The organism is Janibacter melonis, from assembly GCF_020567375.1.
Lineage (GTDB): Bacteria > Actinomycetota > Actinomycetes > Actinomycetales > Dermatophilaceae > Marihabitans > Marihabitans melonis.
In genome coordinates, this window is sequence record NZ_JAJBZM010000002.1 from 337,443 (window position 1) to 393,025 (window position 55,583).

Annotated in this window: 57 protein-coding genes (1 of these 57 only partly in view); 40 read left to right on the plus strand and 17 right to left on the minus strand. The window is 74.1% G+C overall.

The window, feature by feature from the left end; genetic code table 11:
- On the minus strand, positions 1-1,745 hold the 5' portion of the coding sequence (gene fdh, locus LIV55_RS07690) for a formate dehydrogenase (RefSeq protein WP_229299825.1). 1,582 nt of this gene lie to the left of the window's left edge; 1,745 of the gene's 3,327 nt are visible here — the first part of the coding sequence; it begins with the start codon at positions 1,743-1,745; the stop codon falls past the left edge of the window.
- Between the two features lie 241 nt (positions 1,746-1,986).
- Here fdh and LIV55_RS07695 point away from each other — a divergent pair, with 241 nt between their 5' ends.
- The 7 genes from LIV55_RS07695 to LIV55_RS07725 all read left to right on the plus strand — a co-directional run bounded on the left by LIV55_RS07695 (position 1,987) and on the right by LIV55_RS07725 (position 8,479).
- Positions 1,987-2,607 carry a (2Fe-2S)-binding protein gene (locus LIV55_RS07695; RefSeq protein ID WP_229299826.1) on the plus strand — a complete coding sequence of 207 codons (621 nt, stop codon included), beginning with the start codon at positions 1,987-1,989 and terminating at the stop codon, positions 2,605-2,607.
- Positions 2,604-3,611, plus strand: coding sequence for an FAD binding domain-containing protein (locus LIV55_RS07700; protein WP_191564294.1), 1,008 nt, complete (start codon positions 2,604-2,606; stop codon positions 3,609-3,611). Before LIV55_RS07695 ends, LIV55_RS07700 begins: the two co-directional genes overlap by 4 nt.
- Positions 3,608-5,716, plus strand: coding sequence for a xanthine dehydrogenase family protein molybdopterin-binding subunit (locus LIV55_RS07705; RefSeq protein ID WP_229299827.1), 2,109 nt, complete (start codon positions 3,608-3,610; stop codon positions 5,714-5,716). Before LIV55_RS07700 ends, LIV55_RS07705 begins: the two co-directional genes overlap by 4 nt.
- The gene (locus LIV55_RS07710) at positions 5,713-6,321 is read left to right on the plus strand and encodes a nucleotidyltransferase family protein (RefSeq protein ID WP_229299828.1); all 609 of its coding nucleotides are present in this window, start codon (positions 5,713-5,715) and stop codon (positions 6,319-6,321) included. The genes LIV55_RS07705 and LIV55_RS07710 overlap by 4 nt, the downstream gene beginning before the upstream one ends.
- 98 nt (positions 6,322-6,419) lie before the next feature.
- On the plus strand, positions 6,420-6,800 hold the full coding sequence (locus LIV55_RS07715; RefSeq protein WP_229299829.1) for an MmcQ/YjbR family DNA-binding protein: 381 nt from the start codon (positions 6,420-6,422) through the stop codon (positions 6,798-6,800).
- 89 nt (positions 6,801-6,889) lie between these two features.
- Complete coding sequence (locus tag LIV55_RS07720; RefSeq protein WP_191564297.1) at positions 6,890-7,444, plus strand: antibiotic biosynthesis monooxygenase; 555 nt, start codon at positions 6,890-6,892, stop codon at positions 7,442-7,444.
- A gap of 27 nt (positions 7,445-7,471) precedes the next feature.
- A complete protein-coding gene (locus LIV55_RS07725) occupies positions 7,472-8,479 on the plus strand; it encodes an aldo/keto reductase family protein (RefSeq protein ID WP_229299830.1) in 1,008 nt (335 codons plus the stop codon).
- Positions 8,480-8,539: 60 nt separating this feature from the next.
- Here LIV55_RS07725 and LIV55_RS07730 read toward each other — a convergent pair whose 3' ends face one another.
- Positions 8,540-9,751, minus strand: coding sequence for a cysteine desulfurase-like protein (locus tag LIV55_RS07730; RefSeq protein WP_308012886.1), 1,212 nt, complete (start codon positions 9,749-9,751; stop codon positions 8,540-8,542).
- 40 nt (positions 9,752-9,791) lie between these two features.
- On the opposite strand from LIV55_RS07730, the gene LIV55_RS07735 reads away from it, so the two are divergent.
- From LIV55_RS07735 to LIV55_RS07765, 7 genes are all read left to right on the plus strand, one after another.
- Entirely contained in the window at positions 9,792-10,667 is an 876-nt protein-coding gene (locus LIV55_RS07735; protein WP_229299831.1) for an aminotransferase class IV, read from the plus strand.
- 99 nt (positions 10,668-10,766) lie between these two features.
- Positions 10,767-11,696, plus strand: a complete 930-nt coding sequence (locus LIV55_RS07740) for an alpha/beta hydrolase (RefSeq protein WP_123093009.1) — start codon at positions 10,767-10,769, stop codon at positions 11,694-11,696.
- Between the two features lie 6 nt (positions 11,697-11,702).
- Complete coding sequence (locus tag LIV55_RS07745; RefSeq protein WP_229299832.1) at positions 11,703-12,386, plus strand: DUF998 domain-containing protein; 684 nt, start codon at positions 11,703-11,705, stop codon at positions 12,384-12,386.
- Positions 12,383-12,706, plus strand: a complete 324-nt coding sequence (locus LIV55_RS07750; RefSeq protein WP_229299833.1) for a hypothetical protein — start codon at positions 12,383-12,385, stop codon at positions 12,704-12,706. Before LIV55_RS07745 ends, LIV55_RS07750 begins: the two co-directional genes overlap by 4 nt.
- A 5-nt stretch (positions 12,707-12,711) precedes the next feature.
- Positions 12,712-13,002, plus strand: a complete 291-nt coding sequence (locus LIV55_RS07755; RefSeq protein WP_123093015.1) for a GNAT family N-acetyltransferase — start codon at positions 12,712-12,714, stop codon at positions 13,000-13,002.
- 44 nt (positions 13,003-13,046) lie between these two features.
- The gene (locus LIV55_RS07760; protein WP_229299834.1) at positions 13,047-13,718 is read left to right on the plus strand and encodes an HAD-IA family hydrolase; all 672 of its coding nucleotides are present in this window, start codon (positions 13,047-13,049) and stop codon (positions 13,716-13,718) included.
- A gap of 4 nt (positions 13,719-13,722) precedes the next feature.
- Positions 13,723-14,220, plus strand: a complete 498-nt coding sequence (locus LIV55_RS07765) for an ASCH domain-containing protein (RefSeq protein ID WP_123093129.1) — start codon at positions 13,723-13,725, stop codon at positions 14,218-14,220.
- 4 nt (positions 14,221-14,224) lie between these two features.
- Here the strand turns inward: LIV55_RS07765 and LIV55_RS07770 are convergent, their stop codons facing one another.
- The 4 genes from LIV55_RS07770 to LIV55_RS07785 form a co-directional block, all read right to left on the minus strand.
- A complete protein-coding gene (locus LIV55_RS07770; protein ID WP_123093019.1) occupies positions 14,225-14,749 on the minus strand; it encodes a ferritin in 525 nt (174 codons plus the stop codon).
- A 54-nt stretch (positions 14,750-14,803) separates the two neighbouring features.
- A complete protein-coding gene (locus tag LIV55_RS07775; RefSeq protein WP_123093021.1) occupies positions 14,804-14,986 on the minus strand; it encodes a hypothetical protein in 183 nt (60 codons plus the stop codon).
- A 65-nt stretch (positions 14,987-15,051) separates the two neighbouring features.
- A complete protein-coding gene (locus LIV55_RS07780; protein ID WP_224766956.1) occupies positions 15,052-15,834 on the minus strand; it encodes a PIG-L deacetylase family protein in 783 nt (260 codons plus the stop codon).
- 70 nt (positions 15,835-15,904) lie between these two features.
- The gene (locus LIV55_RS07785) at positions 15,905-17,068 is read right to left on the minus strand and encodes a sterol desaturase family protein (RefSeq protein WP_229299835.1); all 1,164 of its coding nucleotides are present in this window, start codon (positions 17,066-17,068) and stop codon (positions 15,905-15,907) included.
- A gap of 271 nt (positions 17,069-17,339) precedes the next feature.
- Between LIV55_RS07785 and LIV55_RS07790 the strand changes: the two genes are divergently transcribed.
- Positions 17,340-17,930, plus strand: coding sequence for an LOG family protein (locus tag LIV55_RS07790; protein ID WP_229299836.1), 591 nt, complete (start codon positions 17,340-17,342; stop codon positions 17,928-17,930).
- 11 nt (positions 17,931-17,941) lie between these two features.
- Entirely contained in the window at positions 17,942-18,577 is a 636-nt protein-coding gene (locus LIV55_RS07795) for a DUF5701 family protein (protein ID WP_123093029.1), read from the plus strand.
- On the opposite strand, the gene LIV55_RS07800 is transcribed toward LIV55_RS07795, so the two are convergent.
- Entirely contained in the window at positions 18,567-19,043 is a 477-nt protein-coding gene (locus LIV55_RS07800; RefSeq protein ID WP_229299837.1) for an SRPBCC family protein, read from the minus strand. The two genes, LIV55_RS07795 and LIV55_RS07800, sit on opposite strands and share 11 nt — an antisense overlap.
- Positions 19,044-19,165: 122 nt before the next feature.
- On the opposite strand from LIV55_RS07800, the gene fumC reads away from it, so the two are divergent.
- Positions 19,166-20,572: a class II fumarate hydratase gene (gene fumC, locus LIV55_RS07805; protein ID WP_123093033.1), complete on the plus strand. Its 1,407-nt coding sequence runs from the start codon at positions 19,166-19,168 to the stop codon at positions 20,570-20,572.
- 203 nt (positions 20,573-20,775) lie between these two features.
- On the opposite strand, the gene LIV55_RS07810 is transcribed toward fumC, so the two are convergent.
- Both LIV55_RS07810 and LIV55_RS07815 read right to left on the minus strand, forming a co-directional pair.
- On the minus strand, positions 20,776-21,192 hold the full coding sequence (locus tag LIV55_RS07810) for a tetratricopeptide repeat protein (RefSeq protein ID WP_229299838.1): 417 nt from the start codon (positions 21,190-21,192) through the stop codon (positions 20,776-20,778).
- Positions 21,193-21,259: 67 nt separating this feature from the next.
- Positions 21,260-22,126 (minus strand): oxygenase MpaB family protein, encoded by an 867-nt coding sequence (locus LIV55_RS07815; RefSeq protein WP_229299839.1) that lies wholly within the window; start codon positions 22,124-22,126, stop codon positions 21,260-21,262.
- A gap of 79 nt (positions 22,127-22,205) precedes the next feature.
- Here LIV55_RS07815 and LIV55_RS07820 point away from each other — a divergent pair, with 79 nt between their 5' ends.
- Both LIV55_RS07820 and LIV55_RS07825 read left to right on the plus strand, forming a co-directional pair.
- Positions 22,206-22,907, plus strand: coding sequence for a maleylpyruvate isomerase N-terminal domain-containing protein (locus LIV55_RS07820; protein WP_229299840.1), 702 nt, complete (start codon positions 22,206-22,208; stop codon positions 22,905-22,907).
- Positions 22,904-23,383, plus strand: a complete 480-nt coding sequence (locus LIV55_RS07825; protein ID WP_229299841.1) for an EVE domain-containing protein — start codon at positions 22,904-22,906, stop codon at positions 23,381-23,383. The genes LIV55_RS07820 and LIV55_RS07825 overlap by 4 nt, the downstream gene beginning before the upstream one ends.
- On the opposite strand, the gene LIV55_RS07830 is transcribed toward LIV55_RS07825, so the two are convergent.
- The gene (locus tag LIV55_RS07830; RefSeq protein ID WP_343894009.1) at positions 23,356-24,177 is read right to left on the minus strand and encodes an NAD-dependent epimerase/dehydratase family protein; all 822 of its coding nucleotides are present in this window, start codon (positions 24,175-24,177) and stop codon (positions 23,356-23,358) included. The genes LIV55_RS07825 and LIV55_RS07830 overlap by 28 nt on opposite strands.
- A gap of 3 nt (positions 24,178-24,180) precedes the next feature.
- Positions 24,181-24,336, minus strand: coding sequence for a hypothetical protein (locus LIV55_RS07835; protein WP_191563533.1), 156 nt, complete (start codon positions 24,334-24,336; stop codon positions 24,181-24,183).
- A 101-nt stretch (positions 24,337-24,437) separates the two neighbouring features.
- On the opposite strand from LIV55_RS07835, the gene LIV55_RS07840 reads away from it, so the two are divergent.
- Positions 24,438-25,961 (plus strand): amidohydrolase, encoded by a 1,524-nt coding sequence (locus LIV55_RS07840; RefSeq protein WP_229299843.1) that lies wholly within the window; start codon positions 24,438-24,440, stop codon positions 25,959-25,961.
- Between the two features lie 161 nt (positions 25,962-26,122).
- On the opposite strand, the gene LIV55_RS07845 is transcribed toward LIV55_RS07840, so the two are convergent.
- Together LIV55_RS07845 and LIV55_RS07850 are read right to left on the minus strand one after the other, a co-directional pair.
- On the minus strand, positions 26,123-26,926 hold the full coding sequence (locus LIV55_RS07845; protein ID WP_229299844.1) for an endonuclease I family protein: 804 nt from the start codon (positions 26,924-26,926) through the stop codon (positions 26,123-26,125).
- 159 nt (positions 26,927-27,085) lie between these two features.
- On the minus strand, positions 27,086-27,640 hold the full coding sequence (locus LIV55_RS07850; RefSeq protein WP_229299845.1) for a nucleosidase: 555 nt from the start codon (positions 27,638-27,640) through the stop codon (positions 27,086-27,088).
- 91 nt (positions 27,641-27,731) lie between these two features.
- Here LIV55_RS07850 and LIV55_RS07855 point away from each other — a divergent pair, with 91 nt between their 5' ends.
- The 6 genes from LIV55_RS07855 to LIV55_RS17165 all read left to right on the plus strand — a co-directional run bounded on the left by LIV55_RS07855 (position 27,732) and on the right by LIV55_RS17165 (position 34,814).
- On the plus strand, positions 27,732-28,418 hold the full coding sequence (locus LIV55_RS07855; RefSeq protein WP_229299846.1) for a FadR/GntR family transcriptional regulator: 687 nt from the start codon (positions 27,732-27,734) through the stop codon (positions 28,416-28,418).
- Positions 28,415-29,173, plus strand: a complete 759-nt coding sequence (locus LIV55_RS07860; protein WP_229299847.1) for a creatininase family protein — start codon at positions 28,415-28,417, stop codon at positions 29,171-29,173. The genes LIV55_RS07855 and LIV55_RS07860 overlap by 4 nt, the downstream gene beginning before the upstream one ends.
- A 117-nt stretch (positions 29,174-29,290) precedes the next feature.
- Positions 29,291-30,268, plus strand: a complete 978-nt coding sequence (locus tag LIV55_RS07865; protein ID WP_229299848.1) for a CE1 family esterase — start codon at positions 29,291-29,293, stop codon at positions 30,266-30,268.
- Entirely contained in the window at positions 30,265-31,815 is a 1,551-nt protein-coding gene (locus LIV55_RS07870; RefSeq protein WP_229299849.1) for an AbgT family transporter, read from the plus strand. Before LIV55_RS07865 ends, LIV55_RS07870 begins: the two co-directional genes overlap by 4 nt.
- 48 nt (positions 31,816-31,863) lie before the next feature.
- A complete protein-coding gene (locus LIV55_RS07875; RefSeq protein WP_229299850.1) occupies positions 31,864-33,339 on the plus strand; it encodes a cryptochrome/photolyase family protein in 1,476 nt (491 codons plus the stop codon).
- A gap of 53 nt (positions 33,340-33,392) precedes the next feature.
- Positions 33,393-34,814 carry an HAD-IB family hydrolase gene (locus LIV55_RS17165; protein WP_068270261.1) on the plus strand — a complete coding sequence of 474 codons (1,422 nt, stop codon included), beginning with the start codon at positions 33,393-33,395 and terminating at the stop codon, positions 34,812-34,814.
- Positions 34,815-34,851: 37 nt separating this feature from the next.
- Here the strand turns inward: LIV55_RS17165 and LIV55_RS07885 are convergent, their stop codons facing one another.
- A complete protein-coding gene (locus LIV55_RS07885; protein ID WP_372456513.1) occupies positions 34,852-35,574 on the minus strand; it encodes a FadR/GntR family transcriptional regulator in 723 nt (240 codons plus the stop codon).
- A 147-nt stretch (positions 35,575-35,721) separates the two neighbouring features.
- Between LIV55_RS07885 and LIV55_RS07890 the strand changes: the two genes are divergently transcribed.
- On the plus strand, positions 35,722-37,125 hold the full coding sequence (locus tag LIV55_RS07890; protein WP_229299852.1) for a GntP family permease: 1,404 nt from the start codon (positions 35,722-35,724) through the stop codon (positions 37,123-37,125).
- Positions 37,126-37,188: 63 nt separating this feature from the next.
- Here the strand turns inward: LIV55_RS07890 and LIV55_RS07895 are convergent, their stop codons facing one another.
- Complete coding sequence (locus LIV55_RS07895; protein ID WP_229299853.1) at positions 37,189-38,325, minus strand: diacylglycerol/lipid kinase family protein; 1,137 nt, start codon at positions 38,323-38,325, stop codon at positions 37,189-37,191.
- Positions 38,326-38,359: 34 nt separating this feature from the next.
- Here LIV55_RS07895 and serS point away from each other — a divergent pair, with 34 nt between their 5' ends.
- From serS to LIV55_RS07940, 9 genes are all read left to right on the plus strand, one after another.
- Positions 38,360-39,679: a serine--tRNA ligase gene (gene serS / locus LIV55_RS07900; RefSeq protein ID WP_229299854.1), complete on the plus strand. Its 1,320-nt coding sequence runs from the start codon at positions 38,360-38,362 to the stop codon at positions 39,677-39,679.
- On the plus strand, positions 39,679-41,115 hold the full coding sequence (locus LIV55_RS07905) for a sensor histidine kinase (protein WP_229299855.1): 1,437 nt from the start codon (positions 39,679-39,681) through the stop codon (positions 41,113-41,115). Before serS ends, LIV55_RS07905 begins: the two co-directional genes overlap by 1 nt.
- A 62-nt stretch (positions 41,116-41,177) precedes the next feature.
- Positions 41,178-41,837 carry a response regulator transcription factor gene (locus LIV55_RS07910; RefSeq protein WP_229299856.1) on the plus strand — a complete coding sequence of 220 codons (660 nt, stop codon included), beginning with the start codon at positions 41,178-41,180 and terminating at the stop codon, positions 41,835-41,837.
- Positions 41,838-42,036: 199 nt separating this feature from the next.
- Positions 42,037-43,239 carry a glycosyltransferase family protein gene (locus LIV55_RS07915; protein ID WP_123093065.1) on the plus strand — a complete coding sequence of 401 codons (1,203 nt, stop codon included), beginning with the start codon at positions 42,037-42,039 and terminating at the stop codon, positions 43,237-43,239.
- Positions 43,229-44,554 carry a glycosyltransferase family 4 protein gene (locus tag LIV55_RS07920; RefSeq protein WP_229299857.1) on the plus strand — a complete coding sequence of 442 codons (1,326 nt, stop codon included), beginning with the start codon at positions 43,229-43,231 and terminating at the stop codon, positions 44,552-44,554. Before LIV55_RS07915 ends, LIV55_RS07920 begins: the two co-directional genes overlap by 11 nt.
- Positions 44,551-45,708, plus strand: coding sequence for a glycosyltransferase family 4 protein (locus tag LIV55_RS07925; RefSeq protein WP_123093069.1), 1,158 nt, complete (start codon positions 44,551-44,553; stop codon positions 45,706-45,708). Before LIV55_RS07920 ends, LIV55_RS07925 begins: the two co-directional genes overlap by 4 nt.
- Positions 45,705-47,546 carry an ABC transporter ATP-binding protein gene (locus LIV55_RS07930; protein WP_123093071.1) on the plus strand — a complete coding sequence of 614 codons (1,842 nt, stop codon included), beginning with the start codon at positions 45,705-45,707 and terminating at the stop codon, positions 47,544-47,546. The genes LIV55_RS07925 and LIV55_RS07930 overlap by 4 nt, the downstream gene beginning before the upstream one ends.
- Positions 47,543-48,655 carry an aminoglycoside phosphotransferase family protein gene (locus LIV55_RS07935; RefSeq protein WP_123093073.1) on the plus strand — a complete coding sequence of 371 codons (1,113 nt, stop codon included), beginning with the start codon at positions 47,543-47,545 and terminating at the stop codon, positions 48,653-48,655. The genes LIV55_RS07930 and LIV55_RS07935 overlap by 4 nt, the downstream gene beginning before the upstream one ends.
- Positions 48,652-49,749 carry a hypothetical protein gene (locus tag LIV55_RS07940; protein ID WP_123093075.1) on the plus strand — a complete coding sequence of 366 codons (1,098 nt, stop codon included), beginning with the start codon at positions 48,652-48,654 and terminating at the stop codon, positions 49,747-49,749. Before LIV55_RS07935 ends, LIV55_RS07940 begins: the two co-directional genes overlap by 4 nt.
- On the opposite strand, the gene LIV55_RS07945 is transcribed toward LIV55_RS07940, so the two are convergent.
- A complete protein-coding gene (locus LIV55_RS07945) occupies positions 49,735-50,121 on the minus strand; it encodes a hypothetical protein (RefSeq protein WP_163562429.1) in 387 nt (128 codons plus the stop codon). The genes LIV55_RS07940 and LIV55_RS07945 overlap by 15 nt on opposite strands.
- A 164-nt stretch (positions 50,122-50,285) precedes the next feature.
- Between LIV55_RS07945 and LIV55_RS17170 the strand changes: the two genes are divergently transcribed.
- The 4 genes from LIV55_RS17170 to LIV55_RS07965 all read left to right on the plus strand — a co-directional run bounded on the left by LIV55_RS17170 (position 50,286) and on the right by LIV55_RS07965 (position 54,492).
- Positions 50,286-51,608, plus strand: a complete 1,323-nt coding sequence (locus tag LIV55_RS17170) for a sensor histidine kinase (RefSeq protein ID WP_123093077.1) — start codon at positions 50,286-50,288, stop codon at positions 51,606-51,608.
- Positions 51,605-52,285: a response regulator gene (locus tag LIV55_RS07955; RefSeq protein WP_123093132.1), complete on the plus strand. Its 681-nt coding sequence runs from the start codon at positions 51,605-51,607 to the stop codon at positions 52,283-52,285. The genes LIV55_RS17170 and LIV55_RS07955 overlap by 4 nt, the downstream gene beginning before the upstream one ends.
- 90 nt (positions 52,286-52,375) lie before the next feature.
- Positions 52,376-53,326: an ABC transporter ATP-binding protein gene (locus tag LIV55_RS07960; RefSeq protein WP_123093079.1), complete on the plus strand. Its 951-nt coding sequence runs from the start codon at positions 52,376-52,378 to the stop codon at positions 53,324-53,326.
- Positions 53,323-54,492, plus strand: coding sequence for an ABC transporter permease (locus LIV55_RS07965; protein WP_123093081.1), 1,170 nt, complete (start codon positions 53,323-53,325; stop codon positions 54,490-54,492). Before LIV55_RS07960 ends, LIV55_RS07965 begins: the two co-directional genes overlap by 4 nt.
- A 91-nt stretch (positions 54,493-54,583) precedes the next feature.
- On the opposite strand, the gene LIV55_RS07970 is transcribed toward LIV55_RS07965, so the two are convergent.
- The gene (locus LIV55_RS07970) at positions 54,584-55,387 is read right to left on the minus strand and encodes a DUF6226 family protein (protein WP_229299858.1); all 804 of its coding nucleotides are present in this window, start codon (positions 55,385-55,387) and stop codon (positions 54,584-54,586) included.
- Positions 55,388-55,583: the final 196 nt, after the last annotated feature.

The window sequence follows — 55,583 nt, forward strand, 5'->3', positions numbered from 1 at the left end:
ACCTTGTCCTCGAGCATGTCCATCGCCGTCTGGTACGTGCCGTGAGGACCGTTGATCTTCGGCAGGTAGTCGAAGGCGAAGTCGTTCTCCGGGGTGGCGGCGTCGCCCCACCACGACTTGAGCAGGCTCGCGGTGTAGGCGTCGGCGTTGGTCCAGAAGCCCTTCTGCAGCGGTGACGCGATCGAGGACAGGTACTCCTCGTAGCTGTCGTGCTGACCGGCCGCGGGCATCGGCAGGTATCCCGGCAGGAGGTTGAAGAGCGTCGGGATGTCGGTGCTGCCCTGGATGCTCGCGTGACCGCGCAGCGCCATGATGCCGCCGCCGGGGCGGCCGACGTTGCCCATGAGCAGCTGGAGGATCGCGGCGGTGCGGATGAACTGCGCGCCGAGGGAGTGCTGGGTCCAGCCCACCGCGTACGCGAAGCACGTCGTGCGCTCGCGCCCGGAGTTCTCCACGATCGCGTCGGCGATCTCGTGGAACTGCTCCGGGCGGATGCCGCACACCTCCTGGACCATCTCGGGCGTGTAGCGCTGGTAGTGCCGCTTGAGCACCTGGAAGACCGAGCGGGGGTGCTGCAGGGTCTCGTCGCGCTCGACCTTCGCGTGCTCGAGCGGGGCGCCGTGACCACCGGTCTCGTCGCCCGCGGCGCGGGCCGACTTGCTCGACCCGTGCTCGCTCGTGCCGTCGGGGCCCTCGACCTCGCCGTCGGCGCTCTCGCCCTCGGCGGGGTCCTCGCGCTCGGCGTAGGCCCACGTCGACATGTCGTAGTGGCCGGTCTTCGGGTCGTACCCGGAGAAGACGCCGTCGAGGTCCTCGGTGTCGCGGAAGTCGTCGCTCACGAGCGTCGCGGCGTTGGTGTACGCCACGACGTAGTCACGGAAGTAGAGGTCCTTGCTGAGGACGTGGTTGATGAGCGCGCCGAGCAGCACGACGTCGCTGCCCGCACGGATCGGGACGTGCGTGTCCGCGATCGCCGAGGTGCGGGTGAAGCGCGGGTCGACGTGGATGACCCGTGCGCCGCGGGCCTTGGCCTCGGAGACCCACTGGAAGCCCACGGGGTGGCACTCGGCCATGTTCGAGCCCTGGATGATGATGCAGTCGGCGTTGGCCATGTCCTGCAGGTACTGCGTGGCGCCACCGCGACCGAAGGAGGATCCCAGACTGGGAACCGTGGAGCTGTGTCAAACACGCGCCTGGTTCTCGATCTGGATCGCTCCCGCGGCCGTGAAGAGCTTCTTGATGAGGTAGTTCTCCTCGTTGTCGAGGGTCGCTCCTCCGAGCGCTGCGATGCCCATCGTGCGACGCAGCCGCCGGCCCTGCTCGTCGTGCTCCTGCCAGCCCGCGGCCCGCGAGGCCATGAAGCGGTCGGCGACCATGTCGATGGCGTCGTCACGGTCGATCGGGCTCCAGTCGCTCGCGCCCGGCGCGCGGTAGAGCACCTGCTTCTGCCGCGAGGGCGAGTTGACGAGCTGCTCGCTCGCCGCCCCCTTCGGGCACAGCCGGCCACGGCTGATCGGCGAGTCCTTGTCGCCCTCGATCTGGACGACCTTCTCGTCCTTGACGAAGACGCGCTGACCGCAGCCGACGGCGCAGTAGGGGCACACGCTCTGCACGACGCGGTCGGCCGTCGACGTGCGCGGCTCGATCTCGCGGGTGCGCTTGCTCTGCACCGACTTCCCTCGGCCCAGGTAGTCGCCGGTCCGTAGCTGTCGTACGACCGGCCAGTCGAGCGGGGTGATGGCCATGGGAGCCTCCGTCGGGCGTCGGTGCTGGTGCTCCACGTCACTCTCGCACACGGCGCTCGCACCGTCGCTGGCGGCAGGGCCCCCCTTCGGGTGTGTCGAAGGGGGGCGACCTCGGCGCCCGGACAAGGGGGGCGTCGGGCCCCCCACCTAGGCCGATGTCGGTGGCATGGTGGGACGGCCGCGTCCGCGGCGTGCCGGACCCCCCAGGAGAGGACGCCCCGTGACGGATCGGAGCACCACGATGACCGTGACCCTGACGGTCGACGGCCGCAGCCACGAGATCGAGGTCGAGCCGCGCACGACGCTGCTCGACACCCTGCGCGAGCGGCTCGGGGTGACGAGCGCGAAGAAGGGCTGCGACCACGGCCAGTGCGGCTCGTGCACGGTGCTCCTCGACGGCCGCCGGCACCTCACCTGCCTCACCCTCGCCGTGCAGCAGGACGACGCCGAGATCACGACCGCCGCCGGGCTCGCGGGCGTCGACGCGACGGCGCACGGCGACCCCTCGCTCACCGCGCTCGACGAGGCCGAGCTGCACCCGGTGCAGCAGGCCTTCGTCGACCGCGACGCCCTGCAGTGCGGCTACTGCACGCCCGGTCAGGTCTGCAGCGCCGTCGGGGTGCTCGACGAGATCGCGCAGGGCCATGCCAGCCACGTCACCGACGACCTCGAGGAGGGGCTGGACGGCGGGGCACCTCTGACGCGCGACGAGATCCGCGAGCGGATGAGCGGCAACCTGTGCCGCTGCGGGGCCTACCCGAACATCGTCGACGCGATCTGCCAGGCCGCGGGCGACCCGCCGCCGGACCGGGTGGCCGAGGCCGAGATCGTCTCCGGCGCGGGCGACGGGGGCGCGCGATGAACCCCTTCGCCTACGAGCGGGCCACCGACCCGGCCGACGCCGTCGCACGCCACGGCGGCGACCCCGACGTCGCGTACGTCGACGGCGGCAGCAACCTGCTCGACCACCTCAAGCTCGGGATCCGCACGCCGTCGCGTCTCGTCGACGTCGGGCACCTCGGGCTCGACGAGATCACGCCGACGCAGGACGGCGGGCTGCGCATCGGCACCAACGTGCGCAACAGCGACCTCGCCGCCCACCCCGCGATCCGCCGCGACCACCCCCTCGTCGCGCGGGCCCTGCTCGCCGGTGCCTCGGGCCAGCTGCGTCACCAGGCGAGCACCGGCGGCAACCTGCTCCAGCGCACGCGGTGCGTGTACTTCCAGGACCTCACGACGCCGTGCAACAAGCGCGAGCCGGGCACCGGGTGCTCGGCCGACCACGACGAGGCGCGCACGCGGGAGAACGCCCTCCTCGGCACGAGCGAGCACTGCGTCGCGGTGCACCCCGGCGACCTCGCGGTCGCGCTGCGCGCGCTCGACGCCGTCGTCGTCGTGCGCGGCTCGGGCGGCGAGCGCCGGGTCCCGATCGGCGAGCTGCACCGGCTGCCCGGCGACCGGCCGGATCTCGACACGACCCTCGAGCACGGCGAGCTCATCACCGCCGTCGAGCTCGCACCCCCGACGTCTGGCGCCGTCGCGACGTACGTCAAGGTGCGCGACCGGGCGTCGTACGCCTTCGCGCTCGTCTCCGTCGCCGCCGAGCTCGTCACCGACGGCGAGACGATCTCGCACCTGCGGCTCGCGTGGGGCGGCGTCGCCCACGCCCCGTGGCGCCCGACCGGCGTCGAGACCGCTCTCGTCGGCGGGCCCGTCGACACCGAGGCAGTCCTCGCCGCGTGCGAGGAGGAGCTGGGCCAGGCCCGCACCTGGCCGGGCAACGCCTTCAAGGTCCCCCTCCTCGCCCGCACCACCGCCCACGCGATCGAGCAGCTCGCGACCCGTCCGGCAGGAGCCGCAGCATGAGCACCGACGACTCCGGCGAGCGCCTCGCCCCGCTCACGCCCTCGGAGATGGGCAGCGACGTCGCCCGCGACGACGCCCGTCTCAAGGTCACCGGCACCGCGCCCTACGCCGTCGAGCACCCGGTCGAGGACCCCCTCTACGCGGTGCTCGTCGGGGCCCCCTTCGCCCTGGGGTCGGTGACCGTCGACGCCTCCGAGGCGCTCGCCGCGCCCGGCGTGCACTCGGTCGTCGACCACACCAACGCCCCCCGGCTCGAGGGCGTCGACGACCTCGAGATGGACCTGCTCCAGTCCGGGCGGGTCGACTACCACGGCCAGGTCGTCGCGATCGTGCTCGGGGAGTCGCTCGCCGCGGCCCGGCACGGGGCGCACCTCGTGCGCGTCGACGGGGCGCAGCGCGAGGCGGCGACCCGCTTCGAGATCGGGCAGGCCCGGCGCAAGCCGGACGAGGTCAACGCCGGCTTCCCCACCGACTCCGAGACCGGTGACGTCGACGCGGCAGTCGCGCAGGCCGCGACGACCGTGCAGCAGACCTACGTCACCCCGCTCGAGCACAACAACCCCATGGAGCCGCACGCGGCGACCGCCACGTGGCGCGAAGGGGGTGACGGTCCCGTCCTCGAGATGACCGTCTCGACCCAGTCGGCGCCGGGTGTCGTCTCGACCCTCGCCCCCCTCCTCGGGCTCGAGCCCGAGCAGGTGCGCGTGCGGGCGCCGCACGTCGGCGGCGGCTTCGGCAGCAAGGGGCTGCCCCACCCGCCGGACCTCGCGGCCGCCATGGCGGCGCGCACCGTGCCCGGTCGACCGGTGCGACTGGCCGTCACCCGGCAGCAGATGTTCGCGCTCACCGGGTACCGCTCGATCACCGCCTCGCAGGTGCGGCTCGCGGCCCAGGAGGACGGCACCCTCACGGGGATCGAGCACGCCTCCTTCACCCCGTCGAGCCGGGTGAAGGAGTACGCCGAGCAGACCTCGGTCTCGACGCGCTCGCTGTACGCGGCGCCCAACCGGCGCACGAGCCACCGGCTCCAGGACCTCGACGTCGCGATCCCGTCGTGGATGCGGGCGCCGGGCGTCTTCCCGGGGGTCTTCGCCCACGAGGTCGCGATGGACGAGCTGGCCGTCGACCTCGGCGTGGACCCCGTCGAGCTGCGCCGTCGCAACGACACGGACGTCGACCCGGACTCTGGCGACCCCTTCAGCGAGCGGCGCCTGCTCGAGTGCTTCGACCGCGGGGCCGAGCTCTTCGGGTGGAGCGGTCCGCAGGAGCCGCGCTCGCGGGTCGAGGGCGACTGGCTCCTCGGCAGCGGCGTCGCGACCGCGACCTACCCGGGTGAGTCCATGCCCGGCAACCAGGCCTGCGTCACCGTCCTCGACGACGGGCGCTACGAGGTCTCCATCGCCGCCACCGACATCGGGACCGGCGCGTGGACGGTCCTGCGGCTCGTCGCGGCAGACGCCCTCGGCGTGCCGCGCGACCAGGTCGAGATGCGCATCGGCGACAGCTCGCTGCCCCCCGCCTCGGTCGCCGGTGGGTCGGCGGGCACCTCGTCGTGGGGCACGGCGATCACGGGTGCTGCCCGCGCGCTGCACGACAAGTTCGGTGACGACCCCGCCCCGGGATCGTCGGTGACCACGCCCGCCCCGGACGACCCGGGCGAGGAGGGGTACGTCACCCAGTCGTACGGGGCGGTCTTCGCCGAGGTCGGCGTGCACCGGTGGACCGGCGAGGTGCGTGCCCGCCGGCTGCTCGGGGTCTACTCCGCCGGGCGTGTGCTCAACCCGCGCGGTGCCCGCTCCCAGCTCGTCGGCGGGATGGTCATGGGGCTCGGCGCGGCGCTGCACGAGGAGTCGGTGCGCGACCCCCGCTTCGGGCACGTCGTCACCCAGGACCTCGCGAGCTATCACGTGCCCGCGCACGCCGACGTGCTCGACGTCGAGGCGCACTGGTTGCAAGGCCGCGACGACGTGATGAACCCGATGGGCTCGCGCGGCATCGGCGAGATCGGCATCACGGGAGTGGCCCCTGCGGTCGTCAACGCGGCCTACGCGGCGACGGGGGTGCGGGTGCGCGAGCTGCCGCTCACCCCGGACCACTTCCTGTGACGGACGGCGCGGCCAGGGCCAGCGTCGTCGGGCTCGTCCTCGCCGCCGGCTCGGGTCGGCGGATGGGCGGGCCGAAGGCGCTCGCCCGCACGCCGTCCGGCGAGCTGCTGCTCGACCGGGCCGTGCGCACCGTGCGGGCGGGCGGGTGCGCCCAGGTCGTCGTCGCCCTCGGCGCCGGTGCCGACGAGGCACGCGCCCAGGCGCAGACGCTGGCCGAGCCCGGGACCACCGTCGTCGACGTGCCCGACCACGGCACCGGGATGGCGGCCTCGCTGCGCTCCGGCCTGGGCGCCGCCGAGGGGCTCGACCCGGACGCCGTGCTCATCACCCTCGTCGACCTGCCCGACGTGACACCCGACGTCGTCACCCGCGTCGTCGGCGAGGGCCCCCACGACGACGCGCTCCGACGGGCCACCTACGACGGCCGACCGGGTCACCCGGTCCTCCTCGGGAGGGTGCACGTCACCCCCTTCGTCGAGAGCCTCTCGGGCGACGAAGGGGGACGCCGCTACCTCGTCGGGGCGGGCTGCGAGGGCGTGCCGTGCGCGGATCTCGCGACCGGGCAGGACGTCGACACCCCCGAGGAGCTCGGCCGGGTGCCGTGAGTCACGACGAGCACGGACGTCGTCATCTCGGTGTCGGTGGGGGCTCGTAAGGTCGGCGGACAGCCCGACGACGGGGGCTCGAAGGACGGGGAGGTCGCGTGGATGGGGCGCAGCTGCAGGAGATCGCGCGTGCCCGGGCCGACGAGCTGCCGGGGAGCGAGCTGGGTCACCCCTTCGGCGCGGAGTGGGACGTGTGGAAGGTGCGCGGCAAGGTCTTCATGCTCCAGACCGCCGTCACGGGCGACCCGATCCTCACGGTCAAGGCGCACCCGGCCGACGCGCAGAGCCTGCGGGAGGCCCACGAGTGCATCACCGCCGGCTACCACATGAACAAGCGGCACTGGATCACCCTTCGCCCCGGCGACCTCGACGCCCAGCTCGTCGAGGACGTCGTCACCGAGTCCTACCTCCTCGTCGTCGAGGGGCTGCCGAGGCGGCTGCGGCCCGTCGACCCGGCCACCTTCGGCCCCACCCGCTGAGGACGCGTTCCGCCAGGCGGTGCGAGGTCGGCGAGGGGAGCGGCGCGCGCCCTACGGTGCTGGCACCCGCGCCGACACCGAGGTGAGCCATGTCCGTCCCCGCACCCCACCAGCCCGTCATCCGGGTCGCCCGCCGACGCGCGAAGCCCGGGTGCGCCGCTGCGTACGAGGCCCTCGTCGGCGGCATGCTCGGCGACGTCCGTCAGGTGCCGGGCTTCATCGGCGCCGAGGTCATCCCGCCGTCCACGGAGGGCGGGGAGCACCAGACCATCCTGCGCTTCGAGGACGAGGAGGGGCTGGCGGCCTGGGACGCGTCGCCGGTGCGCCACGAGTGGCACGCCCGCCTCGCTGCGGTCGCCGAGGGCGACCCGGACTACCAGGTGCTCACCGGGCTCGAGGCGTGGTTCGCCCGGCCCGAGGTGCCCGGCCACAAGCCGCCGCTGCGCTGGAAGATGGCGGTCGTCACGTGGTGCGGCATCTTCCCCACCGTCGCCCTGCTCCAGCTCGTCCTCAACCCCCTCATCGCCGCCCTCCCCTTCGTCCCGCGGGTCGCGATCTTCACGGTCTTCGTCGTCGCGATCGTCACCTACGTCGTCATGCCCCAGCTCGTGCGTCTCTTCCGCCCCTGGCTCGTGCGCCGCTGAGGCCGGTCACGGACGTAGCGTGACGGCATGGAGTACAGGTACCTCGGCAACAGCGGGCTGAAGATCAGCGAGATCACCTACGGCAACTGGTTGACCCACGGGTCCCAGGTCGAGAACGAGCAGGCGCACGCATGCGTGCGGACCGCGCTCGAGCAGGGGATCTCCACCTTCGACACCGCAGACGTCTACGCGAACACCAAGGCCGAGTCGGTCCTCGGCGAGGCCCTCAAGGGCGAGCGCCGCGAGAGCCTCGAGATCTTCACGAAGGTCTACTGGCCCACCGGCCCCGGCGGCAAGAACGACACCGGGCTGTCCCGCAAGCACATCATGGAGTCCATCAACGGCTCCCTGCAGCGGCTGCAGACCGACTACGTCGACCTCTACCAGGCCCACCGCTACGACACGGAGACCCCGCTCGAGGAGACGATGCAGGCCTTCGCCGACGTCGTGCGCCAGGGCAAGGCGCTCTACATCGGTGTCAGCGAGTGGACCGCCGACCAGATCCGCGAGGGCCACCGCCTGGCTCGCGAGCTCGGCATCCAGCTCATCTCGAGCCAGCCGCAGTACTCGATGCTGTGGCGGGTCATCGAGCCCGAGGTCGTCCCGACCTGCGAGGAGCTCGGCATCAGCCAGATCGTGTGGAGCCCGATGGCCCAGGGCGTGCTGTCCGGCAAGTACCAGCCGGGCGCGCAGCCGCCCGAGGGCAGCCGCGCCGCCCACGAGGAGGCCGGCGCGAGCATGCGCGACTTCCTCAAGGACGACATCCTCAGCGCCGTCCAGGGTCTGAAGCCCGTCGCCGACGAGGCCGGGCTGAGCATGGCCCAGCTCGCGATCGCGTGGGTCCTGCAGAACGACAACGTCGCCGCGGCTCTCGTCGGGGCCTCACGCCCGGAGCAGGTCGTCGACAACGTCAAGGCCGCCGGCGTGCGTCTCGACGACTCCGTCATGACGAAGATCGACGAGGCCCTCGGCTCGGTCGTGCAGCGCGACGCGGGCCAGACCGCCGCGCGCTCGCCGAAGTCGCGCGTCGCCTGAGCACCACGCGCACGAAGGGGGCGGGGCCGGGTCATCCGGCCCCGCCCCCTTCGCGTCTGCTCACACGAGCTCGCGCAGGCCCTCGAGCAGGCGGTCGACGTCGGAGTCGTCGGTGTACGGGGCGAGCCCGATGCGCACGCCCCCGGTCTCGCCCAGGCCGAGAGCCCGGCTGAGCTCGATCGCGTAGAAGTGGCCCGCCGGTGCGGCGACGCCGCGCTGCGCGAGGTGGGCGCGCACGTCCTGGGGGTCGCGCCCCTCGAAGGTCACGAGGAGCGTCGGCGTGCGGTCCGGCGCGCCGGAGCGAAGGGAGACACCCGGCAGCTCGCGCAGCGCCGGCTCGAGACGGGCCAGCAGCGCGCTCTCGTGCTCGTGGAGCGCAGCGAAGCTGCGCTGCAGCCGTGCGCGGCGCGGCTCCTCGGTGTCGTCGCCGGGGGCGAGATCGGCGAGGAAGTCGATCGCGGCGGTGACGCCCGCCATGAGCTCGTAGGGCAGGGTCCCGAGCTCGAAGCGCTCGGGGACCGCGTCGCTCGACGGGAGCAGCTTGTCCATGTGGAGGGTCTCCAGGAGCGCGGGGTCGGCGCTCACGGTGCCGCTGTGGGGGCCGAGGAACTTGTAGGGCGAGCAGGCCCAGAAGTCGGCGCCCACGCCGGTGCGGTCGGGCAGGCGGTGCGCGCTCGAGTGCACCCCGTCGACCCAGAGCAGCGCCCCGACGCCGTGGGCCAGCACCGAGACCTCGGCGACGGGCGGGATGGTCCCGACGAGGTTGGACGCGGCCGTCATGGCGACGAGCCGCGTGCGCTGCGTGACGACGGCCTCGAAGTGCTCGAGGCGCTGGTCGCCCGTCGCCGGGTCGAGCTCGGCCCAGCGCACGGTGGCGCCCGCCCGCTCGGCCGCCTGGACCCACGGGCGGATGTTCGAGTCGTGGTCGAGGCGGCTGACGACGACCTCGTCGCCGGGGCCCCACGTGCTCGCGAGCGCCCGCGAGAGGTCGTAGGTGATGGCGGTCGCGCTGCGCCCGAAGATCACGCCGCGCGGGTCGGTGCCCACGAGGTCGCCGATGGCGGCCCGGCAGCCCGCGACGACCCCTTCGGCCCGTCGCTCGGAGGAGGTCACCGCGCCCCGGTTCGAGATCGAGGAGACGAGCGTCGCGGCGATCGCGTCCGCGACGACGTCGGGCGTCTGGGTGCCGCCGGGCCCGTCGAAGTGGGCCAGGCCCTGCACGAGCGAGGGGAAGTGGGAGCGGATGCGCTGCACGTCGTAGGCGGTCGTCATGGGGCACATCGTGCCCCCTGCGCCGCGTAGCGTGAGCGGCATGCCCCGGGTCGTCGCCGTCCTCCGCCCCGACGGCCCCGAGGTCGTCGACCCGGCGCAGCCCGTCATCACCGTCGACGACCTCGGCCTGACCCGCGGCGACGGGTGCTTCGACTCCGGTCTCGTCACCGACGACGGCGACGGGCACGTCGTGCGCGGCCTCGACGACCACCTCGAGCGGCTGACGCGCTCGGCCGCAGCGCTCGAGATCACCCCTCCGCCGCGCGAGGCGTGGGTCTCGCTCGTCGACGCGGCCCTGGCCGCATGGGGCACCCCGGGCGACGCCTCCCTCAAGCTCGTCCTCACCCGCGGCCGCGAGTGGGACCCCGACGCGGGCCCGACGGCCTGGGCGGTCGTCTCGCCGCGGGCGTCGGGCCGGCCGCAGCGCGGCGAAGGGGGGAGCGACCCCGTCTCGGCGGTGACGCTCACCCGTGGTCACCCGAGCGACGCCTTCGAGGACGCCCCGTGGCTGCTCGGCGGGGCGAAGACCCTCTCCTACGTCGTCAACGTCGCCGCCCAGCGCGAGGCCGCACGGCGCGGGGCCGACGACGTCGTCTTCACCTCGACCGACGGGTACGCGCTCGACGCCCCGATGGCCGGGCTGCTCGTCGTGCGCGACGGACGCTGGCTCTCCACGCCCACCGGACCCACGGGCATCCTCGAGTCGCTGTCGGTGGCGACGATCCTGCGGGCCGCCGCCGAGGACGGGCAGGACAGCGCCTTCGAGCTCGTGCCGGTCGAGCACCTCTACGACGCCGACGGGGTGTGGCTCGTCGCCTCGAGCCGCGGCCCGACGCCGGTCGGCGAGCTCGACGGCCGCCCCCTCCGCGTCGACCCCGACCTCGTGGCCACGGCCGCCCGGTACGCCGGGTTCTGACCCGGTCGCGGTCCCTGGGCAGGCCCGGGTGCACCCTGGTCCCTCGACCCGCCCCGCGTCCTGGCGCGCAGAGCCCTCGACGTGGCTAGGCTCCCCGCCATGGAGACGCTGAGCATCCCTTCGCCCCACGACGGGCTGGCCCTGGCCACCTACGTGTGGGAGCCCGCCGGCGCGCCGAAGGCGGTCGTGCAGGTCGCGCACGGCATGGCCGAGCACGCCCAGCGCTACGACCGGCTCGCCCAGCGCCTCACCGCAGCCGGGTACGCCGTCGTCGCCCACGACCACCGCGGGCACGGGGCGACCGTCGACGACCCGAAGGACGCCGGCTACCTCGCCGACGCCGGCGGGTGGAGCGCCGCGATCGTCGACATGCGCGCCGTCGGGGCCGCCGCGCGGGAGCGCTTCGCCGGGGTCCCCTTCGTCCTCCTCGGCCACTCGATGGGCTCCTTCCTCTCCCGCGAGCTCGTCTCGCGCGGCAGCGCGGGCATCGACGCGCTCGTGCTCTCGGGGACCATGGGCGACCCCGGGGCGCTCGGCAAGGTCGGGGCGCGCGTCGCGGCGCTCGAGGCGCGGCTGCGGGGCCGACGCCACCCGTCGTCGCTGATGAACACGCTGACCTTCGGCTCCTTCAACAAGGAGTTCTCGCCCGCGCGGACCGACTTCGACTGGCTCTCGCGCGACACCGACGAGGTCGACGCCTACGTCGCCGACCCCCGCTGCGGCGCCGTCTTCACCTCCGGCTTCTTCGCGGACATGCTCGCCGGCGTGAGCGACCTGGCCAAGGACTCCAACGCCGAGCGGATCCGCAAGGACCTGCCGATCTACCTGCTGTCGGGCAGCCAGGACCCCGTCGGCGGGCAGGCCGCCGTCGAAGCCGTGCAGGCGCAGTACGAGCGGGTCGGGCTGACCGACGTCACCGCCCGGGTCTACCCCCAGGGGCGGCACGAGATGTTCAACGAGACCAACCGTGACGAGGTCGTCGACGACCTCGTCACCTGGCTCGACGAGACCGTCGCGCGCGTCGGCTGACCCGGCGTGAGCGCCGCTCGCACGCGGGTGCTCGGGCTGCTGCTGCTCCTGTCCGGCGCCTTCGTCGTCGCCGAGGTCGTCACCGCCTCGGCATGGACCGGGCCGGCGTACTCGTGGACCGGCACCGTCATCAGCGAGCTGGGCCGCACCGACTGCGGGGGCGGCGGTGCCCTCCCGACGTGCTCGCCGTGGCACGGGGTGATCAACGCGATGATGCTCGCCCAGGGTGTGCGGGTCGTCCTCGCCGTCGCCGTCGGCCTGTCGCTGCTGCGGGGAGCCGCGGGTCGTCTGGGGGTCGTGACCGCCGGTGCCGCGCTCGTCTACGGGGCGGGCATCGCCGGCGTCGGTCTCGCGCCCCTGTCCGACGCCGCCGTCGCCGGCTCGCCCGAGGCGCTGCGTCACGGGGTCGCCGCGCTCCTCGCGATCGGGGGCGGCGTGCTCGTCCTCGTGCTGCTCGCGGCGAGCCTGCGCCGCGACCACCCCAGGGCGGCCCTGCTGGCGGCGGTCCTCGCCGTGACGGGCACCGCGGGCGGGGTGGGCTTCGCCGTGCTGCCCGACCTGCAGGGGCTCACCGAGCGCGTCGCCGTCTACGCCCCCATCGCCTGGCAGGTCGTCGTGGGCTCGGTGCTGCTCGTCGTACCGGCCCGGACCGCCTCTCGTCGCGGGCCTGGCGCGGTCGCCGCGCCATGAGCACCCCCATGCCCCCGCTCGACCCGCGAGATGCCGGCGCGCCTCGCCGGCGCGGTCGACGGCGGCACACGGTGGCTGTCCTCGCCGGCTTCCTGCCCTCGGTGCCGCTGCTCCTGTGGCTCGCCCTCGTCGCCATCACCGAGGCCGTCGACCGGTCCTCGGCGCCGCAGCCCGGCGCCGTCGGTCAGGTGCTCGGGTGGACGCTCCTCGTCCTGCCGGTCACGCTCGTCCTCGGTCTGCCCCTCGTCGGCCTCGTCTACCTCGTCGCCGGGCTGCGGGACTCGCGGACCCGTCGTCGGGCGCCTGCGGTGGCACGATGACGGACATGGCCGACATCGAGATCCGCAAGGACGAGCAGCGCTCCCGCTACGAGGCCGTCGTCGACGGCCAGGTCGCCGGGTACGCCGAGTACCGCGACCGCGGTGAGGCGATCCAGCTGCCGCACACCGTCGTCGAGGACGCGTACGAGGGGCAGGGCGTCGGCTCGGCGCTCGCACGCGGCGCGCTCGACGACGTGCGCGCGCAGGGCAAGCTCGTCGTCCCGACGTGCCCCTTCATCGCGTCGTACGTGGAGCGTCACGACGAGTACGCCGACCTCGTCGTCACCGGCTCCTGACCCCGCCCGGGGCGCCGACCAGGCGCGCCGGGGATGATGGGGAGGTGAGCTCATCCCCCTTCGCCGACCGCACCTTCGCCGCCGTCATCTTCGACAACGACGGGACCCTCGTGGACTCGAGCGGCTCCGTCGAGCGCTCGTGGGTGCGCTGGGCGCAGGAGCACGACGTCGACCCGCGCACGCTCGCCGGCCACCACGGCATGCCGGCGGCCGCGATCATCGACTCCGTCGCCCCGCACCTCGACGCGACGACCGCGCTCGCCCGCATCGACGAGCTCGAGCTCGCCGACGTCGAGGGGATCGTCGCACTGCCCGGCGTGCTCGTGGCGATCGCGGCCCTCGCCGAGCAGGGCGGGCGCTACGCCGTCGCGACCTCGGCCCACCGCGAGCTCGCCCAGGTGCGCCTGGCGACCGCGGGCATCGACGCCCCGGAGGCCTTCGTCACCGTCGACGACGTCGAGCGCGGCAAGCCCGCGCCCGACCCCTTCCTCCTCGCCGCGCAGCGTCTCGGCGTGGACCCGACCGACTGCCTCGTGTGCGAGGACGCCCCGAGCGGCATCGCCGCGGCCCGGGCCGCCGGGTGCGCGGTGCTCGCGGTCACCACGACCACCGAGCCCGGCGACCTCGGCGACGCCGACCTCGTCGTCGACTCGCTCGCCGACGTCTCCTTCGAGGTCGTCGACGGGCGAGTGCGCGTCACGCCCGTGGCAGGCTGAGGTCATGGTCGAGCGCACGCAGCAGGACCGAGAGCTCGACACCTTCTGGTCTCTGGCCAGTCGTCGGCTGCGTCTGCCGGGCGTCCCGACCTACACCGGGGTCAACCCGCTCGGGCTGCTCCGCCCGCCGTCGTGGGCCTTCGGCTCGACGCCCGAGCAGGCCGACCGGCTCCTCGCGCTCGTCCTCGACGGCACGAAGACCGCCACCGCGAGCGCCCACTCCGACTACCTCTCGGCCGGCGAGCCGCTGCCCGAGGCGGGTGACCTCGGTATCGTCCTCGACGGGGCGGGTCACCCCCGGGCCCTCGTGCAGACGACTCACGTGCGGGTCATCCCCTTCGAGGACGTCGACGAGGACCACGCGCACGCCGAGGGCGAGGGCGATCGCAGCCTGCGCTACTGGCGGCTCGCGCACGAGCACTACTTCGAGGCGCACGCGGCCGGCGGCTACCGGCCGGACATGCCCGTCGTCCTCGAGCGGCTGCGGGTCGTCTACCCCTGAGGGCTCAGGCGTCGGCGACGCGCGGTGCCATCGGGTCCTCGCCGCCGGCCTGCAGCTCGCGCTCGACGTAGGCCTCGATGTCGTTGACGTCGTCCTGGCTGCGCGCGACGACGGCGAGCAGGTCGTCCATGACGGCGACCTCCTCGACCTGCTCCTTGATGAACCACTGCATGAACTGCTCGGCGGCGAAGTCGTCCTCCTGGCGCGCCGTGCGGGTCAGCCCGTGGATCTGCGTCGTGACCTCGCGCTCCTGGGCGAGGGCCCGCTCGACGGGGGCGACGACACCCTCGAAGCCGTTCACCGGCGCGGACACGGCGGGGATCTGCACCGGCTGGTCGGTGTCGATGAGGTAGCGCATCATCATCATCGCGTGGTCGCGCTCCTCGCGCGCCTGGCGGTAGAAGAAGCCGGCCATCTGCGGCATCGTCAGCGCGTCGTAGTGCACGGCGATCGCGACGTACTGCTGGTGGGCCGCGAACTCCTCACCGATCTGGACGTTGAGCTGGGCGGCGAAGCGCGAGGTCGTCATACCGCGCAAGGCTAGGCAGACGGGGGGCTGCTGTCACGTGAGGACAGGCGAGCCTCAGGCGGCCTTCCTCAGCTTCGACTTCGCCTCGACGGTGACGAGCTTGCGCTTGTGGACGGCGTAACCCTCGGGCATCTTGCCCTCCTTGAGCAGACGGATCGGGCAGGAGTCGCAGCGCTTCTTGGACACGCAGCACTTCTGCTTGACCTTGATCTTGCCGATCCGGACCTTCTTGCTCACGAGAAGAACGGTAGCGCACAGGTAAGCCTTGCCTCACCATCTTCCGCAGGACGGAACGCGCCTGGTCAGACGAAGGGGTTGCCGTCCACCATCCCGGGCTCCGCGCCCGGCTCGGTGTAGTACTCGACGCCGAACATCGCCGTGTACGCCGGCGGCGGCATCTGCAGCATCCCCTGCACGTCCTCCTGGCTGCCGTGGCACTCCAGCGCGCGGCGCTTGCGGTCGAGGACGCCGGTGACGTCGACGCGGTGGTGGATCTGCTCCTGCGGCAGGCCGATCGGCTCGCCGTCCGCCATCGGCTCGTCGGCGTCCCACCCGGGGTCCATGCCCATCTCCTTCGCGGCGGCGATGCCGCGGCGGATCTCGTCGCGGTTCATCGTGCCCTCGAGCAGGCGGGGTCGGCGGGCAGCCAGCTCGGCGGCCCGGTGGGCGACGCGGTGGACCTGGACGTGGTCGGGGTGCCCGTAGCCGCCGTGCCAGTCGTAGCCGACGAGCACATCGGCGTCCTCCTCGTCGAGGATCGCGGCGAGGCGCCCGGCGGCCTCGTCGACGTCGGCGCCGTGGAAGGAGCCGTCGTGGGAGTTCTGCTCCCACCCGTGCATCCCGGAGTCGCGGTAGCCGAGCCACTCGACGCGCGCCGTCCCGGTGACCCGGGCGGAGGCCTCGGCCTCGGCACGGCGGTGGGCGGCCAGGCCGTCGACGCCGACCCCGTCGGGCACCGTGCCGAGCTCGCCGCCCGTCGCGTAGACGGCGACGACCCGCTGTCCGGCGTCGCTGGCGAGGATCATCGAGCCGGCCGTGCCGGAGGCCTCGTCGTCGGGATGGGCGTGGAGGAAGACGATGGTCACCCGCCCATGATGTCTCAGCGGGCAACCCCCTTCGGCCGGGTCGTCGAGGGCGGGTCGGGCGAAGGGGGGCTCAGCCGGCCACCGGGGTGGCCACGGGACGCGGTGGGGTGGCCTGCGCCGCCAGCTCGGCCCGCCGCTCGTAGGCCCACCCGGGTCCGCGCAGGAGGAAGCCGGCGCGGTCGGACCAGGTCGGCGCGGTGGCGACGTCGCGGGCGATGTCGCGCCACTCGTGGGTGGCGATGGTGCGCACGTCGTAGGTCTCGAGGTTGCGCGTCAGGCCGTAGCGCACCCGCTCGTCCTCGGGCTCGAAGGTGCCGAAGAGCTTGTCCCACACGATGAGGATCGAGCCGTGGTTGATGTCGAGGTACTGCCGCTGGCTGCCGTGGTGGGCGCGGTGGTGGCTGGGGGTGTTGAGCACGCGCTCGAGACGGCCGATGGAGCGGATCGCCTCGGTGTGGATCCAGAACTGGTAGATGAGGTTGATCGCGCGGGCGTCCTCGATGGCGCGCGGGCTCACCCCGAGCAGCGCGAGCAGGCCGTAGGGGACGGCCATGGTGATGCCCTCGGCGACGGGCTGGCGCAGGGCGGTCGAGAGGTTGTACCGCTCGCTCGAGTGGTGCACGACGTGGACCGCCCACAGCCAGCGCGACTCGTGCGAGAGGCGGTGGTTCCAGTAGTAGATGGCGTCCCAGCCGGCGATCGCGACGAGTGCTCCGACCTTGCCGTGCAGGGCGAAGGGGGACCACCGCGCCAGCCGGGTCGCGGAGGTCTGGGTGCTCCACAGCGTCGCGGCGGACAGGGCCGCGGTCGCGACGGCGGCGACCGCGGAGCCGGCGGTGAGCCGACCGAGGGCGTCGACCCGGGAGCGCACGAGCTCGGGCTCGACCTGCTGCGAGGGCAGGGTGCCCGCCTCGGGCAGATGACCGAGCTCGCGGCGGCGGCGCAGCACGTCGCCGACGGTCGTCACCACGGCGGCCGTCAGGCCCACGCCCGCGAGGACCGTGCCGAGCCGGCCGCTGCCGGGGGCGAGTCGTCGCAGTGCCGGGGCGGTGACGAGCGGGACGACGAGGCTGCCGACCCCCATCGCGAGGCTGGCGATCGTGTCCTGGAGCTCGTAGTCGCCCGCGCGCTCCTCGCCCTCGGGCGCCGGGTGACGCTTCTGCCACGCGTACTCGGCCCCCATCGCGGCGACGAAGCCGGGGATGGCGAGGACGGTGAGATCGGGACGTGCCACGGTGCACTCCTAGATGGGGGACGGCGGTCACCCTAGGCCGCCCCGCCCGGTCCCGTCAGTGATCAGCGCCTCGCCGGTGACGGTGGTCTCGAGGCTCGGGCGCTGCGCGCCCGTCGCACCTCGACCAGCGAGAGGCCCTTGCTGGTCGAGGTGCGAGCGACAGCGAGCCTCGAGACCACGTCGTCGACGGACGAAGGGGGTTGGGTCCCCCTTCGCCCGGCAGATCTGCGGGATTGGGCATCCGCAGGGGTGTGGTGCCTACGCTGGGCGGGTGCTGCGCAGCGTCTGCATCTTCACCGGGTCGAGCCCCGGCACCGACCCGACCCTCGTCGACGCCGCCCGTGAGGTCGGGGCCGAGCTGGCCCGCCGCGGGATCGGCGTCGTCTACGGCGGGGGTGGAGCCGGGCTCATGGGTGCCGTCGCCGACGGCACGATGGGCGAAGGGGGAGAGGTCGTCGGGGTCATCCCGGACTTCATGGTCCAGCGCGAGTGGGGCCGCGACGACATCACCGAGCTGCACGTCGTCACCTCGATGCACGAGCGCAAGGCGAAGATGGCCGACCTGTGCGACGCCTTCCTCGTCCTGCCCGGGGGCATCGGCACGCTCGAGGAGCTCTTCGAGGTGTGGACCTGGCGTCAGATCGGCCTGCACGGCAAGCCGATCGCCCTCCTCGACCTCCCCACCGCGTCCGGCACGGGCTTCTGGCAGCCGCTGCTCACCGCCCTGCAGGGCCTGGCCGACGCCGGCTTCGTCAGCGCGGAGAGCCTCGCGGACGTCGTCGTCGCCCCCGACCTCGACAGCGCGCTCGCCGGGCTGGCGCAGCGCCCCACCGACTCCCGGCTCCTGCGCCCGGGCACCTGAGGAGACCCGCCATGTTCGTCGCGTCCCAGCTCGACCGGCTGCTCGACCTCGGCCTGGCCGAGCTCGCCGGTGTCGACGAGGACCAGCTCGTCGAGTCCTTCGGCGGCGACCTGCTGTGCACGACGGGCCTGCTCGCCGTGCACCCGAGCCTCGTGCCCGCCGCCCGGCTGACCGCCCTGCTCGAGCGCGGCGGCAAGCCCGGCTTCGTCGTGCCCGACATGACCGACCTCGCGGCCTTCGGGCCGATCCCGCAGGTCGAGGTGCCCGACACCCCGCTCTACGTCGTCACCGGCGTCGAGCGCGGCGACGACCTGCGCGACGTCAGCCCCGACGAGGCGCTGCCGCGCATCCTCGAGCGCGGGCGCACCCCGCTCACCCTCACCGAGGGGATCAGCTGGCTGCTCCAGCAGCCCGCGGTCCTGGAGCCGAACCACTGCTTCATGACGATCGGCTCCCGCAAGCCCAAGGGCGCCGGCTACGACAAGCGTGTCCCTGCCATCTGGATCAGCGGAGGGGCACCGCGCGACGGCGGCCCGGAGCGCGACGGCGCGCCCAAGGTCGGCTGGTGCTGGGCCGGCAACCGGCACACGTGGCTCGGCCACGCCTCGGCCGCCGGACGTCAGGCGGGCGCCGCGCTCACCGCGTGACGGCGGCCGCGAGGCGGCGCAGCGACTCCTCGCGCACCTGCGTCGGCAGGGCCGGCATGGAGATGCCGAGGTCGCGCACGACGTGCTCCGGCACGTCGGTCCAGTCGAAGGTCTGCCGCACCCGCGTGCGGTGCTCGTCGATCGGGTCGAGCTCGTAGCGCCACTCCCACCCGATCGGCCGGCCGCCCTGCGGCCCGGGTCGCCAGGCGACGACCCGGTCGGGCACGAGCGCGACGACGTGGTTGTCCATGACGTAGTCCTCGGCGTCGCGCCCCGGCAGCCGGCGACGCATCTGCATCGAGAAGACCTGCCCGACCTGCGTGAGGCGCTCTCCGTCGAGGCGCTCGCGCACCATCCGGCTGCCGTCGACGGACGGGTGCTGCGCCGGGTCGGTGAGCAGCGCGTAGACCCGCTGCGCCGGGGCGTCGACGTCGAGGGTGATCGTCTCGGTCGTGGGCTCGCTCATGAGGTCGAGTCAACCAGTCGGGTGGCGGGCGAAGGGGTGGCCGCGCCCCCTTCGTCGTCGCTCGGCGCAGTGCCGCCGGACTCGCGCCGACGCGCCCGGCGGGCCCCGGTAGCGTGACGCCCATGGTTGACACCGCCGGTACCCGGACAGAGAGCGACAGCATGGGCCCCGTCGAGGTGGCCGCCGACAGGTACTGGGGCGCGCAGACCCAGCGCAGTCTCGGCAACTTCGACATCGGCCGCGACACCTTCGTCTGGGGGCGCACGATGATCCGCGCCCTCGGCATCCTCAAGAAGTCCGCGGCCCTGGCCAACGCCGAGCTCGACCAGCTGCCGCGCGACATCGCCGACCTCGTCGCCCAGGCCGCCCAGGAGGTCGTCGACGGCGAGCTCGACGACCACTTCCCGCTCGTCGTCTTCCAGACCGGCTCGGGCACGCAGTCGAACATGAACTCCAACGAGGTCATCGCCGGCCGCGCGAACGAGATCGCCACCGGCAGCCGCGGCGGCAAGGACCCGGTGCACCCCAACGACCACGTCAACCGCGGTCAGAGCAGCAACGACACCTTCCCCACGGCCATGCACGTCGCCGTCGTCCTCGAGCTCGCCGAGACGATGTACCCGGGCGTGCAGCAGCTGCGCGACACCCTCGCCGCGAAGGCCGAGCAGTACGCCGACGTCGTCATGGTCGGCCGCACCCACCTGCAGGACGCCACCCCCGTCACCCTCGGTCAGGTCATCGGCGGCTGGGTCGCCCAGATCGACTTCGCCGTCGAGGACGTGCGCCGCGCCGACGAGCGGGCTCGCGAGCTGGCCATCGGCGGCACCGCCGTCGGCACCGGCCTCAACGCGCACCCCGACTTCGGGCGGCTGTGCGCGCAGCACATCTCCACCGAGTCCGGTCACGAGTTCTCGCAGGCCGGCAACCTCTTCGCGAGCCTGTCGGCGCACGACGCACTCGTCGCCGTGAGCGCCGCGCAGCGCACCCTCGCCGGCGCCCTGATGAAGATCGCCAACGACGTGCGCTGGTACGCCTCCGGCCCGCGCAACGGCATCGGCGAGCTCGCGATCCCCGAGAACGAGCCGGGCAGCTCGATCATGCCAGGCAAGGTCAACCCGACCCAGGCCGAGGCGATGACGATGGTCGCCACCCGGGTCTTCGGCAACGACGCGACCGTCGGCTTCGCGGGCAGCCAGGGCAACTTCCAGCTCAACGTCTACAAGCCGGTCATGGCCCACGCCGTGCTCGAGTCGGCGCGTCTCATCGGCGACGCATGCGTCTCCTTCGACGCGAACTGCGCCGTCGGGCTGGAGCCGATCCACGAGCGGATCGAGGCAAACCTCGCGAGCAACCTCATGCTCGTCACCGCGCTCAACCGCCACATCGGCTACGACAAGGCCGCGGCGATCGCGAAGAAGGCGCACAAGGAGGGCACGACCCTGCGTGAGTCGGCCGTGGCCTCCGGTGTCGACGGCGCCGACTTCGACGCCTGGGTCGTCCCGATGGACATGACCCACCCCAGCGCCTGACCCCCTTCGCCTCACCCCCAGCGCCCGACCGCTCCGACTCGCGCTACGGCGCAGTACTGGTCGTGATCACGACCACTACTGCGCCGTAGCGCGCGACGGAGGCGGGGCGGGGCGATCCGACGGGGGCGGGCAGAGACGACGACGGGCTGCCGACCGCAGATGCGGTGGGCAGCCCGTCGTCGTGCGCCAGGGGCGAAGGGGGGTCAGATCCCCTCGTCGCTCACCTCGGCGCCCGGGGCCTGCGAGGTCTCGTAGCCGCCGAGCAGCTCGGCCATGCGCAGCGGGCCCTTCGCCTCGTCGGCGCGGCCGGCGCGCACGAGGGTGCGGCCGAGGAGCAGGTGCGCGTAGGCGTCCTGCGGGTCCTCGTCGAGCACCTGGCGCGCGGCCTCCTCGGCCCGACGCAGCTGGGCGGAGTGGTAGTAGGAGCGGGCGAGGAGGAGGCGGGGCTCGGAGAGCCCGTGCCCCACCGGGTCGCGGCCGTCGCCGCTCTCGGGCGCCTCGGCCCGGGCGGCGGCCACGTCGGTGAAGAGCTCCTCGAGCTCGCGCGCTGCGTCCAGGTACTGCCCGTCCTCGAAGTAGTGGCGGGCCCGGTCGTAGTGCTCGTATCCGTAGGTGACCATCACGCGGGCCTCAACAGCGCTCGGGCCGCGGGTGTTCCGGCGGGCCGGCCGCCGACGAGCCCGGGACTCATGCCGCCGCCATGCCCCAGCGCACGAGACGGGTCGCGCCGACCCCGGCACCGCGGGCCAGCGACCGGGCCAGCCCTCGCCGGGCGGGCAGGTCGAGCATCTCGCTCGCCCACGGCGGGAGCACGCCGAGCGCACCGCTGGCGATGAGCCCGTAGCCCGGCCGGGCGGGCACGGGCAGCGGGGGCTCGCGCAGCAGGAAGGAGGCGGCGTCGCGCGCCGCCTCGGTCGTGCGCAGCTCCGGGCGGTACTCCTCGAGCGCGGCCTCGAGCTCGGCGACGCTCGTCGGCAGGTCGGTCGCGCCGAGCCGGCTCGCGGGGAGCGCGGCCTGCTCGACGTAGCGGTCGCACTCGGTGACGTCGAGCGGGCTGGCCGCGTAGAGCTGGTGGGCGCGCAGGAAGCACCAGACCTCGGCGATGTGCACCCAGCGCAGGAGGTGGGGGTCGTCGGCGGAGTACGGCTGGCCGAGGTCGTCGACGCCGCGGACCCGGGAGTGCACGGCGCGCACGACGGCGATCGCCTCCTCGGCGTGCTCGATCGTGCCGTACGTCGTCGTCGCGAGGTAGTGGCTCGTGCGCTGCAGCCGGCCCCACGGGTCGCCGCGGAAGCCGCTGTGGCCGGCCACACCGGCCATGGCGGACGGGTGCAGGGACTGCAGCAGGAGCGCGGCGATGCCGCCCGGGAACATCGAGGCCTCGGCATGCACCCGCCACACCGGGTCGTCCTCGGTGAACCAGCGCGGGCCCTCGCTGCGCCAGATGCGGTCGGCGGCGCGCTGCGCGTCGGGGCCGGCGACGCGACTGCGCAGGGCGTGGGCGAGGCGGGTCTGCGCCGCTCCCGCCGCGCGCCCGATGACGGTGGAGGTCATGACCCGACAGTAGGTCGCGCCACCGACAGCCCGGCCCGCAAGCGCCTGCTCGATCGCCGACCGACCTAGGGTCGAGGGCATGGCGAGCGACCCCGGGAGCCGGCCCGTCCCCCTTCGCGTGACCCTCGAGGACGGCCGCCGTGCCCTCCACGAGGCCCTCGACACCCTCATCTGCGCCGGCGACCTGCCCGATCTCGACCTGCTCGAGCCGAGCCGCTGCCGCGGGTGGTCGCGCCTCGAGGTCCTCGTCCACGTGCGCACCGGTCTCGAGGAGATGCTCGGCGGGTGCGTCAGCCCCACCGGGGCCACGCCGGACCACGACGCCGCCTCGTACTGGCGCGAGGGGCCGGGCTCGCAGGACGGCGACGACGACACGGTCGCCGCGATCCTGTGGACCCGTCGTACCGCGAGCGCCTACCGACGACCCCGGGGCGCCTGGGAGCACCTCGTCGCCACCACCGGTGCGGTGCGCTCTGCGACCGCGCTCATGGGCGACCGCCCCGTGGACTTCCAGGGACAGGTGCTCGCGGCGGGCGACTTCCTCGCGACGTGGGCGGTCGAGCTCGCCGTCCACCACCTCGACCTCGACGTCGCGGGGCCGCCACCCCCGCCGGCAGCGCTGCGCCTTGCCCGGGCCACGGTCGAGGCCCTCCTCGGCACGCCGCTCGAGGAGGCGATCGCGGACGTCGACGCCGTCCTCCTCGGGTCCGGCCGCCGCCGTCCGACCTCGCAGGAGCGCCACCTCCTCGGCCCGCTCGCCGACGAGGTGCCCGTCCTGTGACCGCCCCCGGCAGCGCGAGGGCCGTGCAGGCCGAGGACGTCGGGGCCTGGCTGGTCAAGGCCAGCCCCGGTGGGAGCGACGTCGAGACGATGCGCGCGCAGGGCTTCGCCGAGGTGCGGCGGTGGTGCGTGCGCCGCTCGTACCGCACCGAGCTCGTCGTGCCCGGCGCCCCGGTGCTGCTGTGGGTGAGCGGCGGCAGCGCACGGGTGCCGTCAGGGGTGCACGCGGTCGGCGAGGTCACCGGCCCGGTGCAGCGCGACCTCCACCCCGGCCCGGTCGACGACCTGCCGATGCGGCTGCGCCCTCTCGACCCGCCCGTGCTGCGGCCGGCGCTGCTCGCCCACCCCGTCCTGAGCGGGCTCGAGGTGCTGCGCAGCCCGTGGGGGAGCAACCCCTCCTACCTCGACCGCGCTCAGCTCGCCGCGCTGCGCGAGGTCGTCGGCCCCGGTCAGCTGCCGGCGACGAGCGGCGGGTAGCCCTCGCGGTAGCTGGGGATCTCCGGCTGCCAGCCGGTCGCCCGCAGCCGGGCGTTGCTCAGCCGACGACCGACGGGGGTGAGGTCGTCCCCCTTCGGCCAGGGGACGCCGAGCTCGGCCGCGACGAGGGCGCGCAGCTCTCCGGACGTGCAGGGCTCGTCGTCGGTGACGACGTAGAGGCGGTCCGGGTCGTCGACGCGGGTCAGCAGGTGGGCGAGCGCCGAGGCGGCGTCGTCGCGGTGGACGCGATTGGTCCAGCGCCCGGGGTCGCGGTCGTCGCCGCGGCGCACCTCGTCGACGACCCGTGGGTGCGGGCGACCGTAGAGGCCGGAGAGCCGGGCGACGACGCCGTGGGGGAGGGCCTCGGCAAAGGCCCGCTCGGCCTCGAGGAGGACCCGGGCCGTGGGCCGGGAGGGGGCGGGCGGCGTCGACTCGTCGACCTCGCCCTCGACGTCGCCGAAGACACCGGTCGAGGAGACGAGGACGGCCCGCGACGGGGTCCGCTCGCGCACGACCGCCTCGATGCCGCGCAGCATGCCGTCGACGTACGTGCGCCGGTAGGCGTCCTCGTCCCGGCCGTCGGCCGTGAGGCAGACGAGCAGGAGGTCGGCGTCGAGATCGGGCAGGTCGACGTCGGGGTCGATGAGGTCCGCGGCGACGCCACGGATCGGCGGGGGGACCTGGGCGGCGTCACGACGCACGCCCGTGACGCTCACGCCCTCCTGCGCGAGGCGCAGCCCGACGCGGCTGCCGAGGTCGCCGCAGCCGAGGAGGGTCGCTGTCCGGGTGCTGATGGCTCAGATGGACGCGGTGGGGCTGTCCTCGGGACGTTGCCCGCCGTCGCCGGGACCCTGGTCGGTCTCGACCTCGACCCCTTCGGTGCGCTGCTGCGCCTCGTCCTCGCGCTGCTGGTTGTCGGGCTGCGGGTCGGGGGTCTGCTGCGTGTCGCTCATGACGGAAGTCAACCACTGCGGACGCGGTCGGCGGTGGCTGCGCGGGTGGGGCATGGGCGCCCCTCGCGAGCACCCCCGCGCCCGTGGCTAGGGTGCGACCCATGAGCACGACGAGCACCCCTCACCTGCTGCTGCGGGGGGTCCGGCCGGCGGGGTCGGACCACGAGCCGGTCGACCTGCGGCTGCGCGACGGCCGGGTCGCCGAGCGCGGTCCGGACCTGCCGGCGAAGGGGGCCGAGGTGCTCGACGCGAGCGGCGCCTGGGCGGTCCCCGGGCTGTGGGACCAGCACGTCCACATGGGCCAGTGGGCGGCGGTCGGGCGACGGGTCGACCTCGCGGACACCTCCGGGCCGGGCGAGGTGCTCGCCCGGGTGCGCGCGCACCTCGACGCGGGCGAGCCGGGCGACGACTCCCTCGTCGAGGGCTTCGGCTGGCGGCTCGGCGGGTGGTCCGACCTGCCCTCGACGGCTGCTCTCGACGAGGTCGCCGGGTCGCGACCGGTCGTGCTCATCAGCGGCGACTGCCACGGCGGCTGGCTCAGCTCGGCCGCGTACCGGGCGCTCGGCGTCGAGCCCCACCCCGGTCATGTCGACGAGGACGAGTGGTTCGCCCTGTGGGCCCGCCTGGGCGAGCTGCCGCAGAACCCGCGGGCCGTCCACGCCGCCTTCGACCGCGTGCTGCGCGAGGCCGCCGCCCGTGGGGTCGTCGGCATCACCGACCTCGAGCACGCGACCGGGCTGTGGCGCGAGTGGCCCCGACGGGTCGCCGCCGGGCTCGACCGCCTCCGGGTCCGTCCGGCGACCTACCCGACGACCCTCGACGACGCCCTCGCCGAAGGGGTGCGCACCGGCGACGTCCTCGACGACCTCGGCCTGGTGACGATGGGCCCGCTCAAGGTCATCAGCGACGGGTCGCTCAACACCCGTACCGCGTGGTGCTGCGAGCCCTTCGTCACCGACGACGTGCTGCCGGACCCACGGGGCAAGAGCAACGTCGGGCCCGAGGAGCTCGCCCAGATGCTGCGCCGGGCCGCGGCCGGAGGCCTGCAGGCGGCGGTGCACGCCATCGGCGACGCGGCGCTGGCCGACGCGCTCGACGCCTTCGAGGCGTCGGGGGCGCGGGGCAGCATCGAGCACGCCCAGCTCGTCCGGCTCGAGGACCTGCCGCGGATGGCGCGGCTCGGCATCGCCGCGAGCGTGCAGCCGGCCCACCTGCTCGACGACCGCGACGTCACCGACGCGCTGTGGCCCGACCGGGCGGACCGCTGCTTCGCCCTCGCCGCCATGCGCGACGCCGGCGTCGAGCTGCGGCTGGGCTCCGACGCCCCCGTCGCCCCGCTCGACCCGTGGGAGGCGATGGCCGCCGCGGTGCACCGCAGCGCCGACGACCGCGCGCCGTGGGTGCCGGACCAGGCGATCACCCCGCTCCAGGCGCTCGCCGCCTCGACCGACGGCCAGCACCTGCGGGTCGGCGACCGGGCCGACGTCGTGCTGCTCGCGTCCGACCCCTTCGCCACCGAGGTCGACCCCCGCGACGGCGAGGCGACCGCCGAGGCCGCCGCCCGCCTGCGCGAGGTGCGCGTCTCGCTCACCGTGCTCGGGGGCCGGGTGACGCACGAGGGGTGACGCCTCCGCCGGACCGGGATGCCGGCGCCGGACCGGGATGCCCAGACGTGACCGGGACATGTCCCGGTCACGCACGGACAACCCGGTCGCGGAGGGGTTCCCCGGTCTCGGGCAGGCGGTCACCTCGTGCCGGTGCGGACCTCGACCTCCGGCCGGTCGGCTCAGAAGATCGACTCGACCCACTCGGGGTGGTCGACGAAGGGGTTGCGGTTGCCCTGCCAGCCGTCGTGGATGCGGTCGTTGCGACGCTGCTCGAAGGCGCTCGGCGGGTCCAGCTCGTTCCACTCCTTGAGCACCGACAGCCGGCCCATGTACGGCGCGGAGCCGTTGCCGGTGCGGTCGTTGACCTCGAGGTCGGCGAAGCCGTCGGCACCCTCGTAGCGCACCGCCATGTAGAAGATCATCCGCGCGACGTCGCCCTTGTCGGCGTCGCGCGGCTCCCACGAGTCGCCGTCCGCGTAGTTGCCGGGCGCCTCCTGGTTCTGCGTGCCGCCCTCGTCGAAGTCGAGGTTGCCCCGCGCGGAGTTGACCGTGACGTCCGTCGGGCGCAGGTGGTGCAGGTCGGTCCCCGGACCCGCGGTCGTGCCGAAGTCGCCGTGGCTCTTGGCCCACACGTGCTCACGGTTCCAGTTGTCGACCCCGCCGCCGTTGTTGCTCTTCGGCGAGGAGGTGCCGGAGTACAGCAGGACGACGCTGCTCGTGTCCTGCGGGTCCTCGTCGACGTCCTTGATGCCGTCCCACACCTGCGAGTACGACAGGACCCGCTGGTCGCTGACGAGGTCGGTGAGCGCAGCGCGCAGCTGGGCGCCGGACAGCCCCTCGACGCCGTCGTAGTACGTGCCGGGGTCGGACGCGGCGACCTTGGTCGTGGCGGCCGGCGCGAGCGCCTGGGCGGGGAGGGCCGCGGGGGCGACGACGAGGGCGAGCGCGCCGGCGAGGGCGGCGACGCGACGGGTCGGGGTCATGGGGCACCTCTGGGCGAAGGGGGCGCCGGACCGGTCGGGCCGCCGCCCGGCCATCGTGCCCGGGACCAGGTCGAGGGAGGGTGGACGTCCGGTCAGGGTCGCGTCAGAGGTGCGTCCGGATCGGGTGGGGTCGGTCAGCGGCGGGTCTGCGAAGGGGGGTCAGCGCCTCGCTGCGTAGGCCTCGAGCCACGCCCCGAGCTCGCGCGCGCAGCCGTCGACCGCGGCCGACCAGTCGTGCGCGGTCTCGTCCGCGCCGTCGCTCACCATCTTCACCAGGCGCACCGGCACGCCCATCTCCTCGCAGGCCAGGGCGACGGCGTAGCCCTCCATGTCGACGAGGTGCGCCCGCTGCGCGATGCGGTCGCGCACCACCGGGTCGGTGACGAAGAGGTCGCCGCTCGCGAGCGTCGTCGGCAGGGTGGGGTCGAGCACGAGCCGCTCGCGCGGGTCGATGCCGAGCTGACGGATCTCGTCAGCCGACAGGTCGTGGTTGAGGACGGTGCCGATCTCGTGCAGCCCGGTGACGTCGGGGCGCAGCGCGCCCGCGGTGCCGATGTTGACGACCTCGACCTCACCGCGGCGCGGGTGATCGGCGAGCGTCCGGGTCACCTGGACGGCGGCGAGGGTCTTGCCGATGCCGGTGAGCACGACGGGCATCCCCGACGGGACGTAGGCCGCCTCGGCGGCGATGGCTGCGACGACGAGGATCTCCACGGGCTGCACGCTATCGCCGGCCCGTGACCGTTCGTCGCACGGACGTGGCACAGCCGTTGTCCTCCCAGTTGATAAGTGATTTAGTCACTAGGTGACCATTTCTCCTGCCTCGCTCTCGCAACGGATCGCCGACGGCATCGTCGATCTCATCCGCGCCGACGGTCTCGCCCCGGGCGACGCGATCGCGTCCTCTCGCGAGCTCGCCCGTCGCTTCGAGGTGACCACCCCGACGGTGCGCGAGGCACTCCGCCGGCTGGAGGCGACCGACGTCATCCGATTCCGGCACGGCTCCGGGACATACGTCGGCGACGGGATGCGACGCCGGCTCATGGCCAACCCGCACGTCGGCACGACCGACCTCGCCTCAGTGCTCGAGCTCGTCGAGGCTCGGCGCACCCTCGAGCCCCCGATCGCGGCAGCGGCCGCGCTGCACCGCACCGACAACCACCTCGCCGCGCTCGAGCGTGCGAGCGAGAACGCCCTGCGCCCGCAGCGGGCCGACGAGCGGCCCGACGAGCACTTCCACATCGCGCTCGCGGCAGCCACCGGCAACCCGCTGCTGCGCGAGACCGTCGAGGCGCTGCTCCAGGTGCGCCGGGTCGACCAGATCGCCATCCGTCACGGGTACGACGACCGCGAGCGGGACCACCGAGAGCACGTGGAGATCCTCGAGGCGTTGCGCGACGCAGACCCCGTCGCGGCCGCGGACCTCACCCGCTCGCACCTCGACTCCATCCACGCGGCGCTCGCCGCCCGCGCCGACGAGGCGACCTCGTGACCCGGCTCGCCGAGATGACGAGTGCCGAGGCGGCACAGGCCGCCCAGCGCGGGGCTGTCCTCGTGCTGCCGGTGGGGGCCGTCGAGCAGCACGGCCCCGCGCTGCCGCTCGGCACCGACACGATCCGCGCCGAGGCGGTCGTCGACCGGCTCGTCGACGCCCTCGACGAGCTCGTCGTCGTCGGCCCGACGGTGCCTGTCGGCGTCTCCCCGCACCACCTCGCGTTCCCCGGGACGATGACCCTGCGGCCGGCGACCTTCGCCGCGGTCCTCACGGACTACGTCGACAGCCTCGCCCGGCACGGGTGGCGGCGGGTCCTCGTCGTCACCGGTCACGGGGGCAACAACGCGACGTTGGGCGTCGTCGCCCAGGACGTGCTGCGCGACCACCCCGAGGTCGAGCTCGCGTGGGCCCCGGTGACGCCGCTGGCCCCCGACGCGCTCGGCGCCATGGACCGAGCCGAGGTCACCGGTCACTGCGGCGAGGCCGAGACCGCGCAGATGCTCCACCTCGCCCCCGATCTCGTCCGGTCCGACCGGCTCGCCGCCGGGACGACCGTGCCGGGCCAGCTCGACCCCTTCGCCCGGCTGAGCCGAGGTGCGGCCCACCCGGCGGTCGCGCTGCCCTACGACCGGCTCTCCGCCTCCGGGGTCCTCGGAGACCCGACGAGCGCCACCGCTGAGGACGGTCGAGCGGTGGTCGACGAGGTCGTGCGCCGGCTCGCCGACTTCGTGCGGGAGTGGTCGACGACCTGATCACCACGACCGGCGGCTGAGACCGCCCCGCCCCATACCCATGACGGACCGGCGCGCCACCTGCGTGCCCGGAGGACCCGACGCGCCCTGGCGCACCACCCCACCGGAAGGACAACGATGTCCAGCTCACGACCCCTGTGGCGCACCGCCGCCCTCACCGCAGCGCTCCTCGCCCTGCCTGCCGCGGCCGCGGCCACCACCGGCACGACCGCACCCTCCGTGGTCAGCGGCCCCAAGGCCTCGTGCACCCTCCCGACCCTCGAGGGTCAGTCGCCGGGGACGTCGGCCAAGCACGAGATCGAGAGCGGGGGTCGCACCCGCACCTACGTGCTGCGCCTGCCCGACGGCTACGACCGTCGTTCCGACTGGCCGCTCGTCGTCGCCTACCACGGGCGCGGCAGCACCGGCGCCGAGGTCGAGGGCTACTCGAAGCTCTCGACCCTGCCTGCGGTCGTCGCCTACCCCGACGGCGAGATCGGCACCGGCTCGGGGTACCGCAAGGCCTGGCAGGGGGCGCCGTACGCGCCGAAGGGTGTCGACGACGTCGCCTTCACCGAGGACCTCTTCGACGAGCTGCAGGGCCACATGTGCCTGGACCCGCAGCGCACCTACCTCACGGGCAAGTCCAATGGCGGTGGTCTCGCAGCGCTCGTCGCCTGCCGCCTGCCCGAGCGGGTCGCGGCGGTCGCGCCCGTCGCCGCCGCCTACTACCCGGGCACCCGTGAGGGGTGCGCGCCCGGTGCGTCCGTCCCGGTCATCGACCTGCACGGCACAGGAGACACGACGATCCCCTATGCCGGAGACGCCGACCGAGACCTGCCGGCCATCCCCACCCAGGTCGCGCAGTGGGCGGCGCGCAACGACTGCGACGAGCAGGCGCGCCCGCAGACGACGAGGCGCGAGATCATCCGCTACCGCTGGACGGGGTGTGACGCCGACGTCGAGCACCTCGCCGTCTCCGGCGGGGGACATGTGTGGCCCGGCTCGGACATCTACTCGGGTGGCGGCTACACCACCCAGGCCGTCGACGCCCACCGGGTGATCTGGGACTTCGTCAGCCGCCAGCACCTCGGTGAGCAGGAGGTCACGCGATGAGCACGAGCACCGTGCCGACCCCGCGCCCCACCCAGGAGCGCCTCCCGTGGATCATCCGGGCGATGGGCGTCGTCGAGCGTGTCGGCAACGCCCTGCCCCACCCCTTCTGGCTCTTCTGGATCCTCGCCGCCCTCCTCGGTGTCGCGAGCGCGATCCTCTCGGCCGCCGACGTCAGCGTCGTCTCGCCCAGCGACGGCGAGACCGTCACCGTGCAGAACCTCCTCAGCGGTGAGGGCCTGGCGATGGCGCTGTCGACGGCGATCGACAACTTCGCGCAGTTCCCGCCGATGGCGACGATCGTCGTCGTCATCATGGGCGTCGCCGTCGCCGAGCGCACCGGCTTCCTCGCCGCAGCGATGAAGGTGGGTGTGTCGCGCGTCCCGGCGAGCTGGGTGGTCTTCGCCGTCGCCTTCATGGGGACGGTGTCGCACGTCGCGTCCGCCGCGGCGTACATCATCCTCGTGCCGCTCGGCGGTCTGGCCTTCCGCGCGGTCGGGCGCAGCCCGATCCTCGGGATCGTCGTCGCCTACACCGCGATCGCCTCCGGCTACGACGCGAGCCCGGTCCCCACACCCAACGACGCGATCTTCGCCGGCATCACGACCGCCGCCGCACGCATCGTCGAGCCGGACGCCTACGTCTCGCCGGTGAGCAACTGGTTCTTCAACATCGCCTCCTCGCTGCTTCTCGCGACCGTCATCACCGTCGTCACCCGCTTCGTCCTGGCCAAGCGGCCCGACCTCGATCCCGACCCGGACGCCGACCTCGAGGACATCGGCTCGCTGCACCTCAGCGAGCTCGAGCGCTCGGCGCTGCGTCGGGCGAGCACCACCCTGCTCGCCCTGCTCGTCCTCGTCGTCGCCCTCCTCGTGCCCAGCGGGTCTCCGCTGCGGGGCGAAGGGGGAGATCTCGCCGACTCGCCCTTCCTCGAGGGCATCGCCATGGTCGTCGCGATCCTCTTCGGCATCACCGGCACCGTCTACGGTCGTCGTGCGGGCGTGCTCTCCTCGCTGGGCGAGGTGCCGGGGCTCATGGCCCAGGGGATCAAGCAGATGGCGCCCGTCCTCGTCCTCTTCTTCTCGATCGCGCAGTTCCTCGCGTACTTCGACTGGACCCACATCGGTGACGTCATCGCGGTCGAGGCCGCACAGCTCCTCGACCGCGGCGACGTGCCCGTCGTGGTGATCTTCGTCCTCGTCCTGCTGCTGCTGAGCGTCGTCAACGTGCTCGTGACGAGCGGCTCGGCGATGTGGTCCATCGCGGCCCCGGTCATCGTGCCCATGCTCATGCTCCTCTCGGTCCCGGCGGAGACGACCCAGGCGCTCTTCCGCATCGCCGACTCCGGCTCCACCGCGATCACCCCCATGAGCCCGTACTTCGTCATGGCTCTCGGCTTCCTCCAGCGCTACCGCAAGGACGCCGGCATCGGGACCCTCGCCTCGTACACGCTGCCGCTCGCCCTGGCGATGACGGCGACGTGGACCGTGCTCTTCTTCGCGTGGTGGGCGCTGGGCATCCCGCTGGGCCCGGGGGCGCCCGTGCGCTGAGGAGTCGCACGACCGTCCGCTGACTGCCGCGGCGCCTAGGGTGGCGCCGTGGCAGTCACGGTGCGCCTGGTCTACCCCCACCAGCTCTTCGACGCGCACCTCGAGGTGCCGGAGGGCACGCGCGTCGTCCTCGTCGAGGACGACCTGCTCTTCCGGCAGTACGCCTTCCACGCCCACAAGCTCGTGCTGCACCGGGCGAGCATGCGCCGCTTCGCCCGACGGCTGCGCGGGGCGGGCCTGGAGGTCGACGTCGTCGAGAGCCGCGCCGACGAGCCCACCGCTCCGCGGCTCTCGGCACTCGTCCGCGAGATCGGCCCCGACCGGGTCGAGGTCTTCGACGTCCACGACGACTGGCTCTCGCGCGACATCACCACGGCGCTGCACGACGGCGGCTACGACCTGCGCACCCAGGACGTGCTCGAGACCCCCGGCTTCCTCACGACCCGCGAGGAGCTGCGCGGCTGGTTCGCCGAGCACCCGGCCCGGATGCAGCACTTCTACACCTGGCAGCGCCGCCGCCTCGGCGTCCTCGTCGACGGCGACCAGCCCGTCGGCGGGCGGTGGTCCTTCGACACCGAGAACCGCAAGAAGCTGCCGAAGGGGTACGACCCGCCCCGCGTCGACCTCGCCACCGAGCACGGCGCGGACGTGCGGGCGGCGGTCGAGTGGGTGGCGCAGGAGTTCCCCGACGCCCCGGGCGACCCGGCGACCTTCGCCTGGCCGACGGATGCCGCCGAGGCGCGTGACCACCTCGCGGTCTTCCTCGACGAGCGCCTGGCCGACTTCGGTCCCTACGAGGACGCGATCTCGGCGGACCACCCCTTCGTCCACCACGCCCTCATCACGCCGATGCTCAACATCGGCCTCATCACCCCGCGCGAGGTCCTCGACGCGGTGCTCGCGCACGCCGACGAGCACGACGTGCCGATCGCCTCGCTCGAGGGCTTCGTGCGCCAGGTCATCGGGTGGCGCGAGTACATGCGGGCGACCTACCACCTCTACGGGCGGCGGATGCGCACGAGCAACCGGCTGCACCACGACGAGGACCTCGCCCCGGGCTGGTGGGACGCGAGCACCGGGCTGCTGCCCGTCGACCTCGTCGTGCAGCGGGTGCTCGACACCGGCTACTGCCACCACATCGAGCGCCTCATGGTGCTCGGCAACGCGATGTGCCTGCTGCGGGTGCGCCCCGACGCGGCCTACGAGTGGTTCATGGAGCTCTTCGTCGACGCCTACGACTGGGTGATGGTGCCCAACGTCTACGCGATGAGCCAGTTCGCCGCCGGCGAGGCGATGACGACCAAGCCCTACGTCTCCGGCAGCAACTACCTCAAGAAGATGTCGGACCTGCCGCCGGGGGAGTGGCGCGACGACTGGGACGCGCTGTACTGGACCTTCGTCGTCGACCACCGCGAGGTCTTTGAGGAGAACTTCCGCTCCCGGCGCATCCCGGCCCTGTGGGACGGCTTCGCCCAGGCCAAGCAGGACGACCTGCTCGAGCGGGGCCGCGCGCTGCTGGGGTGACCGGCCCCACCGCCGCGCCCTCCGGCGGGCCCCGGCGCCCTAGGGTCGGGCAGGTGCCCGGAGCAGCCTTCTTCGACCTCGACCGCACCCTGCTGCGCCGTGCCTCCGGGCCGGCCCTGTCCGAGGCGATGCGCGAGACGGGCGTGACGTCGGCGGCGCTGCCGCTCGAGCGGGCGATCTTCGGCTACTTCGACCTCTTCGGCGAGACCCTCGGCTCGATCGCGCTCGCCCGCCAGGGCGGGCTGCTCGTGCGCGGCCGGGCCGCCGACGCCTTCGACGAGGCCGCGGAGGTCGCCGCCGACCGGCTCGCCGAGCGGGTCGAGCCCTTCGCCCGGCTGCTCCTCGACGAGCACCGCCGGGCGGGCCGGCCCGTCGTCCTGGCGACGACGACGCCCGAGCACCTCATCCGCCCCTTCGCCCGCCGGCTCGGGCTCGACGACGTCATCGGCACCCGCTTCGAGGTGCGGGACGGGCGCTTCACCGGGGCGCTCGACGGCCCCTTCGTGTGGTCGCGGGGCAAGCTCGCCGCGGTCCGCGCCTGGGCCGACGAGCACGACGTCGACCTCGCCGACTCCTACGCCTACTCCGACTCGGTCTACGACCTGCCGCTCCTGCACGCCGTCGGCGAGCCCGGCGCGGTCAACCCCGACCCCCGGCTCCTCGGCGTCGCGATCGCCCGCCGCTGGCCGGTGCTGCACTTCGACACCTCGCCCGGTGTCGTCAAGGTCCCGGTCGTCGGGCTCGAGGTGCAGCAGGTCGCCATGGCGGTCGCGCGCCCCGAGCTCATCCCCTACGCCCGCTTCGAGGTCGAGGGGGTCGAGCACCTGCCCCAGACGGGCGGGACCATCCTCGTGGGCAACCACCGCAGCTACTTCGACTTCACGACGATGCTCGTCGCGATGCGTCAGGCCGGGCGCACGGGTCGCTTCCTGGGCAAGAAGGAGATCTTCGACGTGCCCGTGCTCGGCCAGGTGATGACCGCGCTCGGCGGCATCCGGGTCGACCGCCAGGGTGACGACGACGAGCGCGACGACCCGCTCGTGCCCGCCGCTCGGGCCATCGCCGGCGGCGAGCTCGTCGCGATCCTGCCCGAGGGGACGATCCCGCGCGGCCCCGACTTCTTCGACCCCGTCCTGCGCGGCAAGCCCGGCGCAGCCCGGCTCGCCGCGCTCACCCGCGCACCGGTCGTCCCCTTCGCCCTCAGCGGTACCGAGCAGGTGTGGCCGCGCTCGGCCCGGCTGCCCGACGTGCTCGCGCTGCGCCGCCCGCCGACGGTGCGGGTCCGCTTCGGCCCACCGGTGGAGCTCAAGCACCGCAGCGAGGCCCGCGACACCGACCGCATCATGGCCGCCATCGCCGACCTGCTCCCCGACGAGCTGCGCGAGCCGCGCCGACCGACCCTCGCCGAGCTCGCCCGCACCTACCCCGACGGCGTCGTGCCGGACGAGGACCGGGCCTTCGCGGTCGACGGCTAGCCGTCGATGCCGAGCCGGCTAGACGCAGACCGACCTCTCAGCCGGCCGGGTCCTGCTGCGCCATGGCATCGGCGGCCTCGTCGACGACGAGACGCATCGTCGCCTCGGCCCGCACCGCGTCACCGGACGCGATCGCCTCGGCGATCTCGCGGTGCCACCGGATGGCCTGCGGCTCGGGGACGGCGGGCATGAGGTCGTGCTCCGTGCGACCGGCGAGGGCCTGCTCGACGAGACCGGCCATCGAGGCGAGCGCACGGTTGCCGCTCGCCTGGAGCAGCGCGGTGTGGAAGTCGACGTCGTGGGCGAGGTAGGCCCCCAGGTCCCCGGCCGGACCGGTCGCCGCCATCCCCTCCACGGCCGCCCGCATGCGGGCGACGTGCTCGGCCTCGTCGCGCCGGGCCGCGAGTGCGGCCGCGACCGGCTCGACCCCGCGTCGCAGCTCGCTGATCTCCGCGAGCTGGCGGTGCCGGTCGGCCCCGGCGAGGCGCCAGCCGACGACGAGGGGTGACAGGGCGTCCCACTCCTGGGGCGGGCGCACGACGAGCCCGACCCGGCGACGTGCGGTGAGCACGCCGACCGACTCGAGGACCTTGACCGCCTCGCGGACCACCGTGCGGCTCACGCCGTAGCGCGCCTCGAGCTGCTCGGTCGACAGCGCGGTGCCCACGCCGAGGACGCCGCCGAGCAGGTCGGCGCCGAGGTCGCGCAGGAGCGCGACGTGCAGGTCGCGGCGCGGCGCGGGGGTGCTCACCCGGCGCATCCTAGGCCTCCCGCCGACGCGTCGGCTGGCAATAGTCATACTTTTGCGCCAAGATCCGTGACGTCGGACGACGTGGTTCGCGGCCTGCACGTGGTGGGCGCTGCGTGGTCCCGGGTGCACGCGCGCACCCCGACGAGAGGTCACGTCATGGTCTTCGAGGACGCCCCACCGGTCGCCGCGTACGGCGCGCCGGTCATGCTGCTCATCGCGCTCGCCGCGGTGGCGCTGCTGCTCCTGCTCATCATCAAGCTGCGCATCCACGCCTTCGTCGCGCTCGTCCTCGTCAGCCTGCTGACGGCCGTCGCGACCCGCATCCCCCTCGCCGACGTGCCGTCGACCCTCCTCGACGGCTTCGGCGGCACCCTGGCCAACGTCGCCCTGCTCGTCGGGCTCGGTGTGATGATCGGTCGTCTGCTCGAGGTCACCGGCGGCGCCCAGGTGCTCGCCGACACCCTCATCGGGCGCTTCGGCGAGAAGCGGGCCCCGCTCGCCCTCGGCGTCGCGTCCTTCCTCTTCGGCCTGCCGATCTTCTTCGACGCCGGTCTCGTCGTCATGCTGCCGATCATCTTCAGCGTCGCCCGGCGCTTCGGCGGCTCGGTGCTCACCTACGCCCTGCCCGCCGCCGGCGCCTTCGCCGTGACCCACGCCTTCGTCCCGCCGCACCCCGGACCGGTCGCCGCGGCCGGTCTCGTCGGTGCCGACGTCGGCCTCGTCATCGTCTTCGGCCTGCTCATCGGCATCCCGACGTGGTTCATCGCCTGCTACCTGTGGGGCCTGTGGGCCGGGCGCCGCTTCGAGCTGCCCGTCCCCGCCGCGATGACCGTCCAGGACGACCTCGAGGCCGAGGGCGGGGTCCGCGGCCCGCTGCCGTCCTTCGGCACCGTGCTGCTCATCCTCCTGCTGCCCTTCACCCTGATCTTCCTCAACACCGGCATCTCCACCCTCGTGTCCACCGGCGCGATCGCCGAGGGCCAGGCCTGGGCCGACGGGCTCGTCCTGCTCGGGCAGACCCCCGTCGCCCTGCTCATCACCACCCTCGTCGCGATGGTCGTCCTCGGCTGGCGCACCCGCAGCCGCGACGAGGTCGAGACCCTTCTCGGCGACGCCCTCGGCCCCGTGTGCGTCGTCATCCTCGTCACCGGCGCGGGCGGCATGTTCGGCGGCGTGCTCCGCGCCTCGGGCATCGGCACGGCCCTCGAGAGCAGCCTGTCCTCGCTCGGCCTGCCCGTCATCGTCGCGGCCTTCGTCGTCGCAGCTGCCCTGCGCGTCGCCCAGGGCAGCGCGACCGTCGCCCTCACGGTCGCCGGCGGCCTCATGGCGCCGACCGTCGAGGCGGCGAGCGGTCTGAGCAGCATCGACCTCGCGCTGATCGTCATCGCCATCGCCTGCGGCGCGACCGTCCTCTCGCACGTCAACGACTCGGGCTTCTGGCTCGTCAGCCGCTTCTTCGGCATGGACGAGAAGACGACCTTCAAGACGTGGACGGTCATGGAGACCCTCATCGGCGTCGTCGGCTTCGCCTTCGCCCTCACCCTCAGCCTGATCTTCTAGCCCGCACGACGGGCGAAGGGGTGGTCCCACCGGTCGGTGGGGCCACCCCTTCGTCGTCGTGTCTCAGCGCGAGCGGACGATGAGCGCCTGCCGGTCGACCGTGGCGACGACGTGGCGCGCCTCGCCGAGGACGTCGCCGTCGACCTGCACCGGGTGCGGCTCGTCGACCTCGACCTCGAAGCGCTCGCCCGACGTGCGGGCGAGGTGGGGCATGTCGCGCTCGGAGCGCGAGAGGACGCTCCCGGCCAGCGAGGCCCAGCCGACGATCGTCCGGGGGCTGACGACGACGCAGTCGAGCCGGCCGTCGTCGATCTGCGCCGAGGGCATGAGCTGGATGCCGCCGGTGAGCGTGCCGCAGTTGCCGAAGACGATGGTGCGCGCGGCGACGGGGGTCTGCTCCTGGCCGTCGACGCTCCACCGGATCTTGAAGCGGCGCACGAAGATCTTGCCCAGCCCGGTCGCGAAGTACGCGGGCCAGCCGACGCTCTTCTTCAGGCCCTCGCTCGTGCTGCCCATGATCTCGGCGTCGAAGCCCATGCCGGCCATGACGAGGAAGGGGTGGCGGCGCACGGGCTCGCCGCGCACCGGCCCCTCCGCCTGGCCCTCGTCGTCGGCGACGACCTCGGCCACGGGGTCGAGGTCGAGCCAGGCGACGTCGATCGCCCTGTTGCGACCGGTGCACGCGACCTCGAAGGCTGCCTCGAGGTCGCCGGCGGGGATGTCGAGGTTGCGGGCGAGGAGGTTGCCCGTGCCGCGGGGGAGCAGGCCCATCGGGGTGCGGGTGCCGGCGAGCGCCGCCGCGACCGCGCGGGTCGTGCCGTCGCCGCCGAGGGGGCAGACGAGGTCGACGCCCTGCTCGAGGGCGAGGCGGGCCTGGCCGGTCCCCGGGTCCTCGGCGGTCGTCTCGAGGACGACGGGGTCGTCCCAGCCCAGCCGGGCGCTGGCCTGGGCCAGGCTCGCGCGGGTCGCCGCGAGGTCGTCGACCTTCGTCGGGTTGACGACGACGGCGGCCCGCGGACGACGCGGGGGCTCGGCCTCGGGGTCGGCCTCGGGGCGGAAGGCGCTGCGCGGGGGACGACGGGCGCGGTGCCGGCCACGTCCCCGCGGGCCGGGGTCGGTGAGGACCATCCACACGACGAGCGCGCACAGCAGGAGGCAGAGCGCGACGGCGAGCGCGAGCAAGGTCCAGGATCCAGGCACGAGCCGGACGCTACCCCGTCGTTAGGCTGACCCGGTGATCGACATCAAGCAGCTGCGTGACCAGCCCGACCTCGTCCGCGCGAGCCAGCGCGCCCGGGGCGAGGACGACTCCGTCGTCGACGCGATCCTCGCCGCCGACGAGCGCCGCCGCTCCGCCATCGCCGGCTTCGAGTCGGTCCGCGCCGAGCAGAAGGCCTCGGGCAAGGGCCTCGGCCCGATCATGGGCAAGATCAAGGCCGCCAAGACGTCCGGCGAGGACACGAGCGCCCTGCAGGCCGAGGCCGACGAGCTCAAGGCGAAGGGGGCGGCGCTCGCCGCGGAGGTCAAGCGGCTCGACGCGGCCCAGGGCGAGGCCCAGGCCGAGCTCGACCGGCTGCTGCGCACCGTGGGCAACGTCATCGAGCCCGGCGTCCCGACCGGCGGCGAGGACGACTACGTCGTGCTCGACGAGGTCGGCACCGCGCGGGACTTCGCGGCCGAGGGCTTCGAGCCGCGCGACCACCTCGAGCTCGCCGAGGGCCTGGGCGCCCTGGACATGGAGCGCGGGGCGAAGGTCAGCGGCTCGCGCTTCTACTTCCTCACCGGCATCGGCGCGCAGCTCGAGCTCGCGCTGCTCAACATGGCGGTCGCCCAGGCGACGGCGGCCGGCTTCACCCTGATGATCACGCCGGCGCTCGTGTCGCGCGACGTCATGGCCGGGGCGGGCTTCATCGACAGCCACGAGGAGGAGGTGTACCACCTGCCGGCGGACGACCTCTTCCTCACCGGGACCTCCGAGGTGGCCCTCGCGGGCTACCACTCGGGCGAGATCATCGACCTCGCCGACGGCCCGCGCCGCTACGCCGGGTGGTCGACCTGCTTCCGCCGCGAGGCCGGCAGCTACGGCAAGGACACCCGCGGCATCATCCGCGTCCACCAGTTCAACAAGCTCGAGATGTTCGTCTACTGCGACCCGGCCGACGCCGCCGCCGAGCACGAGCGCCTCCTCGCCTGGGAGCGCGAGATGCTCGCGAAGGTCGAGCTGCCCTACCGCGTCATCGACACCGCAGCCGGGGACCTCGGCGGGCCGGCCGCCCGCAAGCTCGACTGCGAGGCGTGGGTGCCGACCCAGGGCCGCTACCGCGAGCTCACCTCGACGTCGAACTGCACGACCTACCAGGCACGCCGTCTGGGCACCCGCTTCAAGGACGGCGACGGGCGCACCCAGGTCGCGGCCACGCTCAACGGCACGCTCGCCACGACCCGTTGGCTCGTCGCGATCCTCGAGAACCACCAGCAGCCGGACGGGTCGGTGCGCGTGCCGGAGGCGCTGCGTCCCTTCCTCGGCAAGGACGTCCTCACCCCCCTTCGCTGATGGTCGGGCGCCAGCACGGCATCGCCGGGCGGCTCGTCGCCCTGGTGACGGCCACGCTGGCGCTCGCGCTCGTCCTCGCCGGTGTCATCGCCTACGTCGTCCAGCGCGCCGAGGTCCTCGAGCAGGCCGACGGCGAGCTGCTCCAGGAGGTCGAGGAGCTGCGCCAGCTCTCCGACCAGTCCGCGGCCGACCGGCCCTACCGCGACGTCGGGGTCCTCCTCGAGGACTTCCTGCGCTTCAGCGTGCCCGGCAGCGACGAGTCGATGATCGCCTTCGTCGGCGACTCGCGCGTGCCGGCCCTCGTCTCCGGCGGCGAGCGCCGCATCGACCTCACCGAGCCGGCCGTCATCGACGCGGTGCTCACCCAGCGCCGGCCGGACGAGACCGTGCTGACCACCGTCGAGACGCCGACCCAGGACCTGCGCATCGCGATCACCCCGGTGCAGGGCGACGACGGCCAGGGCACGCTCGTCGTCGGCATCGACCGCGGTGCCCGCCTCGACCGGGTCGACTCCCTCCTCAGCGCCTACGGGGTCGGCGCCCTGCTCACCCTGCTGCTCGCCGGGGCCGTCCTCCTCGTCGCCGTGCGTCGCCTGCTCTCCCCGCTCGGCGACCTCGTCGAGGCGGCCGAGCAGATCGACGACCGTGAGCTCTCGCGCCGGGTCGTCGTGCCCGCGCAGCGCACCGAGGTGGCCTCGCTCGCGACCTCGCTCAACACGATGCTCGAGCGGCTCGAGTCCTCCTTCGTCGCCCAGCGCCGCTTCCTCGACGACACCGCGCACGAGCTGCGCACCCCGCTGACGATCATGCGGGGCAACCTCGAGGTGCTCGACGCCGAGGACGTCGAGGACGTCGAGGCGACCCGCCACATCGAGCTCGTCGAGATCGACCGCATGCGCCGCATCGTCGACGACCTGCTCCTCCTCGCCCGGCTCGACCGGCCCGACTTCGTGCGCCCGGCCCCCATCGACGCTCGCGACCTCCACGCCGACCTCCTCGCGCTCGTCCCCGCGCTCGGCGACCACGAGTGGGTCGACGACGGGTGCGTCGAGGGCGTCGTCCACGTCGACCGCGACCGGGTCGTCCAGGCCGTGCAGCAGCTGTGCGCCAACGCCGTGAAGTTCTCCGAGCCCGGCTCGCAGATCCGGCTGCGCACCGCCTGGCGCGGGGCGGGCGAGGACCGCGCGCTCGTGCTCTCCGTCGCCGACGACGGGGTCGGCATCGCCCCAGAGGAGCAGGAGGCGGTCTTCGAGCGCTTCGGCCGCGCCGAGGGCCAGCGCGCCGTCGAGGGCAGCGGCCTCGGGCTGCCCATCGTGCGGGCCATCGCCCACGCCCACGGCGGCGAGATCGAGCTCGACTCGCGACCGGGGGAGGGGAGCACCTTCTCCCTCGTCGTCCCGGCGCCCGAGCCCGAGCCGTCACCGCGGGCTCGGTAGCCTGGCCGCACCCGGGCACCCGCCCGACCCGGACCGTCCCCGGCCCGCAGGAGGGCACACCCATGGCGCGCATCCTCATCGTCGAGGACGAGGAGCACCTCTCCCGCTTCATCGACAAGGGCCTGCGCAAGGCAGGCTTCGAGACCGTCGTCGCCGCGGACGGCATGACCGCGCTCGAGCACGCGACCGGCGGCGGCGTCGACCTCGTCGTCCTCGACGTCGGGCTGCCGCGCATGGACGGCTTCACGGTGCTCAAGCTCATCCGCGGCATGGACGTCGAGGTGCCGGTCATCATGTGCACCGCACGTGACTCCGCCGACGACAAGGTCGCCGGTCTCGAGGGCGGCGCCGACGACTACCTCGCCAAGCCGTACACCTTCGCCGAGCTGCTCGCCCGGATCCGGCTGCGGCTGCGTGACCGCGCCCCCGGCACCCCCGAGGTCACGGTGCTCGAGCGGGACGAGGTCTCGCTCGACGTCGTCGCCCGTGAGGTGCGCCTCGACGGTGCCCCGGTGACCCTGTCGGCGCGCGAGTTCTCGTTGCTGCGCACCTTCCTCGAGCACCCGGGCCAGGTGCTCTCGCGCGAGCAGCTCATCGAGCGCGTCTGGGACGGCGCCGAGACGAGCAGCAACGTCGTCGACGTCTACATCGGCTACCTGCGGCACAAGATAGGCGCCGAGCGCATCGTCACCGTCCGCGGGCTGGGCTACCGCCTCGCCTGAGCCGCCCGGCTCCCCCCTTCGCCCTCGCCCCCCTTCGCCGAGGTATGGCAATCGGTCGGCCAGACCCCCCTCTGGCCTGCAGATCTCCATACCTCGCGAAGGGGGGGCGACGGGGGAAGGCGAAGGGGGCGCCGCGCGGATGAGAGGGCTCTCACCATCGGCTCACGGGCGGCTCATCGCGACGCAGTTGCATGTCCGCATGCGCATCGCCACCTCGCCCGCACCGACCTCAGCGCCCCTGCGCGTCGCGCTGTACTCCCACGACTCGGTGGGGCTGGGCCACCAGCGCCGCAACCTCGCCATAGCCCACGCCCTGCGGACCCACCTGCCGGCCCTCACCGGGCGTGAGGTCACCGGGCTGCTCCTCACCGGCGTCGAGCGGGTCGTCGGCCACCTGCCGGCCGACTTCGACGTCGTGCGCCTGCCGGGCATCGCCAAGGACGCCCACGGCTACGCGCCGCGCGAGATGAGCGTGCCGATGACCGACCTCATCGACGTGCGTCGCGCGATCCTCTCCGGCGCGCTCGGGGCCCTCGCCCCCGACCTCGTCGTCGTCGACCGGCACGCCTTCGGCGTCGACGACGAGCTGCTCGAGCCCCTGCGCCGGCTGCGCCGCGAGCAGCCCGGCACCCGCGTCGTCCTCGGGCTGCGCGAGGTGCTCGACGAGCCCGAGGTCGCCGTGCGCGAGTGGCGTCGCGTCGGCTCCGAGCGGGTGCGCGAGCTCTTCGACGCGATCTGGGTCTACGGCGACGAGCGGGTCACCGACCTGCGCGCCACGGGCGCCGTGCCCGCCGAGCTGCACGACCTCGTCGTCCACACCGGCTACCTCTCCGCCGACCGCGCGACCCGCAGCTTCTTGCGCGAGCTGCAGCGCCCGTACCTGCTGACGACCGTCGGCGGCGGGCACGACGGCGAGGACCTGTGCCGGGCCGCGGTCCAGGCGCCGGTCCCCGAGGGCCTCGGCCACGTCGTCGTCGTGGGCCCCCAGGCGACCCCGAGCCGGCGCGAGGAGCTGCAGGCGCTCGCCGGGCCGCGCACCGAGGTGCTCGACGAGGTGCCCGAGGGCCTGCTGGCCATCCGCTCCGCCGAGGCCGTCGCCTGCATGGGCGGCTACAACACCGTGTGCGAGGTGATGAGCACCGACCGACCCGCCGTCGTCGTGCCCCGGGAGGAGCCGCGCCAGGAGCAGCTCATCCGGGCCCGCTCGCTCGAGGCCACCGGCGCCCTCGACGTCATCCGCGCCGCCGAGCTCACCCCCGAGCGGCTCGGCCGCTGGTTCGCCGACAACCTCCACCGCAGCGTCGACCGCAGCCACCTGCGCCGCGACGGGCTGGCCGCCGTCGCCGGCCACGCGGCCGACCTGCTCGCCACGACCCCCCAGGAGATCCGCCATGCGGTCTGAGACCCTCGCCCCCGCGCGCACCAGCGCCCCGCCGTCGCCGTCCGCCCCGCCGTCGACGACGCCGTCCCCGACCACCGCGTCGTGCGGCGCCCCCGCGACCGCCACCGAGCGCGTCGGCTACGTCGTCAAGGTCTACCCGCGATTCTCGGAGACCTTCGTCGTCACCGAGGTCCTCGCCCGTGAGGCCCAGGGCGAGGACCTCGAGATCTTCGCGCTGCGCCCGACGACCGACACCCACTTCCACCCGGCGCTCGCCCGCGTGCACGCCCCCGTCACCTACCTGCCCCGTGCCCTCAAGGCCTCCGAGCTGTGGGCGAGCATCGCCCGCGCCCATGCCGTGCTGCCCGACCTCGGGCCGCGCCTGGCCGAGCTGCTTCCCCTCACGACGCGGCTGGCCGCGGACGAGGTCGCCCAGGGCGTCGAGCTCGCGATCGCCGTGCGCACCCGGGGGATCACCCGGCTGCACGCGCACTTCGCGTCGGCGCAGGCCCGCGTCGCCGCGGTGGCCGCGCACCTCGCCCAGGTCCCGTGGAGCGTCACCACCCACGCCAAGGACATCTTCCACGACGAGGTCGACCTCGACCTTCTCGCCGACCTGCTGCACGGCGCGAGCACGGTCGTCGCGATCAGCGCGTACAACGAGCAGCACCTCGGCCGGGTCGCGCCGCGGGCCCGCGTCGCCCGGGTCGCGAACGGTCTCGACCTCACCGGCTTCGGCTACCGCGAGCCGGGGCCGGTCGCGGACCCCCTTCGCGTCCTCGCCGTCGGCCGGCTCGTCGAGAAGAAGGGCTTCGACGTCCTCCTGGACGCGCTCGCGACCGCCCGTGCCGCCGGGCTCGAGGTCCGCGCGGAGGTCGCCGGGTCCGGCGAGCTCGGCCCCGACCTCCTCGCCCGCACTCACGCGCTCGGTCTCGACGACGTCGTCACCTGGCTGGGCGCGCGGCCGCAGGACGAGGTGCTCGCGCTGCTGCGGCAGGCCGACGTCTTCGTCGCGCCGTGCGTCGTCGGCGCCGACGGCAACGCCGACGGGCTTCCGACTGTCATCCTCGAGGCGATGGCGGTGGGCACGCCCGTCATCTCGACCGCCGTCACCGGGATCCCCGAGGTCGTCCGCGGCACCGTCGCCGACCCCGTCACCGGGGTGCTCCTCGAGCCGGGGGACCCGGGTGCCCTCGCCGACGCGCTGCGCGCCGTCGCGGCCGACGCCTTCCCTCGCGCCGACGTCGCCCGCCGCGCCCGCGACCTCGTCGAGCGCGACCACGACACCACCCGCCAGGCCGCCCTCCTGGCCCGATCGACAGGAGCCGTCGTATGAGAGTCGCCTACGTCTGCGCCGACCCCGGCGTCCCCGCCTTCGGCACGAAGGGGGCCTCGGTGCACATCCAGGAGATGGTCCGGGCCTGGCGGGCGAAGGGGGCGCAGGTCCACCTCTACGTCGTCCGCACCGGAGACCACGTGCCCGACGACCTCCTCGACGTCCCGGTGACCCACGTGCCGGTCGGCCGACCGGCCGACGGCGGGACGGCCGGGCGCGAGCGCGCGCAGCGGGTCGCCGCGGACGCGCTGGCCCGGGCCGTGCTCGCCGACGGCGCGGACGTCGTGCACGAGCGCTACTCCCTCTTCTCCACCGCGCTCGCTCAGGTGACGGCTCGCACCGGCGCCGTCGGCCTGCTCGAGGTCAACTCCCCGCTCGTCGAGGAGCAGGCGCAGCACCGCGAGCTCGACGACGCCGCGGGCGCCCTGGCCGCGCTCCGGACCCAGGCGGCGGCCGCCGACCGGGTGCTCGCCGTCTCCGGCCCCGTGTCTGACTGGGTGCGCACGCACGTGCCCTCGGCGCGGGTCGTCATCACCCCCAACGGCGTCGACCCCGGTCGCATCCACGCCGTCGCGCCCGACCGCGTGGGCGCGCCGGTCGTCGTCTTCGTCGGCACGCTCAAGCCGTGGCACGGCGTCGAGCACCTGCTCGACGCGGCTGCCCTGGCCCGTCGACCGTGGCAGGTGCGCGTCGTCGGCGACGGCCCTCAGGCGAGCGCCCTGCGCGAGCGCGCCGACCGGCTCGGCCTGAGCGTCGACTTCCGCGGTGCGGTGACCCCGCAGGAGGTGCCCACGCACCTCGAGGGAGCCGCGGTCGCGGTCGCGCCCTACCCGGCGGGGGAGGACCAGTACTTCTCGCCGCTCAAGGTGCTCGAGTACAGCGCCGCCGCCCTGCCCGTCGTCGCGAGCGACGTCGGCCAGCTCGGCGACCTCGTCCACGACGGCGTCACCGGGCTGCTCGTGCCGCCGTCGGACCCCGAGGCGCTCGCCGCCGCCGTCGACGCGCTCGTGTCCGTCCCCGACCGGGCCGAGCGGATGGGACGCGCCGGCCGCCGCCGGGTCGTGCGCCAGCACACCTGGCTCCACGTGCTCGACCGCGCGACGGCCGGGCTGGCCCTGCCCTGGGCGGGCGCGCGCGAGGAGGCGACGGCATGAGCCGCGACCAGGGCGCGCTGCGCCGGACCCTGGGCGTCCTGCGGCCCCACCTGCCCGAGCAGCGCCTGCTCATCGGGGCCGGCGCCCTCGCCCTCGTCCTCGAGGTGCTCTTCCGGGTCCTCGAGCCGTGGCCGGTCAAGGTCGTCGTCGACGCCGTGACCCGCTCGCTCGGCGCCGACCTCGCGACGAGCGGACCGGAGGCCGGACCCGCGCTGCTCGGCGCCGCCGCGCTCGCGACGATCGCCCTCGTCGGGCTGCGCGCGGTGTGCAACTACCTCGCGACGATCGCCTTCGCGCTCGTCGGCAGCCGCGTCGCCACCCAGCTGCGCCAGCGCACCTTCGACCACGTCACCGCGCTGTCGAAGGGGTACCACTCGCGCAACGGGTCGGCCGACATCGTGCAGCGGCTCGTCGGCGACGTCGGCAAGCTCCAGGAGGTCGCGGTCACCGCGGGTCTGCCGCTGCTCGTCAACGTCTTCACCCTCGTCGTCATGACCGGCGTGATGATCTGGCTCGACCCGCTCCTCGCGCTCGTCGTCGTCGCCGCGTCGCTCGTCTTCGTGCTCCTCTCGCGCGGCAGCACGAGCCAGATCACCGTCGCCTCGCGCAAGACGCGCCGCAGCGAGGGCGAGCTGGCCGGGGTCGCGCAGGAGGCCATCGGCGCGATCCCCGTCGTCCAGGCGTACACGCTCGAGGGCGCGCTCTCGCGCTCCTTCGGCGGGAGCAACGACCGGGCGCTGCGCGACGGGGTGAGGGCCCGTCGCCTCGCCGCCGGTCTCGAGCGCTCGACCGACGTCGTCGTCGGGCTCGCGACGGCCGCCGTGATCTTCGTCGGCGGCTGGCGGGTCGTGCAGCAGGTGATGACCCCCGGCGACCTCGTCCTCTTCCTCACCTACCTCAAGACCTCAATGAAGCCGCTGCGCGACATCGCGAAGTACACCGGGCGGATCTCGCGCTCGGCCGCCTCGGGCGAGCGGGTCGCCGACCTGCTCGACGAGGTGCCGGAGATCCTCTCGCCGCAGGAGCCCGTGCGCCCCTCCCGCGTCCGCGGTGCGCTCACGCTGCGCGACGTCGTCGCCGGGTACGGCCCCGGCCGGCGGGTGCTCGACCGGGTCGACCTCGACATCCCCGCCGGCCAGCGGGTCGCCCTCGTCGGCCCGAGCGGGTCCGGCAAGTCCACGCTCACCGCGCTGCTCGCCCGGCTGCAGGACCCCCAGGGCGGCTCGGTCCGGCTCGACGGGCACGACCTGCGCGACCTCGAGCTGTCGCTCGTGCGTCGTGAGGTCACCCTCCTGCTGCAGGAGTCCGTGCTCTTCACCGGCACCATCGCCGACAACATCCGTCAGGGGCGGCCGGACGCCACGCTCGAGGAGGTGTGGGAGGCCGCCCGTCGGGCTCGCGCCCACGACTTCGTCATGGAGCAGCCCGACGCCTACGAGACGGTCGTCGGCGAGCGCGGCTCGACGCTGTCGGGCGGGCAGCGCCAGCGCATCGCCATCGCCCGGGCGATGCTGCGCGACAGCGCCGTCGTCGTGCTCGACGAGGCGACGAGCGGGCTCGACCCGAAGAACGCCGCCGCCGTGCGGACCGGGCTCGACGAGCTGACCCGGGGTCGCACGACCCTCGTCGTCACGCACGACGAGCAGACCGCGCGGGCGTGCGACCGCATCATCTGGCTCGAGGACGGCCGGGTGCGCTGGGACGGAGGCCCCCACGACGAGATGCCGAGCGGCCATGCCTTCCGACCTGATGACCCGGGCACGGCGCTCGTCCCGGGCGACCACCGGGTCGTGCGTGACGGCGCCGAGGACACCGTGCCGATCCCGGTGCGGGCATGAGCCGCCACGCGACGCTGCACGTCGCCCTCGACCCGGACCGGGTCGGCGAGCTGGTCGGCGCCGACGTGCGGGTCACCCGTCTGCGGCACAAGCCGGGGCAGTACACCGTCGCGGCGCTCGCGGACGCGACCGGCCCGACCGGCTGGCTGCGGCTCACCCCTCACCAGGACCGCGCGGCGCGCGACGCGGAACGCGCGGCGCGTGTCGGGCGTCGGGTCGAGGTGGTCGAGGCCGACGGCCTCGTCCTCGTGCACGGCGACCTGTGGACCGACCCCCGTCTGGCGCGGGTGCTGCACCGTGCGGCCGATCTCGTCGACGCCTCCGTCGTCGTGCGGCACAACCCGCTGCGCCGCCTCGTCCTGCGGCGCGGCACGACGCAGATCCGCGTCACGACGAAGGCCCAGCCCGACGTGCACCGGCTCGTCCCCGCCCTCGCGGAGGAGAGCCTGGCCGCGGCCCCCCGCGGGCGCGCCTCGAGCCGGGTCACCCGGTGGGAGTGGGTGCCGGGCGAGAGCCTCGACGCCATCTCCGGCCGCGGAGACCTCGGCGCGCGTCGCGCCGGCGAGATCGCCGGCGGGCTGCTCGCCCGGCTGCACCAGGTCCCCGTACCAGCCGGTGCGCACGAGCGGCTGCCGCAGCGCGCGGGCTGGGACGACGGGGCCCTGCGCGCCACCGCCCGAGGTCTGGCCGAGGTCGACGCCGAGCTCGGTGCTCGCGCCGCCGGTCTCGTCGACCGGCTCCCCGCGGTCCCCGTCGGCGCACCGGTGCTGCTGCACGGCGACTGGTCGAGCGACCAGCTCGTCGTCGGCGAGCACGGCGCGCGGATGATCGACCTCGACCGGGCCGGCTCCGGGCCGGCGCTGCGGGACCTCGCCTCCTATCTCGCCGTCGAGGCGCTGCGGACCGGCGACCCCGAGGGGGCGGGCGCGGCCGGGCTGCGCACCGGGTACGAGGAGGGCGGCGGGAGCTGGCCCGGCGACGCCGCGGTGCGGTCGGCGAGCGCGGCCGCTCTCCTGTCCCGGGCGAAGGAGCCCCTGCGCCGGGCGGAGCCGACGTGGCGCGACGGGGTCGGGCGCACCCTCGACCTCGCCGAGGAGCTGCTGCGATGAGCGTCGTGCCCGAGCGGGTCGACCTCGGCGGGGACGAGCTGCGCGTCGGTCGGGCCTGGCCGAAGGACCTGTCCGCCGACCGGCTCTCTCTACGCGTCGAGGGCCGCGACGGCTCCGACCGGCTGCGCGCCGGCGAGCTCGACCTCACCCGGTCGCGCGGACGCTGGCAGGTCGGCGAGGTGAGGGTCCTCCCCTTCGCGACCGACCCGCGTCTGCCCGGGCTGGCCGGGCTGGCCGGGCTCGACGGCACCCTGCTCGTCCACCGCGGCGGCCGTCGAGCGGTGCTGCGAGAGGCCGGGTCCTACACGAAGGTCGTCCGCCCGGGTGCGCTGGACGCGGTGCTGCAGGCCCATCGCACCGGAGCCCGGCTCGCCGCACGCGCCGGCTGGGCCGCCCCCGCCGCCGAGGTGGTGCCGGGTCGGCCCGGGACGATCCGGCTGAGCACCGTGCCCGGCGCGCCCCTGCACGACCTCGGATTGCGCGGTGACGAGGAGGCGGTGCGCAGGGGGTGGGGCGCCTTCGCCGAGGGCTGGCCCGAGGTCGTCGCCGGTGACGCGAGCGAGCTGCCCGCGCACGACGCGAGCGCCGAGGTCCAGGTCGCCGAGCGGGCCGTGCGTCAGGCCCTCGACGCGTGGTCGCCCCCGGCGCAGGTCCGCCTGGGCGTCGAGCGAGCGCTCGACCTCACGGTCGCCGCGCTGCTCGACGACGCGGGGGCCCCCGCCGTGCCCAGCCACCGCGACCTCCACGACAAGCAGCTGCTCGTCGGCGAGGGTCTCGGGCTGCTCGACCTCGACACCGCCGCTCGTGCCGAGCCCGAGCTCGACCTGGCCAACCTCCTCGAGCACGTGCGCCTGCGCGGCCGGCAGGGCCTGTGGTCGCCGGCGGTCGTCGCGCTCGGCGAGGAGGGCGTGCGCCGGGCCGCCGAGCGGGTCGGTGCCGACCCGCGGCGGCTGGCCGCCTACCGCGCCGCGACCCGGCTGCGCCTCGCGGGGATCTACCTCTTCCGGCCGAGATGGGCGGGTCTCGCCCGCACCGAGCTCGAGCTGGTGGCGTCGGCACCGCCTCTCATGAGAGCGCTCTCATGCGGGTCTTAGCGCGCCGTCATGCTCGGCTGGGAGGCTGGGCGTCATGAAGGTCATGGCAGCAGTCGTCGGGTTCCTCCTCGTGGGCGCCGCATCGGTCCTGCTCTGGGTCCAGGCGAGCGCCCCCGCCCCCGAGACCGTCCCGGGCGTGCGCATCGGCAGCGCGACCACGGAGCCCGCGGCCCGCAGCACCTCGAGCAGCTCGAGCAGCTCGACGTCCTCCTCGACGAGCTCCTCCTCGACGAGCTCCTCCTCGAAGAGCTCGTCGACGAAGAGCTCGTCGTCGAAGACCCCGACGAGGCCCACGTCCTCGACGACCCGCACCCCGGCGCGCACGACGACCGCACCGCCCTCGCCGCGCACCGTCGCCCCGAGCCCGCGCACCTACGACGACGACGACGATGACGACGTCGAGACCGAGGACCGCGACGACGACGAGTGGGACGACGACTGAGGCCACCCCCTTCGCCCGTCTGCTGGCTCCCGTGCGCCGTGTCTCCGTCTCGCGACGGAGGCGCGGCGCACCTGCGCTCTCCTAGGGTGTCGGGGTGGTCCTCATCGACACCCTGCGCCGGTTCTTCGCGATCGACGACCCCTGGGAGCGCCCGGGGAGCGAGGTGACCCGCCAGGACGCGCTCATCACCGCGGGGACCGCCGTGCTCAGCCTGCTCACCGTCGAGCTCATGCGCGGGGTCGGGGTGCTCGAGGCCGTCGACCACCCCGTCTGGGTGCAGTGGCTCGTCACCGCCGGGCCCTGCCTGCTCCTGCTCGGCCGCCGCCGGTGGCCGCTCACGATGCTCGTCGTCGGCTCGGTGGCCTACTGGGCGATCGCGACCTTCGCCAGCCCGATGGCGAGCCTGCTGTCGACGCAGCTCGTCTACTTCGCCGTCGTCTACTCCGGTGTCGCCTACGCCCGCCGGCGCTCCGAGATGGTCCTCGTCGTCGGCGCCGTGCTCGTCGGGATGTTCGCCTGGCTGGTCTGGAGCCTCGCCGTGGGCAGCGCCGTCGACGACATGCTCGCCGGGAGCGACCCGGCCAACCGGTCGCGCGCGATCGTCGCCGGCATCGCGCTGACGACCCTCATCAACGTCGTCTACTTCGGCGGCGCCGTCCTCGTCGGCCAGAGCGCCTGGCGCAACCGCCGGCAGCGGGCCCGTCTCGAGGACCAGGCGAGCACGATCTCGGCGCAGTCCGAGGAGCTGAGCGAGCGCGCCGTCGTCGAGGAGCGGCTGCGCATCGCCCGCGAGCTGCACGACGTCGTCGCCCACCACGTCTCCGTCATCGGCGTCCAGGCAGCCGGCGCGCGGCGCGTGCTCCAGCGCGACCCGGTCGCCGCGACGGACGCCCTCGGGGTCATCGAGAGCTCGAGCCGCGAGGCGGTCACCCAGATGCGATCGCTGCTGCGCACCCTGCGCACGGCGACGCCGGTCGTCACCCAGGAGGAGCACCGCGGCCCGGAGCCGCACCTGGGCGACATCGCCCGGCTCGTCGCCGAGCGCGACGGGCCGGTGCTCCACGTCGAGCACGAGGTCGTGCTCGACTGCGAGGAGGCCCTCGACGCCGTGCCGGCCGCCGTCGGGCACAGCATGTACCGCACCGCCCAGGAGGCGTTGACCAACGTCGCGAAGCACTCGACCGCCCGGACCGCCCGGGTCGTCGTGCGGGTGCGGACCCGGTCGGGCTCCCCCTTCGCCGAGGTCGAGGTGACCGACGACGGTCGCGCCCGGGCCGGGAGCACCGGCTCCGGCCTGGGTCACATGGGCATCCGCGAGCGGGCCGGGCTCCTCGGCGGCACGGTCGAGGTCGGGCCGCGGGCGACCGGCGGCTACCGTGTGCGGCTCAGGGTCCCGCTCGAAGGGGGAGACGCATGAGCGAGCAGGCGACGCACGAGGCACCGCTGCGGCTCCTCCTCGTCGACGACCAGCGCCTCATCCGGGCCGGCTTCGCGATGATGCTCGGCGTCGAGCCCGACATCGAGGTCGTCGGCGAGGCCGGCGACGGTGCCGAGGCGGTCGAGCGGGCCGCCGAGCTGCGCCCCGACCTCGTCCTCATGGACGTCCAGATGCCCGGCATGGACGGCATCGCCGCGACCCGCGAGATCGTGCGGCAGGGCCTCGGGCAGGTCGTCGTCCTCACGACCTTCGACCGCGACGACTACCTCTTCGACGCGCTGCGGGCGGGGGCGAGCGGCTTCCTGCTGAAGAACGCCGAGGCCGAGCAGCTCGTCGACGCCGTGCGGGCCGTCGGCCGCGGCCACTCCCTCCTCGCGCCGGAGGTCACCCGCCGCGTCATCAGCGCGATGGTGACGAGCGAGACGACCGAGGCCGCCTCGTCGGGCGACACCCCCGACCTCGGCGTGCTCACCGAGCGCGAGCGCGAGGTGCTCGTCGCGGTGGGGCGCGGGCTGTCGAACTCCGAGATCTCGCGCGAGCTCTACATCGGCGAGGCCACGGTGAAGACCCACGTGAGCAACGTCCTGGCCAAGCTGCAGCTGCGCGACCGGGTGCAGGCCGTCGTGCTCGCCCACCAGGCGGGCGTCGTCGGCTGAGCCCTCCCTCCTCAGGGGGAGGACGGGGCCGTCCCGGGTCACCCCCGCGGTGGATCCGCCGTGGCAGGGGGCCGACCTAGTGTCCTGGTCATGGCTTCCACCCCTGACTCCATCAGCGTCGAGGGCCTCACGCGCCGCTTCGGCGACCGGGCCGTCGTCGACGACGTGAGCTTCACCGTGCCGGGCGGTCAGATGACCGGCTTCGTCGGCGGCAACGGCGCCGGCAAGACCACGACGATGCGCATGATCATGGGCGTCCTCGGCATCTCCGAGGGCACGGTGCGCTACGGCGAGCACGAGATCACGACCGCCGACCGCCGCCGCTTCGGGTACATGCCCGAGGAGCGCGGCCTCTACCCGAAGCAGAAGATCCTCGAGCAGCTCGTCTACCTCGCCACCCTCGGCGGGGCCGACAGGGCGGCTGCGACGACGGAGGCGAGCGAGCTGCTCGACCGCTTCGGGCTCCTCGACCGCGCCGGTGACACCGTCGAGAAGCTCTCGCTGGGCAACCAGCAGCGGGTGCAGATCATCGCCGCGGTGATGTCGCAGCCGGTCGCGCTCGTCCTCGACGAGCCCTTCAGCGGGCTGGACCCGCAGGCCGTCGACTCGATGGCCGACCTGCTGCGCGAGCACACCGCGCGCGGGGTGCCGGTGCTCTTCTCCAGCCACCAGCTCGACCTCGTCGAGCGCCTGTGCGACCGCCTCGTCGTCCTCGCCCAGGGGCAGGTCCGGGCGCAGGGCACCTCGGCGGAGCTGCGCACCGCCGGACCTGAGCGGTACCGCGTCACGCTCGGGTCGGACGCCGGCTGGGTCCGAGACCTGCCCGGTATCCACACGGTCGACGTGGACGGGCCGACGGCCCTCATCGAGCTCGATCCCGGTGGCGGTACAGGGGCCGCTGCCGGGGTCGACCCCACCTCCACGGGCAGCGACCCGCGGGTCGACGCCCTCGTGCGGGCCGCGCTGGAGCGCGGCGGCGTGCGGGAGCTGACCCGCGTCGTCCCGGCCCTGTCCGACATCTACCGAGAGGTCACGGCATGAGCACCCGCACCGCTCCGTGGCGCCTCGTCGCCCAGCGCGAGGTCATGGTCAAGCTGAGGGACAAGTCCTTCATCCTCGGGACCCTCATGTCCCTCGCCCTCGTCGCCGGCCTCATGGGCTTCCAGGCCTGGCAGGCCGAGCGGCACCGCGACGTCACCCTCGTCGCGACGCCTGAGGCGACGTCGATGGCCCAGGCGGTCGCGACGCCCGCCGAGGCCGACGACAAGCTGACGATCACGGTGACGGACGCGCCGGACGCCGACGCGGCCCGCGCGGCGCTGGAGTCCGGGGATGCCGACGGCTGGCTGCACGAGCAGAACGGCACGTGGACCCTCACCGCCTACGACGAGCAAGACGGCGCGCTGTCGAGCGCGGTCACCGAGGGGGTCGCCCAGCAGGTGCTCGCCGAGCGGGCCGAGGCGGCCGGCACGACGACCGCCGAGCTGACGAAGGGGAGCGAGGTCACCCAGACCCTGCTCAAGGGCGACGCCGAGCGAGCCGGTCTGGCGCAGGCCGTCGGCTTCGTCATGGCGATCCTCTTCTACTTCAGCGCGATGATGTTCGGCATGACGCTCGCGATGAGCGTCGTCGAGGAGAAGCAGTCGCGCATCGTCGAGATCATCGCGACGTCGATGCCGGTGACCCAGCTGCTCGCCGGCAAGATCCTCGGCAACTTCGTCCTCGCCGTGGGCCAGCTGGCCCTCTTCGTCGGGGTGGGTCTCGTCGGCCTCACGCTCACCGACCTCGGGTCGCTGCTGCCCTCGCTGTCCTCGGGCATCCTCTGGTACGTCGCCTTCTACCTCGCCGGCTTCGTCCTCGTCGCGACGCTCTTCGCGATGGCGGGGGCGCTGGCCAGCCGGGTCGAGGACGTGCAGTCGACGTCGACGCCGGTCACCCTGCTCATCATGGCGGTCTTCTTCTCCGGCATCTTCGCCAGCGGCACGATCGCCTCGGTGCTGTCCTGGCTGCCGCCCTTCTCGGCGGTCCTCATGCCGATGCGGCTCGTCACCGGCCAGGCGCAGTGGTGGCAGGCCCTCGTCGCGCTCCTGCTCCTCCTCGCCCTCACCACCCTCGTCCTCGCGGTCGCCACCCGGATCTACCGCCGGGCGCTGCTCCAGACGAGCGGCAAGCTGGGCTACAAGGAGGCGTGGAACGCCGAGATCTGAGGCGGTCACCCCGTCGTCCGCCGAGGTATGGCAACGGGCTCCGATCCGGTGAGGATCGGGGCCCGTCTGCCATACCTCGGCGAGCCAGGGCTCAGGCGAAGGGGGAAGGACGACGCACCGGCCACGCCGGGTCCCACGGGGGCCCGGCGTGCTCGTACGCCCCGCGCCCGAGCGCACGTCGACGTGCCCGGGTGTCGGACCGCGCCCACGAGGCGGTGCGCGCGGAGCCCGCGCTCGCGACCTGCTCCCGCTCGGCGGTGACCCGGACCCGCAGCGACCCGTCGACGACGGGCAGGACGGCCTCGTCGACCTCCTGCAGCAGCGCGGCCGAGCCGCTGTCGCACGCGTCGCACCCGCAGTCGGGGAGCAGGGCCAGCTCGACGGCGGGCGAGCTCGCCGCGACGACGACCGCCTCGGACCCGATCTGCCCCAGGACGAGGGGCAGCGCGCCCGCGCGGTGCGGACGGAGCACGACGACCCGGTCGAGCGCGAGGTAGGGGCGGAGCAGCCAGCCGTCACCGCTGCGGGGCGGCTCCGACGGACCGGCAGGCCGGGGCGGCGGGACCTCCTCGCGGCCCGCCAGGCCGCGGGCGACGAGCTCGTCGACCCAGGCCTGCACCCGCTCGCCGACGACGACGTGACGCTCTGGGTGGCTGACCCGCGAGTACTCCTCCTCGCGCGGCTCGGCGTGCTCGCCCGGGGTCGCGGGGTCCTCGTGCGGGTCCGCCCAGTCGGCGACGGTGCGCGCCGCGGCGAAGCGGGCCTCCACGGCGTCGAGCAGATCCAGGACGTGGGTGGGCAGGTCGGCGTCCTCGGGGAGCCACCGCCGGTCCTCGGCAGTCAGCGCCTCGAGCTCGGCGTTGTGCGCGTGCCACCACGTGCGGGCCACGGTCATCTGCCGACCCTCTCAGCCGCCGGGCGACGACGCCACGAGATATCCCCTCGCGAGCCCCCCGTCGTCCGCCGAGGTATGGCAACGGGCTCCGATCCGGTGGGGATCGGAGCCCGATTGCCATACCTCGGCGAGCCAGGGCGCAGGCGACGGGGGGAGGTCCACGCCCCGGCCCCGCCCGGTCCCCCGGGGGCCCGGC

Coding starts and splice junctions, on each gene's coding strand:
- LIV55_RS07935 (WP_123093073.1), top strand. CDS start 47,543: ATGAGCCGCCACGCGACGCTGCACGTCGCCCTCGACCCGGACCGGGTC.
- LIV55_RS07770 (WP_123093019.1), bottom strand. CDS start 14,749: ATGACGACCTCGCGCTTCGCCGCCCAGCTCAACGTCCAGATCGGTGAG.
- LIV55_RS07820 (WP_229299840.1), top strand. CDS start 22,206: ATGGCGAGCGACCCCGGGAGCCGGCCCGTCCCCCTTCGCGTGACCCTC.
- LIV55_RS07890 (WP_229299852.1), top strand. CDS start 35,722: ATGGTCTTCGAGGACGCCCCACCGGTCGCCGCGTACGGCGCGCCGGTC.
- LIV55_RS07930 (WP_123093071.1), top strand. CDS start 45,705: ATGAGCCGCGACCAGGGCGCGCTGCGCCGGACCCTGGGCGTCCTGCGG.
- LIV55_RS07765 (WP_123093129.1), top strand. CDS start 13,723: ATGGTCGAGCGCACGCAGCAGGACCGAGAGCTCGACACCTTCTGGTCT.
- LIV55_RS07750 (WP_229299833.1), top strand. CDS start 12,383: ATGAGCACCCCCATGCCCCCGCTCGACCCGCGAGATGCCGGCGCGCCT.
- LIV55_RS07755 (WP_123093015.1), top strand. CDS start 12,712: ATGGCCGACATCGAGATCCGCAAGGACGAGCAGCGCTCCCGCTACGAG.
- LIV55_RS07915 (WP_123093065.1), top strand. CDS start 42,037: ATGCGCATCGCCACCTCGCCCGCACCGACCTCAGCGCCCCTGCGCGTC.
- LIV55_RS07730 (WP_308012886.1), bottom strand. CDS start 9,751: ATGACGACCGCCTACGACGTGCAGCGCATCCGCTCCCACTTCCCCTCG.
- fumC (WP_123093033.1), top strand. CDS start 19,166: ATGGTTGACACCGCCGGTACCCGGACAGAGAGCGACAGCATGGGCCCC.
- LIV55_RS07795 (WP_123093029.1), top strand. CDS start 17,942: ATGTTCGTCGCGTCCCAGCTCGACCGGCTGCTCGACCTCGGCCTGGCC.
- LIV55_RS07865 (WP_229299848.1), top strand. CDS start 29,291: ATGTCCAGCTCACGACCCCTGTGGCGCACCGCCGCCCTCACCGCAGCG.
- LIV55_RS07705 (WP_229299827.1), top strand. CDS start 3,608: ATGAGCACCGACGACTCCGGCGAGCGCCTCGCCCCGCTCACGCCCTCG.
- LIV55_RS07845 (WP_229299844.1), bottom strand. CDS start 26,926: ATGACCCCGACCCGTCGCGTCGCCGCCCTCGCCGGCGCGCTCGCCCTC.
- LIV55_RS07965 (WP_123093081.1), top strand. CDS start 53,323: ATGAGCACCCGCACCGCTCCGTGGCGCCTCGTCGCCCAGCGCGAGGTC.
- LIV55_RS07870 (WP_229299849.1), top strand. CDS start 30,265: ATGAGCACGAGCACCGTGCCGACCCCGCGCCCCACCCAGGAGCGCCTC.
- LIV55_RS07800 (WP_229299837.1), bottom strand. CDS start 19,043: ATGAGCGAGCCCACGACCGAGACGATCACCCTCGACGTCGACGCCCCG.
- LIV55_RS07885 (WP_372456513.1), bottom strand. CDS start 35,574: ATGCGCCGGGTGAGCACCCCCGCGCCGCGCCGCGACCTGCACGTCGCG.
- LIV55_RS07735 (WP_229299831.1), top strand. CDS start 9,792: ATGCCCCGGGTCGTCGCCGTCCTCCGCCCCGACGGCCCCGAGGTCGTC.
- LIV55_RS07740 (WP_123093009.1), top strand. CDS start 10,767: ATGGAGACGCTGAGCATCCCTTCGCCCCACGACGGGCTGGCCCTGGCC.
- LIV55_RS07695 (WP_229299826.1), top strand. CDS start 1,987: ATGACCGTGACCCTGACGGTCGACGGCCGCAGCCACGAGATCGAGGTC.
- LIV55_RS07910 (WP_229299856.1), top strand. CDS start 41,178: ATGGCGCGCATCCTCATCGTCGAGGACGAGGAGCACCTCTCCCGCTTC.
- LIV55_RS07955 (WP_123093132.1), top strand. CDS start 51,605: ATGAGCGAGCAGGCGACGCACGAGGCACCGCTGCGGCTCCTCCTCGTC.
- LIV55_RS07905 (WP_229299855.1), top strand. CDS start 39,679: ATGGTCGGGCGCCAGCACGGCATCGCCGGGCGGCTCGTCGCCCTGGTG.
- LIV55_RS07925 (WP_123093069.1), top strand. CDS start 44,551: ATGAGAGTCGCCTACGTCTGCGCCGACCCCGGCGTCCCCGCCTTCGGC.
- LIV55_RS07940 (WP_123093075.1), top strand. CDS start 48,652: ATGAGCGTCGTGCCCGAGCGGGTCGACCTCGGCGGGGACGAGCTGCGC.
- LIV55_RS07920 (WP_229299857.1), top strand. CDS start 43,229: ATGCGGTCTGAGACCCTCGCCCCCGCGCGCACCAGCGCCCCGCCGTCG.
- LIV55_RS07835 (WP_191563533.1), bottom strand. CDS start 24,336: ATGAGCGACACGCAGCAGACCCCCGACCCGCAGCCCGACAACCAGCAG.
- LIV55_RS07840 (WP_229299843.1), top strand. CDS start 24,438: ATGAGCACGACGAGCACCCCTCACCTGCTGCTGCGGGGGGTCCGGCCG.
- LIV55_RS07960 (WP_123093079.1), top strand. CDS start 52,376: ATGGCTTCCACCCCTGACTCCATCAGCGTCGAGGGCCTCACGCGCCGC.
- LIV55_RS07810 (WP_229299838.1), bottom strand. CDS start 21,192: ATGGTCACCTACGGATACGAGCACTACGACCGGGCCCGCCACTACTTC.
- LIV55_RS07970 (WP_229299858.1), bottom strand. CDS start 55,387: ATGACCGTGGCCCGCACGTGGTGGCACGCGCACAACGCCGAGCTCGAG.
- LIV55_RS07720 (WP_191564297.1), top strand. CDS start 6,890: ATGTCCGTCCCCGCACCCCACCAGCCCGTCATCCGGGTCGCCCGCCGA.
- LIV55_RS07700 (WP_191564294.1), top strand. CDS start 2,604: ATGAACCCCTTCGCCTACGAGCGGGCCACCGACCCGGCCGACGCCGTC.
- LIV55_RS07815 (WP_229299839.1), bottom strand. CDS start 22,126: ATGACCTCCACCGTCATCGGGCGCGCGGCGGGAGCGGCGCAGACCCGC.
- LIV55_RS07725 (WP_229299830.1), top strand. CDS start 7,472: ATGGAGTACAGGTACCTCGGCAACAGCGGGCTGAAGATCAGCGAGATC.